This is a genomic window from Salinivibrio costicola subsp. alcaliphilus, from assembly GCF_001996185.1.
Classification (GTDB): domain Bacteria; phylum Pseudomonadota; class Gammaproteobacteria; order Enterobacterales; family Vibrionaceae; genus Salinivibrio; species Salinivibrio costicola.
The window spans coordinates 1-57,671 of sequence record NZ_MUFR01000018.1 but is presented as its reverse complement, the minus strand read 5'-3'; the positions used below and the strand labels follow the sequence as shown (position 1 = coordinate 57,671).

At 50.2% G+C, this 57,671-nt stretch carries 52 protein-coding genes, 7 tRNA genes, 1 pseudogene and 1 riboswitch (1 of these 61 running past the window's edge); of the genes and pseudogenes, 18 read left to right on the top strand and 42 right to left on the bottom strand.

Annotation, left to right across the window (positions count from 1 at the left end; translation table 11 throughout):
* From ccoG to BZJ21_RS08020, 3 genes are all read left to right on the top strand, one after another.
* A protein-coding gene (gene ccoG, locus BZJ21_RS08030; protein WP_077461774.1) for a cytochrome c oxidase accessory protein CcoG crosses the window boundary here: on the top strand, window positions 1-1,008 show its 3' portion. It extends 420 nt beyond the left edge of the window; only the last 1,008 of its 1,428 coding nucleotides appear in the window; its start codon lies beyond the left edge, outside the window; the stop codon is at window positions 1,006-1,008.
* 105 nt (window positions 1,009-1,113) lie between these two features.
* The gene (locus tag BZJ21_RS08025; protein WP_021022732.1) at window positions 1,114-2,094 is read left to right on the top strand and encodes a serine/threonine protein kinase; all 981 of its coding nucleotides are present in this window, start codon (window positions 1,114-1,116) and stop codon (window positions 2,092-2,094) included.
* 32 nt (window positions 2,095-2,126) lie between these two features.
* Window positions 2,127-2,843 (top strand): thiol:disulfide interchange protein DsbA/DsbL, encoded by a 717-nt coding sequence (locus tag BZJ21_RS08020; RefSeq protein ID WP_021022733.1) that lies wholly within the window; start codon window positions 2,127-2,129, stop codon window positions 2,841-2,843.
* On the opposite strand, the gene BZJ21_RS08015 is transcribed toward BZJ21_RS08020, so the two are convergent.
* The gene (locus BZJ21_RS08015) at window positions 2,844-4,367 is read right to left on the bottom strand and encodes a YifB family Mg chelatase-like AAA ATPase (protein ID WP_077661250.1); all 1,524 of its coding nucleotides are present in this window, start codon (window positions 4,365-4,367) and stop codon (window positions 2,844-2,846) included.
* 488 nt (window positions 4,368-4,855) lie between these two features.
* Between BZJ21_RS08015 and ilvG the strand changes: the two genes are divergently transcribed.
* The 5 genes from ilvG to ilvA are packed head-to-tail and all read left to right on the top strand — an operon-like array spanning window position 4,856 to window position 11,137.
* On the top strand, window positions 4,856-6,499 hold the full coding sequence (gene ilvG, locus BZJ21_RS08010; RefSeq protein WP_077669508.1) for an acetolactate synthase 2 catalytic subunit: 1,644 nt from the start codon (window positions 4,856-4,858) through the stop codon (window positions 6,497-6,499).
* Window positions 6,499-6,756 carry an acetolactate synthase 2 small subunit gene (gene ilvM, locus BZJ21_RS08005; protein ID WP_021022736.1) on the top strand — a complete coding sequence of 86 codons (258 nt, stop codon included), beginning with the start codon at window positions 6,499-6,501 and terminating at the stop codon, window positions 6,754-6,756. Before ilvG ends, ilvM begins: the two co-directional genes overlap by 1 nt.
* A gap of 18 nt (window positions 6,757-6,774) precedes the next feature.
* Window positions 6,775-7,716 carry a branched-chain-amino-acid transaminase gene (gene ilvE / locus BZJ21_RS08000; RefSeq protein WP_077669507.1) on the top strand — a complete coding sequence of 314 codons (942 nt, stop codon included), beginning with the start codon at window positions 6,775-6,777 and terminating at the stop codon, window positions 7,714-7,716.
* A gap of 17 nt (window positions 7,717-7,733) precedes the next feature.
* Entirely contained in the window at window positions 7,734-9,575 is a 1,842-nt protein-coding gene (gene ilvD, locus BZJ21_RS07995) for a dihydroxy-acid dehydratase (protein ID WP_077576858.1), read from the top strand.
* Between the two features lie 2 nt (window positions 9,576-9,577).
* Window positions 9,578-11,137 (top strand): threonine ammonia-lyase, biosynthetic, encoded by a 1,560-nt coding sequence (ilvA, locus tag BZJ21_RS07990; protein ID WP_077576857.1) that lies wholly within the window; start codon window positions 9,578-9,580, stop codon window positions 11,135-11,137.
* Between the two features lie 45 nt (window positions 11,138-11,182).
* Here ilvA and BZJ21_RS07985 read toward each other — a convergent pair whose 3' ends face one another.
* The 34 genes from BZJ21_RS07985 to BZJ21_RS07820 form a co-directional block, all read right to left on the bottom strand.
* Entirely contained in the window at window positions 11,183-11,554 is a 372-nt protein-coding gene (locus tag BZJ21_RS07985; protein WP_021022740.1) for a helix-turn-helix transcriptional regulator, read from the bottom strand.
* A 187-nt stretch (window positions 11,555-11,741) separates the two neighbouring features.
* Window positions 11,742-12,113 carry a helix-turn-helix transcriptional regulator gene (locus BZJ21_RS07980; RefSeq protein ID WP_021022741.1) on the bottom strand — a complete coding sequence of 124 codons (372 nt, stop codon included), beginning with the start codon at window positions 12,111-12,113 and terminating at the stop codon, window positions 11,742-11,744.
* Window positions 12,114-12,392: 279 nt separating this feature from the next.
* Window positions 12,393-14,228 carry a glutamine--fructose-6-phosphate transaminase (isomerizing) gene (gene glmS / locus BZJ21_RS07975; RefSeq protein WP_021022742.1) on the bottom strand — a complete coding sequence of 612 codons (1,836 nt, stop codon included), beginning with the start codon at window positions 14,226-14,228 and terminating at the stop codon, window positions 12,393-12,395.
* Window positions 14,229-14,249: 21 nt separating this feature from the next.
* The gene (locus tag BZJ21_RS07970) at window positions 14,250-15,014 is read right to left on the bottom strand and encodes a DeoR/GlpR family DNA-binding transcription regulator (RefSeq protein WP_021022743.1); all 765 of its coding nucleotides are present in this window, start codon (window positions 15,012-15,014) and stop codon (window positions 14,250-14,252) included.
* Between the two features lie 153 nt (window positions 15,015-15,167).
* Window positions 15,168-15,252 (bottom strand) — tRNA-Leu (locus BZJ21_RS07965).
* Window positions 15,253-15,298: 46 nt separating this feature from the next.
* Window positions 15,299-15,385: transfer RNA gene (locus BZJ21_RS07960), tRNA-Leu, on the bottom strand.
* Window positions 15,386-15,426: 41 nt separating this feature from the next.
* Window positions 15,427-15,503 (bottom strand) — tRNA-Met (locus BZJ21_RS07955).
* A 9-nt stretch (window positions 15,504-15,512) separates the two neighbouring features.
* Window positions 15,513-15,587, bottom strand: a tRNA-Gln gene (locus tag BZJ21_RS07950).
* A 39-nt stretch (window positions 15,588-15,626) separates the two neighbouring features.
* Window positions 15,627-15,711, bottom strand: a tRNA-Leu gene (locus tag BZJ21_RS07945).
* A 42-nt stretch (window positions 15,712-15,753) separates the two neighbouring features.
* Window positions 15,754-15,830, bottom strand: a tRNA-Arg gene (locus BZJ21_RS07940).
* Between the two features lie 2 nt (window positions 15,831-15,832).
* A tRNA-Gln gene (locus BZJ21_RS07935) sits at window positions 15,833-15,907 on the bottom strand.
* Window positions 15,908-16,024: 117 nt separating this feature from the next.
* Window positions 16,025-17,383: a bifunctional UDP-N-acetylglucosamine diphosphorylase/glucosamine-1-phosphate N-acetyltransferase GlmU gene (gene glmU, locus BZJ21_RS07930; RefSeq protein ID WP_021022744.1), complete on the bottom strand. Its 1,359-nt coding sequence runs from the start codon at window positions 17,381-17,383 to the stop codon at window positions 16,025-16,027.
* Between the two features lie 152 nt (window positions 17,384-17,535).
* Window positions 17,536-17,958, bottom strand: a complete 423-nt coding sequence (locus BZJ21_RS07925) for a F0F1 ATP synthase subunit epsilon (RefSeq protein ID WP_077661256.1) — start codon at window positions 17,956-17,958, stop codon at window positions 17,536-17,538.
* Between the two features lie 19 nt (window positions 17,959-17,977).
* A complete protein-coding gene (gene atpD / locus BZJ21_RS07920; protein WP_025744735.1) occupies window positions 17,978-19,381 on the bottom strand; it encodes a F0F1 ATP synthase subunit beta in 1,404 nt (467 codons plus the stop codon).
* A gap of 36 nt (window positions 19,382-19,417) precedes the next feature.
* Window positions 19,418-20,284 (bottom strand): F0F1 ATP synthase subunit gamma, encoded by an 867-nt coding sequence (atpG, locus tag BZJ21_RS07915; protein WP_025744734.1) that lies wholly within the window; start codon window positions 20,282-20,284, stop codon window positions 19,418-19,420.
* A 47-nt stretch (window positions 20,285-20,331) separates the two neighbouring features.
* Entirely contained in the window at window positions 20,332-21,873 is a 1,542-nt protein-coding gene (atpA, locus tag BZJ21_RS07910; RefSeq protein WP_077461783.1) for a F0F1 ATP synthase subunit alpha, read from the bottom strand.
* 16 nt (window positions 21,874-21,889) lie between these two features.
* Window positions 21,890-22,423 (bottom strand): F0F1 ATP synthase subunit delta, encoded by a 534-nt coding sequence (atpH, locus tag BZJ21_RS07905; protein ID WP_077461784.1) that lies wholly within the window; start codon window positions 22,421-22,423, stop codon window positions 21,890-21,892.
* 15 nt (window positions 22,424-22,438) lie between these two features.
* Entirely contained in the window at window positions 22,439-22,909 is a 471-nt protein-coding gene (atpF, locus tag BZJ21_RS07900; protein WP_077461785.1) for a F0F1 ATP synthase subunit B, read from the bottom strand.
* A gap of 52 nt (window positions 22,910-22,961) precedes the next feature.
* A complete protein-coding gene (atpE, locus tag BZJ21_RS07895) occupies window positions 22,962-23,213 on the bottom strand; it encodes a F0F1 ATP synthase subunit C (RefSeq protein WP_025672872.1) in 252 nt (83 codons plus the stop codon).
* A 70-nt stretch (window positions 23,214-23,283) separates the two neighbouring features.
* The gene (atpB, locus tag BZJ21_RS07890) at window positions 23,284-24,072 is read right to left on the bottom strand and encodes a F0F1 ATP synthase subunit A (protein WP_025744730.1); all 789 of its coding nucleotides are present in this window, start codon (window positions 24,070-24,072) and stop codon (window positions 23,284-23,286) included.
* An 8-nt stretch (window positions 24,073-24,080) separates the two neighbouring features.
* The gene (locus tag BZJ21_RS07885) at window positions 24,081-24,470 is read right to left on the bottom strand and encodes a F0F1 ATP synthase subunit I (protein WP_077461786.1); all 390 of its coding nucleotides are present in this window, start codon (window positions 24,468-24,470) and stop codon (window positions 24,081-24,083) included.
* 180 nt (window positions 24,471-24,650) lie between these two features.
* Window positions 24,651-25,541, bottom strand: coding sequence for a ParB/RepB/Spo0J family partition protein (locus BZJ21_RS07880; protein ID WP_077461787.1), 891 nt, complete (start codon window positions 25,539-25,541; stop codon window positions 24,651-24,653).
* An 8-nt stretch (window positions 25,542-25,549) separates the two neighbouring features.
* Complete coding sequence (locus BZJ21_RS07875; protein ID WP_025744729.1) at window positions 25,550-26,347, bottom strand: ParA family protein; 798 nt, start codon at window positions 26,345-26,347, stop codon at window positions 25,550-25,552.
* Window positions 26,348-26,360: 13 nt separating this feature from the next.
* Complete coding sequence (rsmG, locus tag BZJ21_RS07870; RefSeq protein ID WP_077669506.1) at window positions 26,361-26,987, bottom strand: 16S rRNA (guanine(527)-N(7))-methyltransferase RsmG; 627 nt, start codon at window positions 26,985-26,987, stop codon at window positions 26,361-26,363.
* Between the two features lies 1 nt (window position 26,988).
* The gene (gene mnmG, locus BZJ21_RS07865) at window positions 26,989-28,878 is read right to left on the bottom strand and encodes a tRNA uridine-5-carboxymethylaminomethyl(34) synthesis enzyme MnmG (protein WP_077576850.1); all 1,890 of its coding nucleotides are present in this window, start codon (window positions 28,876-28,878) and stop codon (window positions 26,989-26,991) included.
* Window positions 28,879-29,270: 392 nt separating this feature from the next.
* Window positions 29,271-29,723: an FMN-binding protein MioC gene (mioC, locus tag BZJ21_RS07860; RefSeq protein WP_077669505.1), complete on the bottom strand. Its 453-nt coding sequence runs from the start codon at window positions 29,721-29,723 to the stop codon at window positions 29,271-29,273.
* Between the two features lie 219 nt (window positions 29,724-29,942).
* Window positions 29,943-31,307, bottom strand: a complete 1,365-nt coding sequence (gene mnmE / locus BZJ21_RS07855) for a tRNA uridine-5-carboxymethylaminomethyl(34) synthesis GTPase MnmE (protein WP_077669504.1) — start codon at window positions 31,305-31,307, stop codon at window positions 29,943-29,945.
* Between the two features lie 99 nt (window positions 31,308-31,406).
* Window positions 31,407-33,023 (bottom strand): membrane protein insertase YidC, encoded by a 1,617-nt coding sequence (yidC, locus tag BZJ21_RS07850; RefSeq protein WP_077669503.1) that lies wholly within the window; start codon window positions 33,021-33,023, stop codon window positions 31,407-31,409.
* A 2-nt stretch (window positions 33,024-33,025) separates the two neighbouring features.
* On the bottom strand, window positions 33,026-33,286 hold the full coding sequence (gene yidD / locus BZJ21_RS07845; RefSeq protein ID WP_077456636.1) for a membrane protein insertion efficiency factor YidD: 261 nt from the start codon (window positions 33,284-33,286) through the stop codon (window positions 33,026-33,028).
* Window positions 33,238-33,609 carry a ribonuclease P protein component gene (gene rnpA, locus BZJ21_RS07840; protein ID WP_025744540.1) on the bottom strand — a complete coding sequence of 124 codons (372 nt, stop codon included), beginning with the start codon at window positions 33,607-33,609 and terminating at the stop codon, window positions 33,238-33,240. Before rnpA ends, yidD begins: the two co-directional genes overlap by 49 nt.
* Before the next feature lie 13 nt (window positions 33,610-33,622).
* A complete protein-coding gene (rpmH, locus tag BZJ21_RS07835) occupies window positions 33,623-33,757 on the bottom strand; it encodes a 50S ribosomal protein L34 (protein WP_025672864.1) in 135 nt (44 codons plus the stop codon).
* A 209-nt stretch (window positions 33,758-33,966) separates the two neighbouring features.
* A complete protein-coding gene (locus tag BZJ21_RS07830; protein ID WP_077576846.1) occupies window positions 33,967-34,713 on the bottom strand; it encodes an amino acid ABC transporter ATP-binding protein in 747 nt (248 codons plus the stop codon).
* Window positions 34,710-35,381, bottom strand: coding sequence for an amino acid ABC transporter permease (locus tag BZJ21_RS07825; protein WP_077669502.1), 672 nt, complete (start codon window positions 35,379-35,381; stop codon window positions 34,710-34,712). The genes BZJ21_RS07830 and BZJ21_RS07825 overlap by 4 nt, the downstream gene beginning before the upstream one ends.
* Before the next feature lie 57 nt (window positions 35,382-35,438).
* Entirely contained in the window at window positions 35,439-36,191 is a 753-nt protein-coding gene (locus BZJ21_RS07820; RefSeq protein WP_025744541.1) for an amino acid ABC transporter substrate-binding protein, read from the bottom strand.
* A gap of 346 nt (window positions 36,192-36,537) precedes the next feature.
* On the opposite strand from BZJ21_RS07820, the gene dnaA reads away from it, so the two are divergent.
* The 5 genes from dnaA to BZJ21_RS07795 all read left to right on the top strand — a co-directional run bounded on the left by dnaA (window position 36,538) and on the right by BZJ21_RS07795 (window position 43,247).
* Entirely contained in the window at window positions 36,538-37,935 is a 1,398-nt protein-coding gene (dnaA, locus tag BZJ21_RS07815) for a chromosomal replication initiator protein DnaA (RefSeq protein ID WP_025744542.1), read from the top strand.
* Window positions 37,936-37,937: 2 nt separating this feature from the next.
* Window positions 37,938-39,038: a DNA polymerase III subunit beta gene (gene dnaN / locus BZJ21_RS07810; protein WP_077669501.1), complete on the top strand. Its 1,101-nt coding sequence runs from the start codon at window positions 37,938-37,940 to the stop codon at window positions 39,036-39,038.
* Between the two features lie 3 nt (window positions 39,039-39,041).
* Window positions 39,042-40,121 carry a DNA replication/repair protein RecF gene (gene recF / locus BZJ21_RS07805; protein WP_077669500.1) on the top strand — a complete coding sequence of 360 codons (1,080 nt, stop codon included), beginning with the start codon at window positions 39,042-39,044 and terminating at the stop codon, window positions 40,119-40,121.
* An 18-nt stretch (window positions 40,122-40,139) separates the two neighbouring features.
* Complete coding sequence (gene gyrB, locus BZJ21_RS07800) at window positions 40,140-42,557, top strand: DNA topoisomerase (ATP-hydrolyzing) subunit B (RefSeq protein ID WP_077576845.1); 2,418 nt, start codon at window positions 40,140-40,142, stop codon at window positions 42,555-42,557.
* Window positions 42,558-42,806: 249 nt separating this feature from the next.
* The gene (locus BZJ21_RS07795; RefSeq protein ID WP_025744545.1) at window positions 42,807-43,247 is read left to right on the top strand and encodes an Hsp20 family protein; all 441 of its coding nucleotides are present in this window, start codon (window positions 42,807-42,809) and stop codon (window positions 43,245-43,247) included.
* Window positions 43,248-43,506: 259 nt separating this feature from the next.
* Here BZJ21_RS07795 and BZJ21_RS07790 read toward each other — a convergent pair whose 3' ends face one another.
* From BZJ21_RS07790 to glyQ, 3 genes are all read right to left on the bottom strand, one after another.
* Window positions 43,507-44,760, bottom strand: coding sequence for a valine--pyruvate transaminase (locus BZJ21_RS07790; protein WP_077461797.1), 1,254 nt, complete (start codon window positions 44,758-44,760; stop codon window positions 43,507-43,509).
* A 319-nt stretch (window positions 44,761-45,079) separates the two neighbouring features.
* A complete protein-coding gene (gene glyS / locus BZJ21_RS07785; RefSeq protein ID WP_077669499.1) occupies window positions 45,080-47,149 on the bottom strand; it encodes a glycine--tRNA ligase subunit beta in 2,070 nt (689 codons plus the stop codon).
* A gap of 9 nt (window positions 47,150-47,158) precedes the next feature.
* The gene (glyQ, locus tag BZJ21_RS07780; RefSeq protein ID WP_025673809.1) at window positions 47,159-48,070 is read right to left on the bottom strand and encodes a glycine--tRNA ligase subunit alpha; all 912 of its coding nucleotides are present in this window, start codon (window positions 48,068-48,070) and stop codon (window positions 47,159-47,161) included.
* A 174-nt stretch (window positions 48,071-48,244) separates the two neighbouring features.
* Window positions 48,245-48,354: riboswitch (yybP-ykoY riboswitch) on the top strand.
* A gap of 92 nt (window positions 48,355-48,446) precedes the next feature.
* Here glyQ and BZJ21_RS07775 point away from each other — a divergent pair.
* Window positions 48,447-49,007 (top strand): TMEM165/GDT1 family protein, encoded by a 561-nt coding sequence (locus BZJ21_RS07775; protein WP_025744547.1) that lies wholly within the window; start codon window positions 48,447-48,449, stop codon window positions 49,005-49,007.
* A 35-nt stretch (window positions 49,008-49,042) separates the two neighbouring features.
* Here BZJ21_RS07775 and tusA read toward each other — a convergent pair whose 3' ends face one another.
* Window positions 49,043-49,291, bottom strand: coding sequence for a sulfurtransferase TusA (tusA, locus tag BZJ21_RS07770; protein ID WP_077461800.1), 249 nt, complete (start codon window positions 49,289-49,291; stop codon window positions 49,043-49,045).
* Between the two features lie 122 nt (window positions 49,292-49,413).
* Between tusA and BZJ21_RS07765 the strand changes: the two genes are divergently transcribed.
* A complete protein-coding gene (locus tag BZJ21_RS07765) occupies window positions 49,414-49,617 on the top strand; it encodes a hypothetical protein (RefSeq protein ID WP_025744548.1) in 204 nt (67 codons plus the stop codon).
* A gap of 171 nt (window positions 49,618-49,788) precedes the next feature.
* On the opposite strand, the gene acuI is transcribed toward BZJ21_RS07765, so the two are convergent.
* The 3 genes from acuI to fadB all read right to left on the bottom strand — a co-directional run bounded on the left by acuI (window position 49,789) and on the right by fadB (window position 54,298).
* A complete protein-coding gene (acuI, locus tag BZJ21_RS07760) occupies window positions 49,789-50,781 on the bottom strand; it encodes an acrylyl-CoA reductase (NADPH) (RefSeq protein WP_077461801.1) in 993 nt (330 codons plus the stop codon).
* Between the two features lie 156 nt (window positions 50,782-50,937).
* Window positions 50,938-52,101 carry an acetyl-CoA C-acyltransferase FadA gene (gene fadA / locus BZJ21_RS07755; RefSeq protein ID WP_077669498.1) on the bottom strand — a complete coding sequence of 388 codons (1,164 nt, stop codon included), beginning with the start codon at window positions 52,099-52,101 and terminating at the stop codon, window positions 50,938-50,940.
* A gap of 16 nt (window positions 52,102-52,117) precedes the next feature.
* Window positions 52,118-54,298 carry a fatty acid oxidation complex subunit alpha FadB gene (fadB, locus tag BZJ21_RS07750; protein ID WP_077669497.1) on the bottom strand — a complete coding sequence of 727 codons (2,181 nt, stop codon included), beginning with the start codon at window positions 54,296-54,298 and terminating at the stop codon, window positions 52,118-52,120.
* Window positions 54,299-54,514: 216 nt separating this feature from the next.
* On the opposite strand from fadB, the gene BZJ21_RS07745 reads away from it, so the two are divergent.
* From BZJ21_RS07745 to hemG, 3 genes and pseudogenes are all read left to right on the top strand, one after another.
* Window positions 54,515-55,138 (top strand): YigZ family protein, encoded by a 624-nt coding sequence (locus BZJ21_RS07745; RefSeq protein WP_077669496.1) that lies wholly within the window; start codon window positions 54,515-54,517, stop codon window positions 55,136-55,138.
* Between the two features lie 85 nt (window positions 55,139-55,223).
* Window positions 55,224-56,682 (top strand): annotated as a pseudogene (locus BZJ21_RS07740) (TrkH family potassium uptake protein).
* Window positions 56,683-56,700: 18 nt separating this feature from the next.
* Entirely contained in the window at window positions 56,701-57,237 is a 537-nt protein-coding gene (gene hemG / locus BZJ21_RS07735; protein WP_025744923.1) for a menaquinone-dependent protoporphyrinogen IX dehydrogenase, read from the top strand.
* Window positions 57,238-57,671 lie beyond the last annotated feature (434 nt).

Genomic DNA, 57,671 nt, shown 5'->3' with positions numbered 1-57,671 from the left:
GGGGCGGCCAACAAACGCCGAAAACAAGACTCGCTCAAACTTACGCCGGCATTGGCCGCGCGAAAAGCCGCGAAGCATGCGGCTTGGTGGCTCATATCTCTGGTCACGGGCGCCACGTTTGTCGGTTACTTTGTTCCCGTGCAATCGCTCGCGGTCGATTTAGTCACGTTCGATACTAGCTTTTGGGTCGGCTTTTGGGTGATCTTCTTTGCTGCCTGTACCTACGGGAATGCGGGCTGGATGCGATCGATCATGTGTATTCACATGTGCCCCTACGCGCGCTTTCAGTCCGCAATGTTTGATAAAGACACCTTTATCGTTGGCTATGATGCCAAACGCGGCGAAAAACGCGGGCCTCGCCCACGTAAGAAAGATCCCAAAGCATTAGGATTAGGCGACTGTATTGACTGCAACCTATGTGTGCAAGTGTGTCCGACAGGTATCGATATTCGTGATGGTTTGCAGTATGAATGCATCAACTGTGGTGCCTGTGTCGATGCGTGTGATGAAACCATGGATCGCATGGGGTACGCGCGCGGCCTAATCAGCTACACCACCGAGCACAAGCTCGAAGGAAAGAAAACCGCGGTCATGCGACCAAAACTGGTGGGTTATGGGGCGGTCATGGTTATTGTGACTGCAATGTTTATTTATCTGGCGATGTCGGTCATGCCGATGGAGCTGGATGTGATACGCGACCGTAATCAACTGTATCGCATTAACAACCAAGGACTGGTTGAAAATACCTACACCTTAAAAATCTTAAATAAAACGCAGACAGACGACGTATATCAGCTGTCGGTTAAAGGCTTGGATGAGGTGACATGGCACGGGCCACAAACCGTTAATGTACAAGCGGGTGAGGTTTTCTCACTGCCGATTAGTCTGGCAGTCGATACGTACGAGATGGAGCAACGCATTGCCGACATCACCTTTGTGATGGAGCGTGAATCAGGCGACAAACAAAAAAGGGTAACGGCAGAAAGCCGCTTTATCACGGATCTGTAATCGGCCAATTCACCACAACAACCATTCACGACAAATAAACAGGGCGCAGGCAGCGCCCTTTTTATTTGTTACTATAACGTTTCTTTTGTCATTCTCAGGTGGCGTATGACCGAGATAGGCTTTGACTTTCATGCTCTTACTCCCGACGTTCAATTAAATGCGATTGAATCGGTCGGTATTTTTCCTCAATCCGGCCTACTCGCGCTGAACAGCTATGAAAATCGGGTGGCCCAGTTTGTCGCCGATGATGGCCAGCGCTATGTGGTCAAGTTCTATCGGCCCGCTCGCTGGTCCGATGCGCAAATTCATGAAGAACATGCTTTCTGCCGCGAGCTAGCTGACGCAGATATTCCCGTCGTTGCGCCGATTCAACGAGAGGGAACCAGTCTTTTTTACGCGTCAGGCTTTCGCTTTGCCTTATTCCCCAGTGTGGGCGGTCGCGGCTTTGAAGTGGACAATTGGGATCAGCTCGAAGCTGTCGGCCGTTACCTGGGTCGTATCCACCAAATGGGCGCCGCTAAGCCTTTTCAAACTCGCGCTAAATTTGATCTCGACAGCCACCTTTATCAGCCGCGCCGCGAGCTAGGAGAAGCCAGCTTGATCCCAGCAAGCCTACAAGCGACATTCTTCTCTGATCTCGACCGATTAATCGATGCCATCGCGGCGCGATGGCACACGGAGTGGCCCGCGATTCGGCTCCATGGCGATTGTCATCCCAGCAATATTTTGTGGCGAGACGGTCCACTATTTGTCGATTTTGATGACACCCGTAACGGTCCCGCGATGCAAGATTTATGGCTATTTTTAAACGGCAGTCGCGCCGATCAGCTCGCGCAACTCGACACCTTGGCGGAGGGTTATCGCGAATTTCGTGAATTCCCCGCCGACCAATTGCAACTGATCGAGCCATTGCGTGGTCTGAGAATGGTGCATTACATGGCCTGGCTGGCAAAACGCTGGCAAGATCCGGCTTTTCCTCGTGCATTTCCTTGGTTTGCTGATGCAAAATACTGGGAAGGTCAGGTACTCGCTTTTAAAGAACAACTTGCCGCCCTTGAAGCACCACCGCTTACACTGTATCCGTAAGCACTCAATCGATAACGGAGAGTCATTCAATCATGTTTAAAAAACTGTTGCCTTTGCTACTGGTCGTAGGCCTAACCGCGTGCTCTGAGCCTGAGAGCGTGACGCAGACATCACCAGACACCACCCCAACAACCGAAACCACGCAGACGCAAACGGAGTCGGCAGAGCCTGCAACACCGATTGAGGTAGCGGATGCTAAACCAGGCCGCTTTAAAGCTGGTGAGGATTACCAGGTGCTAGAGACGCCGGCAACTGATTCCCCAACAGTGACCGAGTTTTTCTCTTTCTATTGCCCACATTGTTATCAGTTTGAACCACTGGTCCAGCAGCTCAAACAACAAGTGCCTGATAATGCGAAAGTGGTAAAACACCATGTGTCTTTTATGGGCGGCGAGATGGGCAGTGTGGTAACACGCGCCTACGCAGCGGCGGTTGTGCTCGATGCACAAAAAACCATTATTCCGGTGATGTTTGATCGCATTCATGCGGCACAAAACCCACCGAAATCACTGGCGGAGGTTCGCCAAATGTTTGTCGATAACGGCATTGATGGCAAAGAATTTGACAGCGCTTACAACAGCTTTGCCGCGAACTCCATGGCCAAGCGTTTCGACCAATCGTTCGAAAAAGCGGGCTTGCGCGGTGTGCCTGCGGTGATCGTCAACGGTAAATATCACGTGACACCCAAAACAGTAGAAACTCCGGAAGAATACTTCCAGTTGATCAACTTTTTACTGACCCAAAAGTAATTAGCTGACTTGGGCGTTGAGATGGCGCAATAAGCCATCCATCGCCCGATATCCCAGCGCTTCCGCTAAATGAGGTCGTGAGATCTGAGCGTCGCCGCCAAGATCGGCAATGGTACGTGCTACCTTGATAATGCGGTGATAGGCCCGAACGGACAACCCCAATCGATGTAAAGCCTGTTCTAAAAACGCCGCATCAGCCTGAACGAGCTGACAATGCAGCTCCATTTCTTGATTACTCAACAACGCATTCACCTTTCCTTGGCGTGCCAGCATACGCTCACGCGCAGCCGCTACCCGCGCTTTTACCGTCGACGTTGACTCACCGCGTTCTCCGCCACTAGAAAGACAGCCTCGTGGCAGTGCGGGAATATCAATGGACATATCAAATCGGTCTAACAGTGGGCCAGATAAACGCGCTAAATAACGCAGAATTTGTTGTGGGTTAGACCGGGCCAATTCACCCTCGTGATGACCGGTTGGACTCGGGTTTAATGCACCGATAAGTTGGAAGCGAGCCGGAAACCGGGTTTTACCATTGGCGCGCGAAATCACAATTTCGCCAGACTCAAGCGGCTCGCGCAACGCATCGAGTACGCGACGCTCAAACTCCGGCATTTCATCAAGAAACAATACCCCATGGTGAGACAGCGAAATCTCACCAGGGCGCGGTACGCTGCCGCCTCCGACCAAGGCTGCCATGGAGCTGGAATGGTGGGGGCTACGGAAAGGGCGCTGACGCCAATTTCCCTCATGCAAAGGTTGTTGAGTCAAAGAGGTGACGGCGGCTGAGGCCAACGCTTCATCATCATTCATCGGTGGCAGCAAGTCACATAAACGCGACGCAAGCATGGTTTTTCCAGTGCCGGGAGGACCTACAAAAAGTAAGTTATGAGAGCCACTGGCGGCAATTTCTAACGCCCGCTTGCCTTGTTGCTGACCGATAATGTCGCGTAAGCATCGCGTCACCGCTGGCGTGTCATTCACGGCAGGGACAGCGTTTAAACATAAACTTTGCTGGCCGGCTAGGTGTTGGCTCACGGCAATCAGGTCGGGCGCTGACACATGCCGCTCATTGTCTACCAGCGCCACTTGATTGGCATTATCATCCGGTACCACCAGGGCTCGCTGCGCTTTTTGACTGGCGAGCGCCGCCGGCAATGCGCCTTTAACCGGCCGTAATTGTCCCGACAACGCCAGTTCACCTAAAAACTCAAACGCGTTTAAACGCTTTTCTGGCAACTGTCCCGACGCCACCAAGATCCCAAGCGCAATGGGTAAATCAAATCGTCCCCCTTCTTTAGGTAAGTCGGCTGGGGCCAGGTTGACGGTGATCCGGCGCGAAGGGAACTCAAAATTAGAAGTCACAATCGCACTTCGTACCCGATCACGGGCTTCTTTGACCGTCGTTTCCGGTAAGCCCACCAGCGCAAACCCCGGTAAACCATTGGATATATGTACTTCTACGGTCACACTCGGCGCTTCTACACCGACACAGGCTCGACTGTGAACTATCGCCAATGCCATATTTTCCCACTCCGCTTACTGTCATCGCTATGAAACCCAGCTCTTATACTGCCGCGCTAATCTGTGATTGAGAGTAATTTTTTCTTGTCATGCGAGTGAGGTCTGTGATACCACTACAAATGCACAACAATTAAACACGAGACTCGGCGATAGATCGGCTCCGTGACTGACCTGCAATAAGCAGGCATAAACAAAAACATAATTAACAAAACGCTCATAAAATGGGCCCAATAAAAGATAAGACAGACAAATGTTAAATTTCGCTATCGTTCTCATTATTCGCCTCATCGTGGTCATTATTCCGCGAGGGGTGTAGGTACGCGAAAGACAGCAGCAACATCGCAACCAAGCCCCCGCAACCCAAAGGTTCGGGGGCTTTTTTCATTCATGTGGCGATGCCACGCGACAACGGAAGCAATCATGATGGAGCGCGCAGAGACAGGTTATTCGCAACCCTGCTCTCCCCGCTTAGACGGGGAGGGGCGACGATGACCGGTGCACAATGGGTGGTAAAAGCGTTACAACAACAAGGGGTGGATACCGTTTTTGGTTATCCTGGGGGCGCCATCATGCCCGTTTACGATGCCCTTTTTGACGGTGGGGTGGAACATATCCTCTGTCGCCACGAGCAAGGCGCCGCCATGGCTGCGATCGGGTATGCCCGAGCCAGTGGCCGTCCTGGGGTATGCATTGCGACATCAGGCCCTGGCGCCACCAATCTCGTGACCGGGCTTGCCGATGCGATGATGGACTCAGTCCCTATTGTGGCCATCACCGGCCAGGTTGCTAGCCCTCTTATCGGTACCGATGCTTTTCAAGAAATCGATGTGCTGGGCTTATCGTTAGCCTGCACCAAACACAGTTTTTTAGTGACCGATCCCGCTGAGTTCACCCCCACACTCGCACAAGCATTTGAAGTGGCACAATCAGGTCGACCGGGCCCCGTGCTCGTCGATATCGCCAAAGACGTACAGCAAGGCTTGATCCCTGAGACTACAGTCCAGATCACCACGCCACATATCGCGCCACTCAACAAGACAGATATCGACCAGGCGAATGCGCTTATCCGAGCCAGTCAGCGCCCTATGGTCTATCTCGGCGGCGGTGTGGTGTTAGGCAAAGCCACTCAAGCAGTGCGCGATTATTTAGCGCGCAGTGAACTGCCTGTGGTCAGCACCTTAAAAGGCTTAGGCACCGTCGCACCGCACTATCCGTATTATCTAGGCATGTTGGGCATGCATGGCACCAAAGCCGCTAACTTGGCGGTGCAAGCGTCCGATTTGCTGATTGTCATCGGCGCACGCTTTGATGACAGAGTCACCGGCAAGCTCGATACATTCGCCCCCCACGCTAACGTGGTGCATATCGATATCGATGCGGCGGAAATCAACAAACTGCGCCGCGCACAAGCACCGGTTTGCGCGCCGCTCAATCTCGTGCTTCCCGCCTTAGAAAACCCTGACACATCGCCTGATTGGCGCGCTCAAATCACCACCTGGCAAACGACGCACTCGTGGCGTTATGACCACCCAGGTGACGCTATCTATGCGCCGGCACTGCTGAATAACCTTTCGCAGCGTATGCCAACCAGTACGGTGGTCGCGACCGATGTCGGCCAGCACCAGATGTGGGTCGCGCAACATGTACTCCCATCACGGCCAGAGAATCTATTAACCTCAGCAGGGCTGGGCACTATGGGCTTTGGTTTACCGGCTGCAATGGGCGCCAAAGTCGCTCGCCCCAATGATGAGGTGGTGTTAGTGACCGGAGATGGCTCGTTTATGATGAATATTCAAGAGCTGGGCACACTCAAACGCCGAGGGATCGCCGTTAAAATCATTCTGCTTGATAACCAGCGTTTAGGCATGGTTCGTCAATGGCAGCAGCTGTTTTTCGATCAACGCTACAGTGAGACCGATCTGTCTGACAATCCGGATTTTCTCACCCTAGCGCGCGCCTTTGATATTCCTGGACACAGTATCCAGCGCAAAGACGAGGTCGAGGACGCCCTCAACACCTTGATGACACATCAGGGCCCGTATTTGCTGCATGTTGCCATCGACGAAATGGAAAATGTATGGCCACTGGTACCGCCTGGGGCAGCCAACCAACAAATGATGGAGCAAAGCTGATGACACAACACCAATTTTCAATTCATGCCACCCACAGCCCTGAGTTGTTGGAGCGCGTGTTGCGCGTGATCCGTCATCGTGGTTTTACCGTCTGCCAGTTTACGATGTCAATGCCTTCGGACTCGGGACAGGTAATTTTTGATGTCACCGTCGAAAGCCAACGCGCGATCGAGACCTTGCGGCCACAACTGACTAAGCTATGGGACGTGGCAGAGGTCATGATGGCCTCTTCGACTACACAGTCCCTACGCGCATAACCAAAAAGGAAGAAAAGAATGTCGACAAATACCGCTGATTATATTTGGTCTAACGGGGAAATGATCGCTTGGCAGGATGCCACTGTGCACGTACTCACCCACGCCATGCACTATGGCACCTCAGTCTTTGAAGGGATACGTTGCTACGACACCCCAAACGGCCCCGTGGTATTTCGCCATCGCGAACACATGCAGCGCCTTAAAGACTCGGCGAAGATTTATCGTTTTCCGATCCCATTTAGCGTGGATGCGCTGATGGAAGGTTGCCGAGAAACCCTGCGCGTGAACCAGCTTCGCTCCGCCTATATTCGTCCGCTTGGCTTTGTCGGCAATGTTGGCCTCGGCGTTTGTCCACCGCCAGAGACACAGATGGACATCATCATCGCTGCCTTTAGCTGGGGAAGCTACCTTGGCGAAGACGCCCTCGCACAAGGGGTCGATGCCATGGTCTCGAGCTGGAACCGTGCCGCCCCCAATACCATTCCAACCGCGGCAAAAGCCGGCGGCAACTACTTATCGTCCTTATTAGTGGGTGGAGAAGCCCGCCGTCATGGCTACGCAGAAGGCATTGCACTAGATGTGCGTGGCTACCTGTCCGAAGGGGCCGGTGAGAACCTCTTTATTGTCAAAAATGGCGTGATCAGTACCCCACCGGCCACCAGCGCAATTTTACCTGGACTAACACGCGATTCGATCATCACACTTGCCAAAAAACAAGGGCTAACGATTCGCGAAGAGTCGATTGCACGTGAAGCGCTTTATCTGGCCGATGAAGTGTTTATGACGGGAACCGCAGCTGAAATCGTCCCCGTGCGCAGCGTCGACCAAATTACAGTGGGTGAAGGTCAACGAGGCCCGATCACCGCCTCACTACAGCAAGCCTTTTTTGGCCTGTTTGATGGCACTACCGAAGACAAATGGGGCTGGCTTGATCCCGTTCACCCCGACCAGCGCGCATAAGGCAAAGGAGTCGTAATATGCCAACCTATCGTTCCAAAACCACCACCCACGGTCGCAACATGGCAGGCGCACGCGCACTATGGCGTGCCACCGGCGTTAAAGATGATGATTTCGGCAAGCCCATCATCGCGGTGGTGAACTCGTTTACCCAGTTTGTGCCCGGGCACGTCCACCTCAAAGATATGGGCCAGCTGGTGGCGCGAGAAATCGAACAAGCCGGTGGGATTGCCAAAGAATTTAATACCATCGCAGTGGATGATGGCATCGCCATGGGCCACGGCGGCATGCTCTACTCACTGCCCTCGCGTGAGATTATCGCTGACTCGGTCGAGTACATGGTCAACGCCCACTGTGCCGATGCCATGGTCTGTATTTCCAACTGTGACAAAATTACCCCAGGCATGTTAATGGCCGCCATGCGCTTAAATGTGCCCGTTATTTTTGTCTCTGGCGGACCGATGGAAGCGGGGAAAACCAAGCTTTCCGATCAAATCCTTAAACTCGATCTGGTCGATGCCATGATGCAAGGGGCCAACCCAGATGTGTCTGATGAGCAAAGCGAGCAAATTGAACGCTCAGCGTGCCCCACTTGTGGCTCATGCTCAGGGATGTTTACTGCCAACTCGATGAACTGTTTAACCGAAGCGCTGGGGCTAAGCCAACCCGGTAATGGATCCATGCTCGCCACTCATGCAGATCGTGAACAACTGTTTCTCAACGCCGGTAAACGGATTGTTTCGCTCGCCAAGCGCTATTACGAGCAAGACGACGACAGCATCCTGCCACGCAATATTGCAAATCGCGCCTCATTTGAAAATGCCATGGCACTCGACATTGCCATGGGAGGATCAACCAATACCGTGCTGCACTTGCTGGCCGCCTCTCAAGAAGGCGATATCGATTTTGGTATGGATGATATTGATCGCATGTCACGCCAAGTCCCTCATCTTTGCAAAGTGGCACCATCCACTCAGCAGTATCACATGGAAGATGTGCACCGCGCCGGTGGTGTGATGGGGATCCTCGGCGAACTCCAACGCGCCAACTTACTGAATATGGACCAGCAAACTGTGCTGGGCATGAGCCTTAAAGAGCAACTGGCGCACTATGACATCATGCAAACCGACGATGAAGACATCAAAGCGTTTTATCGAGCAGGGCCGGCGGGCATCCGTACCACCCAAGCCTTCTCGCAACGCTGTCGTTGGGACACTCTGGATGATGACCGTCAATCTGGTTGTATTCGTACCCTCGAGCACGCATTCAGCCAAGACGGTGGCCTTGCCGTGCTACAAGGTAATATCGCCTTAAATGGCTGTATCGTCAAAACCGCCGGCGTGGATGAGAGCATTCTGACCTTCGAAGGGCCCGCGGTGGTCTTCGAAAGTCAAGACACCGCCGTGGAAGCGATTCTCGGTGGAAAAGTCAAAGCCGGCGATGTGGTCGTGATTCGCTATGAAGGACCCAAAGGTGGACCAGGGATGCAAGAAATGCTCTACCCCACCACCTACTTAAAATCGATGGGGCTGGGTAAGTCGTGCGCCCTGCTCACTGATGGCCGTTTTTCTGGCGGCACTTCCGGGCTATCCATTGGTCATGTGTCACCCGAAGCAGCTAACGGCGGCACCATCGCCCTCGTTGAAGACGGTGATCGCATTCACATTGACATCCCGACCCGTGAAATCAGCTTGCGGGTAGATGAAGCCACCCTCACTGCACGCCGAGAAAAGGCGCAGGCAAGAGGGTGGAAACCGAAAGATCGCCAGCGTCAGGTTTCTTACGCCTTAAGAGCCTATGCCACCCTTGCCACCAGTGCTGATAAAGGCGCGGTGCGCGATCGCAGTAAATTGGAGGAGTAAGCATGCAACAGGCGCAATCTTTACCCGCACAACCGATGGACGGTGCTGATTACCTTAGGGATATCTTGCGCGCGCCTGTTTATGAAGTGGCGATCACCTCGCCACTTCAAACCATGAAACGCTTGTCTGAGCGCTTCGATAACCAGGTGCAGCTCAAACGCGAAGACCGTCAACCGGTTCATTCATTTAAACTGCGTGGCGCGCATAATATGATGGCCCAGTTAACCGACGCGCAAAAGCAAGCCGGTGTGATTGCTGCCTCTGCCGGTAATCATGCACAAGGGGTGGCGTTATCTGGAAGCAAGCTTGGCGTGCAAGCAACCATCGTCATGCCACGGACAACACCGGCGATTAAAGTCGATGCGGTACGCGGCTTTGGCGGCAAAGTGGTGCTATATGGCAATAATTTTGATGACGCCAAAGGCAGAGCACAACAGCTTGCCGATGAGCATGGCTATACCTTTGTTCCGCCCTTTGATCACCCACAGGTGATTGCCGGTCAAGGAACTATCGGTCTTGAGCTAGTGCAACAAAATGGTCATCTCGATTATGTCTTCTTACCCGTCGGGGGCGGAGGCATCGCTGCCGGCGTCGCAGTGCTTATCAAACAACTGATGCCTAATATCAAGGTGATCGGTGTCGAAGCGGAAGACTCGGCCTGTCTGCGCGCGGCGTTAGATGCTGGCTTTCCCGTCACCCTCGATCGGGTTGGAACCTTTGCCGATGGCGTTGCAGTCAAGCGCATCGGCGATGAATCCTTTCGGCTATGCCAGCAATACCTTGATGACAGCATCACAGTGTCAAGTGATGCCATTTGCGCGGCGGTACAAGACATTTTTGAAGACACCCGTGCTATTTCCGAGCCGTCAGGCGCGTTAGCACTGGCTGGACTAAAACACTATGTTGAAAAACATCAGCTAAAAGACAAGCAAATGGCGGCGGTGTTATCCGGTGCCAACACCAACTTTCACTCGCTACGCTACGTCTCTGAACGGGCTGAGCTGGGGGAAAAACGCGAAGGCCTACTTGCCGTCACTATCCCTGAACACACTGGCGCTTTTTTCAATTTCTGTCAGATTTTGGGCGATCGCGCCGTGACTGAGTTTAACTATCGATATGGGGATGAAAACCTGGCGAACATTTTCGTCGGGGTGCGGTTGCTGGGAGGCCAAGAAGAGTTGGATCAGATAATCAAGGATCTACGCCAAGCAGGTTATCCGGTAGAAGATTTATCCGACGATGAAATGGCCAAGGTTCATGTGCGTTACATGATTGGCGGGCGTCCCTCAACCCACCTCCATGAACGCCTGTACAGCTTCGAATTTCCTGAATACCCAGGCGCACTGCTGCATTTTTTACAAACACTGGGCACCCACTGGAATATTAGCCTGTTTAACTACCGAAACCATGGCTCAGATTACGGACGTGTTTTATGTGGCTTTGAGATCGGCGACCAGGATTTGCTGGCATTTACCGCGCATTTACGCGAGCTCGGCTATGAATGGAAAGATGAAACGTCGAATCCCGCCTTTCGTTTTTTCCTCTCCCACTCGGCGACATAGACGCCAAATAAGCAAAAGCCCGATAACGTTTATCGGGCTTTTTGTTTATTCGTTTCGCGGCTCGGGCGTCATTGATACGACATACTCAGCAATTGATAGTGCGTTATCCATAACGGTTTGACGCGCAACTTGCGGCAACTGACTCAGCAAGCTGGTTAAGGCGGCCAAATCGTCACGATGAGTGAAGGCAATGTCTCGCTCATCAGACTCACCATGCACGAACCAATTAAAAGGGCGACCGGTGATCTCTGCAATCGTGACCAGCGCTAGAATTTTTGGATCGGTTTTTCCCGATTCCATATCTAGATAGGTTTGCCGCGCGACATTCAAACGCTGCGCCATCTCTACCTGAGTGATTTTACTGAATTCCCGTGCTTCACGGATCCGTTGCGCCATATGCGCGGTCGAAATCACCATGATTCATGCCTCATCTCTGCTACCCGAGCTGTATTAAACAAAAGCCCGTCACAACACCAACCCTGCATTATGCATGGCTCGGTAGGCGTATCATGGTAGCGCACATCGATAGTGTGATGCTGCGCTACGGATGCCTACCTCAGTAAGCAAGCACTTACCCGCATATCTAGTCGGTCAGGCAGTGCTCTTATGCGCGTTGAGCGGCCTTTGAATAGTTCACAAGGAACGACGCCATATTCACGCTTTGATTTAAAATGGCCGTGCGCGCTTCATGGGGTAAACGCGAGAAATGCTCGAGCAAGCGGTTCACATCTTGCTTGTATTGAACATCATGCATCTCAACATCTTCGTCGCCATAGACAAACCACACTAATGGACGTTCAGTCAATTCAGCGATATTGGAAAGCATGCGAACGCGAGGCTCAGTTTTACCGTTTTCGATATCCAAATAAGTCTGACGCGCCACATTGAGTAGTTTGGCCATTTTCACTTGAGTGATACCTTTCCACTCACGCGCTTCTTTGATGCGTTTTGCTACTTGGGTTTTAGAATCAATCATTGCTTCCTCACTACAACTTATCAATATTTGTCGTTATACCCTGAGTATGCACAATGTAGGCCAGGTTATTAGGCATCAAATAAAGACTTAAAAATCATAGAGTTAGATATACACACGACGTCCTGTTTACATTTCAAGACGCCATGCCTGAGATTGAATGCAAAATGATTTGCATTTTGCAACAAAGCCTATGCAGATCGCATTTTTATAGCAAAGAAGAAGTAACTGATAAATGATCAACCACGCTCCTAGTCAGAGCGTGGTGATTACTAGGCAGGATTATTCCACCGTCACCGCTTTGGCGAGGTTACGAGGTTGGTCAACGTCCGTGCCTTTAATTAAGGCCACATGATACGACAATTGCTGCATCGGGATGGTGTAGAAAACCGGGGCGATGATGTCATCCACGTGTGGCATGGCGATAATTTTCATGCCTTCTTCCGGTGTAAAACCGGCATCTTGATCGGCAAACACATAGAGCTGGCCACCACGAGCACGTACTTCTTCAATGTTTGATTTGAGCTTTTCCAACAGCTCATTGTTCGGTGCGATCACAATCACCGGCATGTCAGCATCAATCAGCGCCAATGGGCCATGCTTTAGCTCACCAGCGGCATAGGCCTCAGCGTGAATGTAAGAGATTTCTTTTAGCTTGAGCGCGGCTTCAATAGCAATCGGATAATACTCACCACGGCCAAGGAAGAGCGCATGATGCTTGTCAGCAAAGTCCTGAGCGAGCTGCTCAATCGCTTTATCAAACGTGAGTGCCTGCTCAATGCTAGAGGGGAGATGGTGCAAGGCATCGACAACCTCACGCTCTTTATCACGGCCGATACGCCCTTGCATTTTACCCAGCGCGGTGACCAGCATCAGTAGCGCGGACAGCTGGGTGGTAAAAGCTTTGGTCGATGCAACGCCGATTTCCGTCCCTGCTCGCGTCATAAAGGCTAAGTCAGACTCACGAACCAGTGATGAACCTGCCACATTACAAATGGCCATGGTCGCCATATAACCACGCTCTTTCGCTAAGCGCAGCGCCGCTAGCGTATCGGCCGTTTCGCCAGATTGCGATAAGGTAATGAGCACACTGTTGGGACGGGTAACAAACTGGCGATAGCGAAACTCAGAAGCAATCTCGACATCACAGCTAATCCCAGCCAACGACTCAAACCAATAACGTGCCACCATGCCCGCATTGTAAGAGGTCCCGCAGGCGATAATTTGAATGTGCTGCGCTTTGGCCAAAATATCGCTGGCGCCATTGCCAATCGCATCCACAATCACATGGTCGTTGCCCAAACGGCCTTCCATGGTGTTCGTCAATGCCGTGGGTTGCTCATAGATTTCTTTTTGCATGTAGTGGCGATATTGGCCTTTATCGGCGGCATCGTATTGAGCACTGGCTTCATTCACCTCGCGCTCGACCGGTGTGCCCTCCTGATTATAAATTGTCACCTCGCGGCGAGAGATATCAGCCACATCCCCTTCTTCAAGGTAAATAAAGCGACGCGTCACATTCAAAAGCGCAAGCTGATCCGAGGCGAGAAAGTTTTCTCCTACCCCAAGGCCAATCACTAATGGACTGCCCGAGCGCGCGGCAATCAACCGCTCAGGTTGGCGTCTATCCATCACTACGGTGCCGTAAGCCCCTTCAAGCTGATCGACGGTGCGTTGAAATGCATTCAGCAAATCACCACCTTGTTGCATCTCCCAGTCAACTAAGTGAGCGATCACTTCGGTATCGGTTTGCGAATCAAATTGATAGCCACGTGCTTGCAGCTGTTCACGCAATGTCTGATGGTTTTCGATAATGCCATTATGGACCACCGCAATATCATTACCGGACATGTGTGGGTGGGCATTGGCTTCGCTGGGTTCTCCATGGGTGGCCCAACGTGTATGCGCAATCCCCGTTCCCCCGGTCGGATGAGACGCTGCAACAGCATCGGAGAGCGCAGCAACCTTACCCAAACGACGAACGCGGGTTAATTGCCCCTGGTCATCCGTGATCGCAACGCCAGCAGAGTCATAACCGCGGTATTCAAGACGACGTAGGCCTTCCACTAAAATTTCAGCTACATCACGCTGCGCCACAGCGCCTACAATTCCACACATAGTCTTTCCTTATTGGGTTTATCAGGTATCGGCACAGATCACATCTGTCCCCGTTTGTTCGATCGCGCGCTTGAGATCGTCGTCGAGTTGGCTATCGGTGATCAAGGTATCGATGCTGGACCAGGCAAGCTCCAAGTTAGGAATACGGCGACTGATCTTGTCAGATTCGATCATCACCACCACCTCTCGTGCGACCTCCGCCATCACGCGAGTCAGGCCCGTCATTTCATTAAATGTGGTCGTGCCACGCCCGACATCAATGCCGTCGGCGCCAACAAAGAGCTGATCAAAGTCATAGGCACGTAAGGTTTGTTCGGCTACTTGGCCTTGAAAGGACTCAGAATGGGTATCCCACGTTCCCCCCGTCATTAATAAAGTGGGTTCGTGTTCAAGCTCACGAATCGCATTGGCAACCTGCAATGAGTTAGTCATCACCACTAGACCGCGCTTTTTGTCGAGCAAAGGGATTAAAGCCGCAGTCGTGGTGCCACTGTCGACGACGATACGGTTATGATCTCGAATACGCGCCGCCGCAGTATCGGCAATACTTTGCTTTTGCTTCGACACTTTCACCGCCTGCTCCGATACCATTTCTTGCGGTACAGGCACAGCTCCGCCATAACGGCGCAGTAGCAGGCCGTTTTTCTCCAGCTCGGCCAAATCTTTACGGATAGTCACTTCGGAGGTTTCAAAGCGTTGAGAGAGGGCATCAACACTCACCTGCCCTTGCTCTGTTAGCAAGGACACAATGGTGTGACGGCGTTGTTGGGTATTTCGTTTCGACATATAACCACTAAAGTTTCGATTCGAAACTTATGATAAACAAAACAAAACAAAGTTCAAGATGAAGTGGCGAAAAGTATTAGAGGGACCGAGAAGTGTGATTGGCAGATAACAAAAACGAAAAAAGCCCACTAGCTGAAGCTAGTGGGCTTAATATGGTGCGGAAGGAGAGACTTGAACTCTCACACCTTGCGGCGCCAGAACCTAAATCTGGTGCGTCTACCAATTCCGCCACTTCCGCATGTTTTTTATGATAACTCAGCGGGCGGGCTAAGTATCAATTGTCTTGGTGCGGGGGGAGGGACTTGAACCCTCACGTCCTTTCGGACACTAGCACCTGAAGCTAGCGCGTCTACCAATTCCGCCACCGCCGCAAACCGGTGTGATTCACTGCATCTGCAATAAATCAGAATAATGGTGGCTACGACGGGATTCGAACCTGTGACCCCATCATTATGAGTGATGTGCTCTAACCAACTGAGCTACGTAGCCGACCTAAAGTGGCTGGGGTACCAGGATTCGAACCTGGGAATGACGAGATCAAAACCCGTTGCCTTACCGCTTGGCGATACCCCAATTTTTCATGCCGCTTTACAGCCACATGTCTTTAATAAATGGTGCGGAAGGAGAGACTTGAACTCTCACACCTTGCGGCGCCAGAACCTAAATCTGGTGCGTCTACCAATTCCGCCACTTCCGCTTTCCAAGTTGTTCATCTCACTTCATGGTAGTCGAAGAAAGATGGCGCGTCCGGGAGGATTCGAACCTCCGACCGCCTGGTTCGTAGCCAGGTACTCTATCCAGCTGAGCTACGGACGCGTTGGCTGGGGTACCAGGATTCGAACCTGGGAATGACGAGATCAAAACCCGTTGCCTTACCGCTTGGCGATACCCCAACTGAGGCGCGCATAATAGGCTGGTTTTTATCGGGAGTCAATACCTGATTTTACCAACCGCACAACTTTTCGCCTATCAAGCTAAAAAGCCGCTGTGCGCGCTCAATAGTCAGTATTCTACTTTTTTTTCGGCCGTTGCCAAGCCTCAATTGTCCTTGGTTTGGCGCGAGTGATGATTAGTTGACCATCCGCGACATCTTTACTGATGGTACTGCCCGCGCCAACGGTGACCCCTTCACCAATCACCACCGGGGCGACGAGCTGAGAATCCGATCCAATAAAGGCATTATCTTTAATCACGGTTTTATGTTTATTGGCACCATCGTAATTACAGGTGATCACGCCAGCGCCGATATTCACGCCGCATCCCACCTCAGTATCACCAAGATACGTCAGGTGGTTGGCTTTAGAGCCTTCGCCAAGTTGGCTTTTTTTCATTTCCACGAAGTTGCCTACATGGGCATTGCGTGCCATTTCAGCGCCGGGACGTAGCCGCGTAAACGGCCCAACCGTGCAGTCTTCCCCGACGCTAGCACCTTCCACCACGCTATAAGGGCGAATTAAGGTGTTGTCATCAATCTCGCAATCAATCAGTACGCTTCCGGCCCCGATAGTGACGTTATCACCCAAGGTCACACTGCCTTCGATGATGACGTTGGCATCAATGGTGACATCTCGGCCACATTGCAACTGGCCGCGTAGATCAAAGCGCGCCGGATCGGTAAGCATGACGCCGCTCAGTAGCAGTTGCTCGGCTTGCATTTTTTGATACTCACGCTCAAGACGAGAGAGCTGCAGGCGGTTATTGACGCCTTCGACTTCGACAGCATTGACGGGGTGAACCGCTTGAATAGCCCGGCCTTGTTGATGCGCCAGCGCAATCACATCCGTAAGGTAAAACTCGCCTTGGGCATTATTATTGTCTAGCTGCGACAACCAATGACGTAGGTCGCGTCCTGTTGCCACCAATACGCCGGTGTTAATTTCGGTGATCGCAAGCTGACTGTCAGTCGCATCTTTTTGCTCGACAATCGCGACCACTTCCCCTTTTTCACGCACAATACGACCGTAACCGGTTGGATCGTCCTGATGCACAGTTAACAGCCCAATCCCGCCCTCTGGCTGCCCTTCTAGCAAACGCGTTAAGGTTTGCTCTGAAATTAAGGGCACATCGCCATAGAGCACCAACACTTGCTCATCATCGGCGAAATGTGGCGCAGCTTGTTGCACTGCATGGCCTGTCCCGAGCTGCTCGGCTTGTAAGCACCAATTCACCGGCGAGTGAGCTAACACACGCTGCATGGTTTCACCACCATGGCCATACACTAAATGAATTTGCGAAGCGCCGAGGCCATGGCAGGTATCAATCACATGTTCAACCATTGGTTTACCAGCCAATGTGTGAAGCACTTTAGGGGTTTGAGAATACATGCGCGTGCCCTTACCGGCCGCGAGAATAACCGCACTGTATTGCATAGTCTTTCCGTGATGAGGGTTGATTTGAATAAATAATGAGGCTCAGTGTAACGCTTTTTGGTGGTAAGACGCACCTAGCAGATGTCACGTCGCGCGGCACATAAAAAAAGCGACGCCGAAGCGTCGCTTATATTCTTACCGTAAGTGCCTGATTAACGCTTGTGTTTGGTCAGCTCGATCACTCGAAGCTTCGCAACCGCTTTAGCCAGGTCACTGGCCGCTTGAGCAAAGTCGACGTCTTTATGCTGATTATGGATTTTATCCTCAGCGCGACGCTTCGCTTCTTCTGCCTTGGCTTGGTCTAGCTCTTCACCACGAATTGCCGTATCAGCCAGTACAGTGACTGTACTAGGCTGAACTTCAAGCGTGCCGCCAGAAAGATAAATAATCTCTTCGCTACCGCCTTGCTTGACGATGCGCACCATGCCCGGCGTGATAGCGGTCAGCAGCGGTGTGTGTCCTGCGTGAATACCCAGTTCACCTTCGCTACCGGTCACCTGAATATGCTCGGCACGGCCAGAGAACAATCGTCGCTCTGCACTGACCACATCCAGATGGAAGGTTATCGCTGCCATATCGCCTCCTACTCAAGCCTTACAGGTTTTTCGCTTTTTCGAGTACTTCGTCGATGCTACCGCAGTACAGGAAAGCCTGCTCTGGAATATCATCGTACTCGCCACTGAGCAGGCCTTTGAAGCTTGCAATAGTATCTTTCAGCGAAACATAAACACCTGGTTGGCCGGTGAACACTTCAGCGACGTGGTAAGGTTGAGTCAAGAAACGTTCAATCTTACGTGCACGTGCAACCGTTAGCTTATCTTCTTCAGATAGCTCATCCATACCCAGAATAGCAATAATGTCTTTCAGCTCTTTATAGCGCTGAAGCACAGATTGCACACCACGTGCCATATCATAGTGGTCTTGACCTACCACCAAGGGGTCCAACATACGTGATGTCGAATCCAATGGGTCGATCGCTGGGTACATACCCATAGACGCGATGTTACGTGACAATACAACCGTTGCATCCAAGTGGGCAAAGGTGGTGGCTGGTGACGGGTCAGTCAAGTCATCCGCTGGCACGTAAACCGCCTGTACGGAAGTAATCGAACCAGTACGGGTAGACGTGATTCGCTCTTGCAATACACCCATCTCTTCAGCGAGCGTTGGCTGATAACCTACTGCTGATGGCATACGACCCAACAGTGCAGATACCTCAGTACCGGCAAGGGTATAGCGATAGATGTTGTCGATGAACAGTAGAACATCACGGCCATCATCACGGAATTTTTCCGCCATGGTTAGACCGGTCAGTGCGACACGCAGGCGGTTACCTGGTGGCTCGTTCATCTGACCATACACCATGGCCACTTTTGACTCTTCAGGGTTTTCGATATTAACAACACCCGCTTCCTGCATTTCGTAGTAGAAGTCGTTACCCTCACGAGTACGCTCCCCTACACCAGCAAATACAGACAGACCTGAGTGTTGCAGTGCGATGTTGTTGATAAGCTCCATCATGTTGACGGTTTTACCAACACCCGCACCACCGAACAAACCAATTTTACCGCCTTTCGCAAACGGGCAGATAAGGTCGATAACCTTAACACCGGTTTCCAAAAGCTCAGTGGAATTCGATTGTTCTTCATAAGTTGGCGCTTCACGGTGAATCGAGTAGCGCTCTTTTTCACCAAGATCGCCACGCTCATCAATTGCATCACCCAGAACGTTGACGATACGTCCTAGCGTTGCTTCCCCAACAGGGACTTGGATTGCAGCCCCTGAGTTTTCTACTTCGATTCCACGACGCAGACCATCAGATGAGCCCATAGCGATAGCACGAATTACGCCACCACCTAGCTGCTGCTGAACTTCCAACACCAGACGCTCGCCTTCACGTTTCACATTCAACGCATCATATACCTTCGGCACTGCGTCTTGTGGAAACTCTACGTCGACTACCGCACCGATGATCTGAACGATCTTACCTGTAGCCATCGTTATTCCTCTAAACTAGTTCGTTAACCTTTGCCTTTACACCGCACTTGCGCCAGAAACAATCTCTGACAGCTCTTGGGTGATCGCAGCCTGACGGGCTTTGTTGTACACCAACTGCAGATCATCAATCAGATTACCTGCATTGTCGGTCGCAGCTTTCATCGCCACCATACGCGCCGCTTGCTCACTGGCGAGGTTTTCCACCACACCTTGATACACTTGTGACTCGGCATAGCGAACCAACAAGGTATCGAGCAAGGGCTTCGGCTCAGGCTCATAGATATAATCCCAAGCGTGGCTAGTCTGCATATCCTCGTCGTCTGACTTGGGCAAAGGCAGCAATTGATCGATCACTGGGGTCTGCACCATGGTGTTCTCAAATTTATTGAAAACAACATATAAGCGGTCCAGCTCACCTTCATTGTATTTTTTCAGCATCACCCCGACCGTACCGATCAGGTCTTCCAGTACGGGGGTATCCCCCAAACCAGAGGTTTGTGCGACTACATTTCCGCCGTAATTATTAAAGAAAGCGGTCGCTTTCGCCCCAACCAATGCCATATCGATCTCAGCACCTTTGTGGGTCCAGCTTTCCATATCTGTGATGACATTTTTGAACAGGTTAATGTTCAAGCCACCACACAATCCGCGGTCAGTAGAAATGATGATGTAACCAACGCGCTTGGCTTCCCGCTCTTCCAAATAAGGATGACGGTACTCCAAGTTACCCAGTGCAAGATGACCGATCACTTTGCGCATAGTGACAGCATATGGACGTGACGACTCCATGGCTTCTTGCGTTTTACGCATTTTGGAGGCTGCCACCATTTCCATCGCTTTAGTGATCTTCTGTGTGTTTTTCACACTTCCGATCTTAGTACGAATCTCTTTTGCGCCGGCCATAGTTACTCTCCGTTAGTGGGTGACCACCTAAGTGGCCACCTACAATGTTACCAAGTCTGGGTCGCTTTGAAGTCGTCCAACAGCTTTTTCAGCTGTGCTTCAACGTCATCGTTGTAAGCACCAGACTCATCAATCTGAGCAGCTAGGTCGGCATACTGCGCCTTCGCAAAGGCGAGCAGAGATTGCTCAAAGTCACCGATCTTGTTCAGCTCAACGTCTTCCAAGTAGCCTTTTTCAGCCGCAAAAATAACCATGGCCTGCTCAAAGACAGACATTGGCGCATATTGCATCTGCTTCATCAGCTCGGTCACTTTCTGACCGTGATCCAATTGCTTCTTGGTTGCGTCATCCAGATCCGATGAGAACTGAGCAAATGCAGCAAGCTCACGATATTGTGCCAAGGCTGTACGAATACCGCCTGACAGTTTTTTCATGATCTTAGTTTGCGCAGAGCCACCGACACGAGAGACCGAGATACCTGGGTCAACCGCGGGACGGATACCGGCGTTGAACAGCTCAGTTTGCAGGAAGATCTGACCATCGGTGATCGAGATAACGTTGGTCGGTACGAATGCAGACACGTCACCCGCTTGGGTTTCAATGATAGGCAAGGCGGTTAATGAACCGGTTTTACCTTTCACTTCACCTTTGGTGAACTCTTCGACATAGTGCGCGTTTACACGTGCAGCCCGCTCAAGAAGACGTGAGTGCAAGTAGAAAACGTCACCCGGGAAGGCTTCACGGCCTGGTGGACGACGTAGCAGCAGCGAGATCTGACGATATGCAACAGCCTGCTTAGACAGGTCATCGTAAACAATCAGCGCATCTTCACCGCGGTCACGGAAATACTCGCCCATTGCACAACCCGAGTAAGGCGCAAGGTATTGCAATGCTGCCGCTTCAGACGCTGAAGCCACCACGACAATGGTGTTTTTCAGTGCATCATGCTCTTCCAACTTGCGAACTACGTTGGCAATGGTTGAGGCTTTTTGACCAATCGCGACATAAATAGAGTAGATACCAGAGTTTTTCTGGTTAATGATCGCATCGATCGCCAACGCGGTTTTACCGGTTTGGCGGTCACCGATGATCAGCTCACGCTGGCCTCGGCCGATAGGGATCATTGAGTCAACCGCTTTATAGCCGGTTTGAACAGGTTGATCGACCGATTGACGAGCGATAACGCCCGGCGCAATCACTTCGACAGGCGAAGTGGTTTCGGTTTCGATCGGTCCTTTACCGTCGATTGGCTCACCCAAGGTGTTCACCACACGACCTAACAGTTCAGGACCCGTCGGTACTTCAAGAATGCGACCAGTACCGGTGACTTTCATGCCTTCTTGTAGATCCGAATACGGACCCATCACAACCGCACCTACAGAGTCACGCTCAAGGTTTAATGCTAGCGCATAACGGTTACCAGGCAGTTCAATCATTTCCCCTTGCATCGCATCAGCAAGGCCATGGATACGAATAATACCGTCGCTGACTGACACGATGGTACCTTCGTTACGCGCTTCACTCACAACGTCGAATTTTTCGATGCGTTGTTTGATCAGATCGCTAATTTCCGTGGAATTAAGTTGCATGCTCCAATTCCCCAAATCAAGACTGCAATGCATCGCTCAGGCGGCGCATACGGCCACTTACTGAGTTATCGATGACCAAGTCTCCAGCTCGAATAATAACCCCGGCAACCAGGGCTTCGTCTACACTACAGTTCAGCTTTACTTTGCGCTCAAAACGCGTCATTAGCTTTTCACTGATGGCTTGTTGTTGCTCTTCGGAAAGAGCCGTCGCTGACGTGACTTGCACATCAACTTCTTTTTCCAATTCCGCGCGCATGGCGAGAAACTGTTCACAAACCTCAGGAAGCGCTTTTAGACGCTTGTTTTCCGCCATCATTTTAATCAAATTTTGGCCGAAATCGTTGAGCTGATCGCCACCCACTGTGATGAAAATATCTGCTAATTTCTCGGCAGAGTAGGACGCGTCTAACATATGTTTTACGCGTTCATCACGGGCAATCTCAGCAGTAAAGGCAAGCATTTCAGCCCATTGGACTAACTCGCCTTTTTCTACCGCAAAATCAAAGGCTGCTTTCGCGTAGGGGCGAGCGAGTGTTGTCAGTTCAGACATTGCTGCCCCTCCTTGTTACAGTTCTGCAGTGATTTTATCGAGAAGATCTTTATGCGCGTTCTGGTCAATAGAACGCTCAATAATTTTCTCGGCACCAATAACAGCGAGCGATGCGACTTGCTTACGCAGCTCATCGCGTGCACGGTTACGCTCTGCTTCCAACTCGGCCTTACCCTGGTTTAGGATATTGTCGCGCTCAGCAGCCGCTTCGACACGTGCCTCATCGAGGATTTGTGCTTTGCGTTTGTTGGCCTGCTCGATAATGTCAGTTGCATTGCGCTTCGCTTCTTTCAATTGATCAGAAGCGTTCGCCTGGGCTAAATCCAGGTCTTTGGCGGCGCGATCAGCCGCCGCGAGACCGTCAGCGATTTTTTTCTGACGCTCTTCAATCGCTTGCATCAATGGTGGCCATACATATTTCATGCAGAACCACACAAAGATAGTGAACGCGATTGCCTGGCCTAGCAGAGTTGCGTTGATATTCACAACGGCGCCTCCTTAATCATAAGCTAAAGGGTCTGTTCAGCTATTAGCCAGTTTACAGTTGACCTACGAATGGGTTCGCGAACGTGAACAGCAGTGCAATTACGATACCGATCATTGGAACCGCATCAAGAAGACCCGCGATGATGAACATCTTAACTTGCAGCATAGGAGCCATCTCAGGTTGACGTGCTGCACCTTCAAGGAATTTACCACCCAGCAGGGCGAAACCAATCGCAGTACCAAGGGAAGCAAGACCTACAATGATGCCCACGGCAATTGCAGAAAAGCTCAATAAAGTTTCCATCACTATCTCCAGTTTTCGTTGTCGGCTATAAGCCAATAATGACTAACAAATTGCTTTCTAAAAAATGTCATCAATGATCTGAGTCTTCGTGCGCCTGCGAGAGATACACGACGGTCAACATCATAAAGACAAAGGCTTGAATCGTAATGACTAGAATGTGGAAAATTGCCCACGGCACAGAACCCAGCCATTGCGCCCACCACGGCAGTAACGCCGCGATAAGAATAAATACCACCTCACCGGCAAACATGTTACCGAACAGACGCATCCCAAGAGAAATAGGCTTCGCCAGTAACGAAACTATCTCCAACAGGAGGTTGAACGGAATCATGATCGGGTGATTAAACGGGTGTAACGCTAGCTCTTTAGCAAAGCCACCGATACCCTTTATCTTGATGCTGTAAAAAATCATCAAGAAGAACACGCCCAGCGCCATTGCAAGGGTGATATTTACGTCTGCAGTTGGAACCACTTTTAAATATGGAATACCCAACCAGTGTTCCGCCGGATAAGGAAGAAAATCGATAGGAATTAAGTCCATCGTATTCATCAGGAATATCCAGACGAAGATAGTCAGGGCCAAAGGTGCGATCAGCGGATTGCGTCCATGGAAGGTTTCGCGGACATTGTCATCAACGAATTCAACCAAGATTTCGACAAAACACTGAAGCTTACCCGGGACACCTGTCGATGCTTTCTTTGCCACTGATCGGAAAATGCCTAAGAAGACGATACCGATGAGGACAGAGAAAAACAGGCTATCAATATGAACCGCCCAAAACCCCTCACCGCTTGACAAGTGTGTCAGGTGGTGAGTGATGTAGCTAGACGGTGTAAGCGCATCACCTGACGCAGCCATAACTCATCCTATTTGTTGTTGTTAATGAATAAAACTGGCGCAAAGATATTAATCCCTAATGCCAGCAAATAGGCCAGTTTGAGGGGAACAAGTTCCACCTCGACATACAGGTAAGCAAGGACAAACAAGACGACGGTCAGTGAAATTTTTAAGACTTCACCGCCAAAGAAGGACGCGACCACAAATTTTGCAGCTCTTGCCCCACTAAAGAGGAAAGCACACGACGCAAACACAGCATTGGCTATCACAAAGATACCCCCACCGATTAACGCGGATTTTCCCCAGTCGACATTGATAGCAAGTGCCATCAAGATTGCCGTTGCTAATACGACGCCAGCCTGCAAAAGCACCAATTTTGTCGCGATTTCACGACCCGGCCGCGCGAGCGTCGATACCATGTATTTGTTCCTCGATTCCGTTCCACTTAGCACTGTTGCCGTGCTGGGAAAACAGCAAAAATTATACGTTTCGCCCCGACTAATGCAATCGCATCAATGTAAAAAAGCAGGGAAAATTTTACAACAGCGTAACCTGATCACAGTAAGCACTTTTATGTAACAAAAAGCGACTGGCATAAGTCACATTTCTTCGTCGAAAATTGCAAGAATTTGCGCTAACTTTTCAGATTCTTCGAAATTAATCACTAATTTCCCACTGCCGTTTTTCTGTTGTGTTAAAGCGACACTCACGCCAAATTTATCGCCCAGGCGTTGCTGAAGGGCTTCAACTTCAGGTGATAATTTAGGCTTTTTCGCTTCAACTGGTGGCGAAAGCATTTTTTTTACCAGTTTTTCTATTTGGCGAACCGTCATTTTCTTATTGACCGCGGTCAAAGCCGCATCAATTTGTACGTCGCCTTCCAGTGCCAGCAAGGCACGTGCGTGGCCCATTTCGAGTTGTTTGTTGAGCAGCAATTGCCGCACCCCGGATTCCAAACCATTTAACCGAAGTAGGTTACTAATAGTGGTCCGAGACTTTCCCAGTGACTCAGCAAGCTGTTGGTGAGTCAGTTCAAATTCATCTACTAAGCGCGCCAATGCCTGCGCTTCTTCCATGGCATTCAAGTTTTCGCGTTGAATGTTTTCAATTAAAGCGACCGCGCTCGCGACCTTATTGCTCATTTCCCGTACCAAACAAGGAACTTGCTTTAATCCTGCTTGTTTAGCGGCTCGCCAACGACGTTCACCGGCGATGATCTCATAGCGTCCCGCCGCGATCTGACGCACGACTAAAGGTTGAATCACACCTTGAGCACGAATTGACTCAGTCAGTTCTTCCAGTGCTTCTTCAGCCATGCCTTGGCGCGGCTGATATTGACCCGGCTCCAGCACGGTGACCGACAGCTGTTGTAATTCGCTATTACTGGTATCGGTCGATTCAGGGGCCACTGTTTGTGAAGACTGTGCTTGTGCACTGGTCGCCAATAGGGCGTCGAGGCCCTTTCCAAGCCCGCGTTTCGCTGAATTCATTGTTTTCCTCAGGCATTGACAGCGTCTGGCGAGGAGCGAGCTTGCTCTTCGCGACGCAGAATTTCACCCGCAAGGGCGAGGTAGGCTTTAGCACCGCTCGATAGTTTGTCGTAGTACATGGCGGGTCGGCCATGACTTGGCGCTTCCGCGAGCCGCACATTGCGGGGAATCACTGTACGATACACCTTATCACCGAAGTGTTTTTTGATCTGATCCGATACTTCGGTCGCTAATCGGTTTCTTGGGTCGTACATAGTGCGCAAGACACCTTCAACGTGAAGGTCGGCGTTCACCACGCTTGCCAGCTTGCTAATGGTATCCATTAAAGCAGTCAGTCCTTCCAGGGCAAAGTACTCACATTGCATCGGGACAAGAACGGAATTAGCCGCAGTCATCGCATTGATGGTCAGAAGGTTCAGTGAAGGGGGGCAGTCAATAAAAATATAATCATAACGGTCAACGACAGTCTCGAGCATCGTGCGTAGACGTACCTCTCGAGCGAACACTTCCATGAGTTTTATTTCTGCTGCTGTCACATCACCGTTGGCTGCGACAAGGTGATAACTTCCCGCCGTATTTTCAACCACAACTTGTTCGAACGGTGTTTCTTCAATGAGTAGGTCATAGGCCGTTGCATGGACATCGTACTTATCGATGCCGCTCGCCATGGTCGCATTGCCTTGTGGGTCCAAATCGATCAGTAGCACCTTGCGATTGGTGGCAGCCAGTGATGCTGCGAGATTGACACTCGTGGTGGTTTTACCCACGCCGCCCTTTTGGTTTGCTACCGCGATAACTTTACCCACGTGCTTTCGACCTCTACTCGTTACTCTTAGCTCTCAAGATTACTAGATGACGCGCCCCTTCCAATCCCGGTACCTTCAAAGCTTTGATATCGGTCACAGAACAATCAGCAGGAAGCGCATCAATTTCTTGTTGGTCCACTTGCCCTTTCAACGCATAGAAGCATCCTTGCGCATGCGGTAAGTGGTGACACCAGCTCACCATGTCGCTCATCGATGCAAAGGCGCGACTGAGTACAGCATCAAATCCATGCTCAGGGGTAAAGTCTTCCACCCGACTTTGGACCGGGGTCACATTTGTCAGCCCAAGTTCGTGAAGAACTTGGCGGATAAAACGAATCCGTTTACCCAAACTGTCCAATAGGGTGAACTGTTTGTCCGGATTAGCAATGGCCAATGGGATGCCTGGTAGTCCCGGTCCTGTGCCGACATCGATAAACTGTTGGCCTTTGAGGTGAGGCGAGACAACGAGACTATCAAGAATATGTTTCACCACCATGTCGTCAGGATGACGGACCGAGGTTAAATTGTAAGCTTTATTCCATTTGTGCAGCAGAAGCACGTAGTCCAGTAACTGCTGTTGCTGTTGTGCTGACAGGACGAGGCCAGCTTGCGCCAGCCCATGTTCGAGTTGTTGTTCCATTTTATGCCCCTTTTTTCAGCATGCCTTGCTTTTTCAAATGGACAAGCAAAATGGAGATCGCCGCCGGCGTGACGCCAGAGATACGTGAAGCTTTACCCACGGTTTCAGGGCGCGCATCGGCGAGCTTACCTTTCACTTCATTCGATAAACCTTTTATGTGGTCGTAATCGAGATCAGTGGGTAATTCGGTATTTTCATGACGTTGTGATTTAGCAATTTCATCTTGCTGACGGTCAATATACCCCGCATATTTCACCTGAATTTCCACCTGTTCACTGGCTTGCTGATCCGCATGAGCCGGTTCAAAACTTGGTAATGTCACAATATCGCGATACCGCAACTCAGGACGACGCAGGAGATCCTCGCCATTAGCTTCGCGTGTTAACGGTGTTTTGAGCATCGCGTTCAGTGCTGCCACATCGTCAGAATGGGGATGGATCCATGTGCCACGTAACCGTTGACGCTCTTGCTCCATGTTTTCCATTTTCTGGTTAAAACGCGCCCAGCGCGTATCATCGACCAAACCGAGCTCACGGCCTTTTTCCGTCAAACGCATATCCGCATTATCTTCACGCAGCAATAGGCGATACTCAGCACGCGACGTAAACATACGGTAGGGCTCTTGCGTGCCCATGGTAGAGAGATCATCAATCAATACGCCCATATACGCTTGGTCGCGACGCGGGCTCCAACCGTCTTTGCCTTGTGCTTGCAGCGCCGCGTTACATCCTGCCAGCAACCCTTGAGCCCCGGCTTCTTCATAGCCGGTGGTGCCGTTGATTTGTCCGGCAAAGAATAACCCGCTAATAAATTTGGTTTCTAGTGTTTGCTTAAGATCGCGAGGATCGAAAAAGTCATACTCGATCGCATAACCTGGGCGGATCACTTTGGCGTTTTCAAAGCCTTTGATCGATTGAATGATCCCCATCTGCACATCAAACGGTAAGCTGGTGGAAATACCATTTGGATACAGCTCATTGCTGGTTAGCCCTTCAGGTTCAACAAAGATCTGATGTTTGTCTTTGTCGGCAAAGCGCATCACTTTGTCTTCAATCGATGGGCAATAACGTGGACCAATCCCTTCAATGACACCGGCATACATTGGGCTTCGAGATAAGTTTTCTCGAATCACGTCATGGGTTTTTTCATTGGTATACGTGATATAGCAAGGCATTTGTTGAGGATGTTGACTGACATCGCCCATAAACGAAAAGACCGGACGTGGTGTATCACCATGTTGGGTTTGCATCACTGAGAAATCGACTGAACGCGCATCAATACGCGGTGGCGTTCCCGTTTTTAAACGATCGACGCGAAACGGCAGTGCACGTAGGCGATCGGCGAGCTTGTTCGACGGTGGATCTCCAGCGCGCCCTCCGGAGTAGTTATCCATACCAATATGGATTTTTCCACCTAAAAAGGTACCGACAGTCAACACCACAGTGGTTGCGCTGAATTTCAGTCCCATTTCTGTTTCTACCCCAGTGACGCGATCCTGATCGACGATCAAATCCACCACGGCTTGTTGGAAAAGGGATAGGTGTGGCGTGTTTTCTAGGGTATGGCGGATCGCCGCTTTGTACAACGCACGATCAGCTTGTGCTCGTGTTGCTCGTACTGCGGGTCCTTTCGACGCGTTCAGGGTTCTAAACTGGATCCCGCCTTTGTCGATAGCTTGCGCCATCGCGCCGCCTAAGGCATCAATTTCTTTTACCAGGTGTCCTTTCCCGATCCCGCCAATTGCAGGGTTACACGACATTTGTCCCAAAGTGTCGATATTATGGGTTAATAACAACGTTCTTTGATTCATTCGAGCGGCGGCTAGTGCTGCCTCGGTACCAGCATGGCCACCACCCACAACGATGACGTCAAAGTGATCCTGGTAAAACATGATTAAAGCCTCAACCTGGTTAAGTGTTTGCGCATGAACTAAGCAAAAGGGGCGACATTCTAGCGCTTTTTCTCTCAACAAGGAACCAAACCTTGATCCTGATCTTCTTAAGGCTTTCGCTTTATATATATAAGATCTTTATATAGATCCTTTATTAGATCTACTACTAAGGAAGCGGATCTCAGTGGATAAGCGGTAAAAGATCATTGAGATCAAGGATCTTGGAACGATCACTTTCTGTGGGTGGCCTTGGATCGGATCCTGTATCACCTGGGATCAAAATGCCCTTTTATCCACAGGGCGATCAGAAAGAAAAACTATCAAATGGATAACTAAAGGAAGATCACTGGGTTATTCCTTAGTTATCCACAGTCTGTTTGATTAATTATTGTTCAATTAGATGCCTGAAGTAATGGCTCCCAATCGGTTAACCAGCGTTCCGCTTCATCTTCCGGAACCGGATGAGCTTGAATATCGATGTCGATTCGTTCGCCAATTTTGACGGCCCCGAGATCTTGTAATAGGGCGTCTGCTTTCATGCCAGCTTCACAAAAGGTGTCATAACTAGAATCGCCAATGCCAACCACCCCGTATTTCAACGCACGTAGCATCGGACGTTCGGTCATTAGCTGTTCCATCAAAGGGGCGATGCTCTCAGGGAAGTCGCCAGCGCCATGAGTCGATGTGACGACTAAGAGCGTGCTGGCGCCCAATACATCATCGAGGATCCCCTCATTGATAACCGCCGTTTGGTACCCCTTTGCCTGCAGTTGATCTGATAGGTGATCGCCAACATATTCCGCGCCGCCCAAGGTACTGCCTGTAATAATTGTTATATTCGCCATATTATCCTCACGATTAAGAGTCTCTTGCCTAGTATTGAGACCTTGTTCCAGGGAGTCAATTCTTGCTGAATATTGCGGGTATCTTCGGGGATGCAGTCGAGGGGATCATGGTGAAAACTATGGGGATAACTTATGATCTTATAACAAGGATAACCGGGATCAACACAGTAGGATAAAGGGATCCTTTGTGTAAGGATCCCGTGATTAGGTTGGGGATAATTATTTGCCGATACAAAATGAGGAGAAGATTTTTCCTAATAAGTCATCGGCACTAAATTCGCCAGTAATGGTGTTGAGGTACTGCTGGGTCAAGCGTAACTCTTCCGCCAATATTTCACCGGCCATGTAACCTTCTAGTTGTGTTTGACCAATGTCCAGGTGTGCGGCTGCACTGGCGAGTGCGTCTAAGTGGCGGCGACGTGCCATAAAACCCCCTTCACTGCCTCCTGCATAGCCCATACAGGCTTTGAGGTGTTGGCGGAGTGCATCGACGCCTTGGCCTGTTTTAGCGCTAAGGCGGATAAGCGCTGGGTGGTTGGTATCGCAGTGGCCCATAGGCTCGCCCGTCATGTCGGCTTTATTACGGATCACCGTCATGCCCATATCTTGGGGTAAACGGGACACAAAGTCCGGCCAGATATCATGTGGATCGGTAGCGTCAGTGGTGGTGCCATCCACCATAAATAAAACGCGATCTGCTTGTTCTATTTCGTCCCACGCTCTTTCCACGCCGATGCGTTCGACCTCGTCGGTAGCGTCACGTAGGCCCGCGGTATCAATAATATGCAAAGGCATACCGTCGAGATGAATGTGTTCACGCAGCACATCGCGAGTGGTCCCGGCAATATCGGTGACGATGGCACTGTCTTTCCCCGACAAGGCATTGAGTAAGCTCGATTTACCTGCATTTGGGCGGCCAGCGATTACCACTTTCATTCCTTCACGCATGATGGCGCCTTGGTTGGCTTCTTTACGTAGTGTGGCGAGGTGCTCAATAATGTGATTAAGATCGCTGGCGACCTTACCATCGGAGAGAAAATCGATCTCTTCATCGGGAAAATCAATTGCGGCTTCGACGTAAATGCGCAGGTGAATGACCTTTTCCACCAGCGCGTTCACCTGGCTAGAGAAGGCGCCTTGTAGCGACTGTAGCGCCGAACGTGCGGCTTGCTCAGAGCTGGCATCAATCAAGTCAGCAATGGCTTCTGCTTGCGCGAGATCCAACTTATCATTTAAAAACGCGCGTTCAGAGAATTCTCCCGGGCGAGCGGTTCGTACCCCGTCAAAGGCGCTAATCCTTTGGATGAGCATATCCATGATAACGGGGCCACCGTGGCCTTGCAGTTCAAGCACGTCTTCGCCCGTGAACGAATGAGGGCCTTTAAAGAATAGCGCTATGCCTTGATCGATAGGCTGACCATCCTGGTCGAGAAAGGGGAGGTAGTCAGCACGACGAGGCACCAACTCACGTCCGGTCATATTTTTGCCAATCTCATGGGCGAGGGGGCCAGACACGCGAACGATTCCCACGCCGCCCCGGCCAGTTGCTGTGGCTTGCGCCACGATAGTGTCTGTTTGAGCCATAATGCACACTCTATGATTGCAGTGACAGGCCTGTGGGCCATTAACGTGAAAAAGGCGACCGTCAGGTCGCCTTTTTATTATTGCTTGAAGCGGCCTGAGTTACGAGCGCGAATGCAGGCCTTTTTTCTCCAAAGACTTATAGATTAACGTCTGTTGGATCAGCGTGACTACGTTCGATACCAACCAGTATAGAACCAGACCGGATGGGAAGAACAAGAAGAAGAAAGTGAAGACCACGGGCATAAAGGTCATGATCTTCTGCTGCATCGGATCGGTGACCGTGGTTGGGCTCATCTTCTGAATCAGGAACATAGACGCCCCCATCAACAGAGGTAGCACATAGAAAGGATCTTGTGCTGACAAGTCTTGAATCCAACCAAAGAAAGGTGCGTGACGTAGTTCGACCGATTCCATCAATGCCCAATAGAGTGCAATGAAGATCGGCATTTGCAGCACTAGCGGCAGGCAGCCACCCAGCGGGTTCACTTTTTCGCGCTTGTACAGCTCCATCATTTCTTGGCTCATGCGCTGACGGTCGTCACCAATACGCTCTTTCATTTCTTGCAGTTTAGGCTGCAGCATGCGCATTTTCGCCATCGAGGTGTACTGCGCTTTAGTAAGCGGGTACATGGCACCACGGACGATGAAAGTTAGCATGATGATAGCCAAGCCCCAGTTACTGACGAAGCTTTGAATCGTCGAGAGCAACCAGTGCAGCGGTTTGGCGATAAACCAGAGCCAACCATAGTCGACCACAAGATCCAAGCTTGGCGCTACGGCGGCCATTTGTTCTTGCAGTTTCGGGCCAACCCATAGGGTTGCCGTTAGGGTCTTACTGGTACCAGCAGGAATAGTGTCACTGGTCTTGGTCTGAATATAACCGTATTGCGAGGTGGTACGTGTGCTCAACACATTATTGTCGGCACGTGGGATCCACGCGGTGGCAAAATAGTGTTGAATCATGGCCGCCCAACCTTGATCAAAGGTTACGCTGAGATTTTTGCTTTCCATGTCATCAAAGCTGTACTTCTCGTAACGCTTGTCATCCGTTGAGTAAGCGCTGCCGCGATAAGTCGGCATGGTTAGGCTACCACCATCATCCAGCAAGTTTTGTTTGAGCTGGGTGTACATAGTGACGCTGGCATTCGCATCGGTTTGGTTATTGATTGTATGCTCAACGTCTACCGCATAACTACCACGTTTAAATACAAAGGTTTTGGTATAACTGATCCCTTCTTTTTCGACTGTCATCGGGACGCGCAAAGTGTCTTGATCGTCTGAGAGAGAGAAGTCGTTCTGGGTCACCTGGTATTGTGCGCGGCCTTCAGCGGTATCAATGCCATTGGCACCAATTAAACCACTTTGGGCGACAAAGGTATGATCTGGCTTAGTATGTAGCAGGGTGAAGGCATTATCAGAGTCCAGCTCAGCATCGTATTGTGGAAGCTCGGCATGGATAACATCACCGCCTTGCGTATCAATTTTTAGTGTTAATACGTCGGTTTTGATGGTGACGAGCTTGTCAGAGACAGGCTGTGCATCAAGAGACGTGGTATCGTTACCGTCATTGCTGCTTGGCACGTCACTGTGAGTCGTTTGCTGCTGCTCAACGCCCTGTCCCTGCGGCTGCGGGGATTCTGGTTTGCTCCATTCCATGTATAGCATGAAAGAAACGAACAATAGGGCAATCAACAGGATATTGCGTTGGGAATCCATTGTTAATTGTCTCTGTTATGGTGGTCGCAAGGCGGTACAGGATCGTAGCCGCCATCATTCAAAGGGTGGCATTTTAATAGACGTTTGCCTGCCAACCAACACCCTTTTATCACACCATGGGATTGAATCGCCATGATGGCGTAATGGGAGCAGGTTGGTGTGAACCGGCATCGTGGCCCAATTAATGGGCTAATCACCAGTTGGTATCCCCGAATCAGCGCGATGAGCGCTTTTTGCGCGGCGGTCGCGACAAACGTTGCCATAACTTGTCCAATTCGTCTCGCAGCGCTTGATTACTCAGGTTGTTGGCACTTTTTTTCGCGATAACCACAAAGTCTTTCGCCGGCAGTTGATGCTGACGTAAACGAAAACTCTCGCGAACCACACGTTTAAAGCGGTTGCGATCAACGGCAAGTTTGATTTGCTTTTTCGGGACAGCTTGACCGAGACGTGGGTGTTCGAGCGCGGTGTTTCTGGCGAGTATAGTCAAGTGCGGCGAACCTGCGCGATGAGGTTGCTGAAAGACGGCACTGAAATGTTCGGGAGTTAGCAGACGTAACTCCCGAGGATAAGCGAGCTTATTCACAAATCACTACGGATTATTTAGAAAGCTGCTTGCGGCCTTTCGCACGGCGAGCGGCAATGACCTTACGGCCGTTCTTAGTCGCCATGCGCGCACGGAAACCGTGAGTGCGCTTACGCTTTAGAACTGAAGGTTGAAAAGTGCGTTTCATGGTTTCTACCCTTATTACTGATCAGTGTTAGGTTTGTTAACCCGACGTGGGAGGATAGCAGTATGCTTGTCTCCGACGCCTCTCAACAAAGAGGGCGGATTGTAGCCATTGACTAACGATTAGTCAATCACAAAACCCACGCCACTTCGGGCCGTGAATTATAAGCGCTTAGTCGCAGATCGCAAGGATCCTTGCCAACTGATCGCAAATTAAGCGGTGATCCCGACTTGATTCAAAAACTTATGCAATCGGGGATCATCACAGTGATTAAACAGCCAATCCGGTGTGCCCTGAGCGATAATATTGCCATCGTTCATAAATACCACACGATCAGCAACATCACGCGCAAACTGCATCTCGTGGGTCACCACCAGCATGGTTTGATGGCGAGTGGCGAGCTTTTTCATTAGCGCTAACACCTCACCTACCCATTCTGGATCGAGTGCGGATGTTGGCTCATCGAAAAGCAGTAGCTCGGCTTCCAGCGCCATCGCACGGCCAATCCCTACGCGTTGTTGTTGGCCACCCGATAAAGAGGCCGGATAATGGTCGCCTTTATCGCCAAGCCCGATATCGTCCAAAATCTGTTGCGCGCGCTGGCGAGCTTTAGCTTTTTGCCATCCTTTTACAGTGCGCAGGCCTTCAGCAATGTTATCGCGTGCGCTCAGGTGGGCAAACAAGGCATAGTTTTGGAATACAAACCCAGTTTGACGCCGCAACGCTAGAATGTCCTTTTTTGGAGTGGCTGAATTGCCGCTATCGACGCGTTGTTCGCCGATTGTTATCACCCCTTGTTCCGCACGCTCTAGGAAATTAATGCAGCGCAATAAAGTAGATTTCCCAGTACCACTTGGACCAATAATACAGACGATTTCGCCACGTTCGATAGCCAAATCAATCCCATCGAGAACAGCGATGCCCTGATAGACTTTTTTCAACTTTTCTATTTTTATCATCGTTGATACGCCTTATTGAGGTGTGCTTCGGCCCAATATTGCACGCGGGTGAGTGCGACCACGATCGCCCAGTAAATGAACGCGACGGCCAGGTATGCTTCAAAAAACTTGAAACTGGATGAGGCTTCCATTTGCGCTTGTGCCATGATTTCGGTCACGCCTAGTGTAAAAGCGAGGGATGTGGCTTTAATCATATCAATGAAATAGTTCATCAATGACGGCAGAGCAATGCGCACGGCTTGCGGTAAAATAATGCGTTGCATGGCTTGTCGCGTCGTCATGCCGATGGCTAAGCTCGCTTCCATCTGACTGCGATCGACCCCGAGAATTGCGGCACGAATCGATTCGGCCATATAGGCAGAAAAGTGCAAACTGATCCCAATCACGGCTGCAGTAAAGGCATCCATCCCCACTAAACTGGGGATCACCTGTGGTAAGCCATAATAGAGCAAAAACAACTGCACCAATAAAGGGGTGCCGCGAAAGAAGCTAATGAAGATTTGCGCTAAGCCATTTAACCCAGGGACACGAAAGACGCGAATTAAGGCGATGGCGACGGCTAAGGCGAGGGAGAAAAGTAGCCCCAAAAAGGCCATTTCCATGGTGATCCCTAAATAGCTAAGCAATAGAGGGAACAGCGAGACCATATAATCGAAATCAAACGCCATGAGAGTCCTTTAAACAAAAAAGCCCGCCAACGCGGGCTTTTTAATGTTAGTGAATACTTACTTTTGGGTGACGTCAGCACCAAACCACTTGATCGAAATATCGGCTAACGTGCCGTCATCACGCATGTTGACGAGTGTTGTGTTCACCTCATCACGTAAGCGCTGGCCGCGGTCGTTATCAACAAATGGCCAGGCGTTGGCAATGGTTTCAAAAGGCTGACCCGCTAATTGTAGAGGCAAGCCCGACTCTTTGATCAATTGTAGTGCGGAGAGGCGGTCCATAATAAACGCATCGGCACGGCCCAGGGCCACATCGTGCTCAATACCGGTTTCGTAGGTTTTGATATGGATATCATCGGACGCTGAATGATCGCGAAGGAGTTGCTCAAAGTTAGAGCCCAAGTTCACCGCGACCGTCTTATCTTTTAAATCTGCGACGGACTGAATCGCGTCATTGCCCTTACGAACCGTGATTTGCGCCCCATCGACGACATACGGGTTGGTAAACAAATATTTCGCTTGGCGCTCATCGGTGATAGTGATTTGGTTTGAAATCGTATCGATACGGCCAGTTTGTAAAAGCCCAAATAAGCCCGAGAAGTTAGCCGTTACATACTCGATATCGTAGTCATTACGCTGACCAATCTCATCCCAAAGGTCGACTTCAAACCCTTGTAGTTGGTCTTGTTTGACAAAGGTAAAAGGAAAGTATCGGCCAGACATGCCCACTTTGACGGTGTCGGATGCAAAAGCGGGGACTGAAATCACCATGCTCAGGCTGAGCAGGGCGTTGAGGATCCATTTAGTCATGAAAAACTCCGTAATAACCACATCAATATTGATAGGAAACGTAATATAGAGGGGCGACGAGGGGACGAGAAATACCTTGTTGTTATGAGTAATAACGTATTAACAGGCGTGAGTCGGATCGATGCGGGACATGGCCTCGAATTCTCGGACTGGTCACGACGACCATGTGCGTAATGTTGTGAGTAAAAAGCGGGTAGGCTGTGGCGATCTCTGGGTTATCTGTGGGATCTATGTGCATAAGTCGGATCTTATTCACTGATTTCGGGATCTTGTGGGTAGCGATCTGGGCGCGACAGGAGTACCATTATGACCTTTTCCTTTTCGGTATAACTGCGTGGAGTCAAACGTGTCATCATCGCTTTGGTTGCAGTGTCTTGAACGGCTTCAAGATGATTTACCTGCAACAGAATTTAGTATGTGGGTACGGCCACTTCAAGCCGAACTCAATGACAATACGTTGACCCTGTTTGCCCCTAACCGTTTTGTGCTTGATTGGGTGCGGGATAAATATTTGCATCAGATTAATCAACTGCTGAATGAGTTTTGTGGTGTCGACGTGCCTATGCTGCGCTTTGAAGTGGGCAGTAAACCGGTTGCTGCTGCGCCGCAATCTGCGCCTGCTGGCCCGGCGTCAGCCCCTGCGCCTCAACAAGCGGCCCCTGCCCCCACTCGTGGACGCGTTTGGGAGCCGGCACCGTCACCGGTGCAATCGGATGTCAATCATCGCTCCAACGTGAATCCGAAACACAAGTTTAATAACTTTGTGGAAGGTAAATCGAACCAGCTTGCACTCGCGGCGGCGCGGCAGGTCTCGGGAAACCCGGGAGCGGCATATAATCCGCTGTTTTTGTATGGTGGGACGGGTCTGGGTAAAACGCACTTGCTCCATGCGGTGGGGAACGCTATTTCCGATCGAAAGGCAGATGCTCGCGTGGTTTACATGCACTCTGAGCGGTTTGTGCAAGACATGGTCAAAGCACTGCAGAACAACGCCATCGAAGAGTTTAAGCGCTACTACCGCAGCGTGGATGCACTCTTGATCGATGATATTCAGTTTTTTGCCAATAAAGAGCGCTCACAAGAAGAGTTTTTCCATACCTTTAATGCCTTGCTTGAGGGGAATCAGCAGATCATTTTGACCTCCGATCGCTACCCAAAAGAAATCAATGGGGTTGAGGATCGCTTGAAATCACGCTTTGGTTGGGGCCTGACGGTTGCTATCGAACCGCCTGAATTGGAAACGCGTGTGGCGATCTTGATGAAAAAGGCAGAAGACCACGCGATTCGTTTGCCGGATGAAGTTGCCTTCTTTATTGCTAAGCGGTTGCGGTCGAATGTCCGTGAACTGGAAGGGGCGCTTAATCGTGTCATTGCCAACGCCAACTTTACCGGCCGCGCGATCACCATTGATTTCGTTCGGGAAGCGTTGCGCGATTTGTTGGCGCTACAAGAAAAGCTGGTCACTATCGATAATATTCAGAAAACCGTGGCAGAATATTATAAAATCAAGATGGCGGATTTGTTATCTAAGCGCCGGTCTCGCTCGGTTGCACGCCCTCGTCAAATGGCGATGGCCTTATCGAAAGAGCTGACCAACCACAGCTTGCCAGAAATTGGTGATGCCTTTGGCGGTCGTGACCATACAACCGTATTGCATGCATGCCGTAAAATTGAGCAACTGCGTGAAGAAAGTCACGATATTAAAGAAGATTACTCTAACCTGATTCGAACATTGTCGTCCTAATTATGAAATTTATTCTTACGCGTGAGCAGCTATTTCAACCGCTGCAACAAGTTTCTGGGGCTTTAGGTGGGCGCAGTACCTTACCGATCTTAAGCAATCTTCTGATTGAAGTCGCCGAGCAGCAACTTAAGCTCACCGCCACTGATATGGAGGTGGAGCTTAATGCAACGGCACCGTTGGAGGGAGAGCATCAAGATGGGGCGATAACGGTTCCCTCGCGTAAGTTCATGGATATTATCAAAGGCTTGAACAGTGAAGCCCGTATTACGGTTGCTCAAGAAGGTGATCGTGTCGTGGTGCGAGCGGGTCGAAGCCGGTTCACCTTGTCCACCTTGCCGGCTAGCGATTATCCCAACATCGATGATTGGCAAGCGGATGTAAGCCTGCAGCTGCCACAAAATAAACTGAATCACCTGATTGATGCGACTCAGTTTTCAATGGCAAACCAAGATGTGCGGTATTATCTCAATGGCTTGCTGTTCGAAACCGATGGACAAACGCTACGTACGGTAGGGACCGATGGTCACCGTATGGCAGTGTGCCACCTGACCATGGATGAAAGCGCGCCAGCGCAACAAGTGATTGTGCCGCGTAAAGGCGTCAGTGAGCTAGCGCGTTTGTTGGATGATAGTGAGAATCCGGTCAATATTCAGATTGGTGCCTCCAATATTCGTGCGGTAGTCGGCAACGTGACCTTTACTTCGAAGTTAGTCGATGGACGATTTCCTGACTATCGCCGAGTGCTGCCGCAATCGACGTCTCGGACACTTGAGGTTAATTGCGCGGAGCTCAAGCAAGCCTTGTCGTTAGCCGCGGTGCTGTCGAATGAGAAATTCCGTGGTGTTCGGATGAATATTGATGGCAGTGAGCTGCGCATCTCTGCCAATAACCCCGAGCAAGAAGAAGCCGAAGAATTTTTGGAAGTGAATTATCAAGGCGAGGCCATCGAGATTGGTTTTAACGTCAGTTATGTTTTAGATGTGCTCAACGTTTTGCGCTGTAACACTGTCCGTTTTTCAATGACAGACGCGGTCGGCAGTACTTTGATTGAGGACTGTGATCGCGATGATGCCATGTATGTCGTGATGCCCATTCGCCTCTAGATTATGGCGATCACTCGACTGGTCATTCATGACTTCAGAAATATTGAAGCCTGCGATATCGAACTGTCGTCAGGCTTTAACTTTTTAATTGGCCCCAACGGCAGTGGAAAAACCAGTGTCTTGGAGGCGATTCATTTTCTTGGCCACGGGCGCTCATTTCGCAGCGCACTGAACAGCCGTGTGATCCGTCATCAACAACCGAGCTTAACGGTCCATGGCCGGGTGAAAACGCAAGATGGGATCTTGCTTCCGGTTGGCATTCAAAAGCGCCGAGACGGCAGTGCCGATGTTAAAATAGGTCAAGAAAAAGGGCAAAAGCTAGTGGCACTGGCCAAAGTCTTGCCCTTGCAGCTGATTACCCCTGAAGGGTTTGAGCTATTAACAGATGGTCCTAAATTTCGCCGTGCGTTTATCGACTGGGGGGTGTTTCATTCCCAACCCGGTTTTTTTGAAGCGTGGACGCGGGTCAAGCGGCTCACCAAGCAACGGAACGCCGCGCTTAAAACTGCGCGCAATTACCGTGATATACAAGTGTGGGATGCAGAACTTGCTAGCTTGGCCGAGCAAATTAGTGTTTGGCGACAAGCTTATGTTAATGCTGTGGCCGAGCGCGCAACGGCGTTATGCCAGGCATTTTTACCCGAGTTCTCGATTCAGTTTCGGTTTTCTCAAGGCTGGGAGCGCGGTGCAGATTACCAGGCTTTGTTGGCGACTAACTTCGAACGCGATCAGCAAATGGGCTACACGGTGTCTGGGCCACACAAAGCCGATTTACGCATCAAGGTGGCCGGTACCCCGGTCGATGATGTGCTCTCTCGAGGGCAACTAAAATTGATGGTTTGTGCGCTTCGGCTTGCACAAGGACAGCTTTATAGCGAAGAGCAAGGCATCGCCTGTATCTACCTGATCGATGACTTTGCCTCAGAATTAGACAGCCGCCGCCGGGCACTGCTAGCCAGTGAATTGACCCGGATCGGGGCGCAGGTTTTTGTCAGCGCCATTAGTGCCGATCAAGTCGCGGAAATTTGCGACGAAAATAGTAAGATGTTTCATGTGGAACATGGCAAAATTAACGCAGGATAAATAAGCGAGAGTAACTCAATGTCCAACGAATACGATTCATCGAGTATCAAGGTACTGAAGGGCTTGGATGCCGTCCGTAAGCGTCCGGGAATGTATATCGGCGACACCGACGACGGTACCGGCCTACACCATATGGTGTTTGAGGTGGTCGATAACTCGATCGATGAAGCACTGGCCGGACATTGTAACGATATCGTGACCACCATTCACGAAGACGGCTCTGTGTCGGTCCGCGACGACGGTCGTGGTATCCCTGTCGATATTCACGAAGAAGAGGGTGTTTCAGCTGCCCAAGTTATCATGACCGTGCTGCACGCCGGGGGTAAATTTGATGATAACTCGTATAAAGTGTCGGGCGGCCTACACGGTGTCGGTGTCTCTGTGGTTAACGCACTGTCAGAAAAGCTTGAATTGACAATTTGGCGTAACGGTTATGCCCACCAACTCAATTTTTCTCATGGTGAGCCACTGGGTCCCTTGGTTCAACTGGGCGAAACCGATCAAACCGGTACCCGCATTCGTTTTTGGCCGAGTGAAGAAACCTTCACGGATATTCACTTCAACTACGAGATCCTCGCCAAGCGCTTACGTGAATTGTCTTTCCTTAACTCGGGTGTGTCGATTCGATTGATTGACGAGCGCGAGGAAGACAAATCGGATCACTTTAAATATGAAGGCGGTATTCGTGCGTTCGTTGAGCATTTGAATAAAAAGAAAACCGCGATTCATCCATCGGTGTTCCATTTTGAACATATGCGTGATGATGGCGTTAGCGTCGAAGTCTCAATGCAGTGGAATGATGGTTACCAAGAGAACATCTACTGTTTTACCAACAATATTCCACAGCGCGACGGTGGTACGCATTTGGCTGGGTTCCGCGGTGCACTGACGCGAACCTTAAACAGCTTTATGGACAAAGAAGGCTACTCGAAAAAAGCTAAAGCAGCGACGTCTGGCGATGATGCCCGTGAAGGTTTGACGGCGGTGGTATCGGTAAAAGTCCCTGATCCTAAGTTTTCGAGCCAAACCAAAGACAAACTGGTGTCATCGGAAGTGAAATCGGCGGTTGAGTCGGCGATGAGCAGCCACTTGTCTGACTTTTTAATTGAACATCCAGCCGATGCCAAAGTGGTGTGCTCCAAGATTATTGATGCCGCACGTGCACGTGATGCAGCGCGTAAAGCGCGTGAAATGACACGTCGTAAAGGGGCTCTGGACTTAGCTGGCTTGCCTGGTAAATTGGCCGACTGCCAAGAAAAAGATCCCGCCCTGTCTGAGCTCTACATTGTGGAGGGTGACTCAGCCGGTGGCTCAGCGAAACAAGGGCGTAATCGCAAAAACCAAGCGATATTGCCGCTTAAAGGTAAGATCTTAAACGTGGAAAAAGCCCGTTTTGATAAGATGTTATCGTCGCAAGAAGTGGCGACCTTGATCACCGCCATGGGCTGTGGGATTGGTCGCGAAGAGTACAACCCCGATAAGTTACGCTACCACAGCATCATTATCATGACGGATGCTGACGTTGATGGCTCGCACATTCGTACCTTGTTATTAACCTTCTTCTATCGCCAAATGCCTGAGTTGATTGAGCGTGGTTATATTTATATCGCTCAGCCACCTCTTTATAAAGTGAAGAAGGGTAAGCAAGAGCAGTACATCAAAGACGATGAAGCGATGGAGCAATATCAGGTCGCGCTGGCACTGGAAAATGCCTCATTATTTGTGAACCCTGATGCGCCAGCGATGCATGGTGAATCGCTTGAAAAGCTGGTCAAAGAGTACAATGGTGTGCTTAAACTGATTCAGCGTATGAAGCGTCGTTATCCTGCGGCATTGCTGAATGAGCTACTGTACCAACCGCGTTTAGCGGTCGAGGAACTTCGTGACGAATGGGCCGCGAAGAAGTGGGTTGAGAACATTGTCGACATCCTTAATCGCAAATCGACCGGTGAAAGCCACTATAAAGCGTCTTGTCGTTTTGATGAAGATCATCAAGTTTGGGTGCCTGAGTTGGTGGTGCGAACCCATGGTGTTGATTATAAGTACCAGGTCAGCTATGACTTCCTGAATTCGAAAGAATATGGGCGTATTGCGAGCTTATCGGAAACACTCGATCAGCTACTTGACGAGGGTGCTTACGTGAAGCGTGGGGAACGTACCCAAAAAGTGGAGACCTTTGAGCAGGCGCTAAACTGGTTGGTTAAAGAATCCATGCGTGGTGTCTCGCGTCAGCGTTATAAAGGTTTGGGGGAGATGAATCCTGATCAACTTTGGGAGACCACCATGGATCCTGAAGGGCGCCGTATGATGCAGGTGACTATCCACGATGCGGTTGCGGCAGATGAGCTGTTTACCACCTTGATGGGTGATCAAGTTGAGCCTCGTCGGGCCTTCATTGAAAACAACGCGCTGAAAGTGGAAAACCTCGACGTGTAAACCACTGATCCGTTAGTTGTCTCTATTAAGGCCAGCAGTATTGCTGGCCTTTTTAATATTTATATATATGCAACATAATGCTCAAGGTATGACTGATTACATACAGAAAAAAATTTTAAAATCAGCCATTGAAATCAATCGGCGCAACCCTATATAGAGTAATGAGGCGATGCCATTGGGTCGCCGGGGGCTTGTCCGAAACGGAAAGCCGTTAGTTGAATTTTATTGCTTCATAGGAAGGGTAAGATTATGCGTAACTTTGATTTCTCTCCACTCTATCGTACTGCGATTGGCTTTGACCGTTTGTTCGACTTGGTCGAGAATAGTAACACTAATAATGCGGGTGGGTTCCCTCCTTACAACATTGAGCAAAGTAAGGAGAACCAGTACCGGATTACGATGGCTGTTGCTGGATTCGGGCAAGATGAAGTCGATATCACTCAGCAAAAAAATAGCCTGACGGTCGCCGGCAAAAAAGCCGAACGAAACCAGAACACTAAGTTCTTATACCAGGGCATTGCTGAACGAGACTTCGAACGCAAGTTCCACCTCGACGATCATATTAAAGTGATGGGGGCGGAAATGGAAAACGGCATGCTGCATATTGATCTGGTTCGTGAGGTACCTGAAGAAGAAAAACCTCGCCGTATCGAAATAGGCGGTAACCGCATGCTAGAAAACGCAGAATAAGCGCGGCAGAGACATGAAGGTTTAGCGGCGCAGCTACTCCAAGCAATAAGTTAATCGTAACGAAGAGGGCAGCTAACGCTGCCCTTCATTTATGCATGTTGGTTGCTTTCAGTCTGCTTATCATTGCAGGAACCTGGCTTGTCGATGATAACGATGGATGACTTGCCAGATTGTTACGTTGGTTCGAACTAAGCCTGAGCCAATGTTTCACGTGAAACAGTAAAGAAGGAGCTCGGTAAGTGTTCCACGTGAAACAGTGTTAGCCCTCTTGGTAGGCACGGATGACTTCTTCGCCAATAATCTCTATGCCTCGTTGCATGGTATCGTCGTCTTGGACGTAGTTCATGCGAATACATTGTCTCGCATGAGGCCAATCCTCGCTTTCCACACCAATAAAGAAATATTCGCCTGGCACCACCAGTACACCACGGGCTTTTAGTCGTTGGTACAGTGTTTGGGTAGAAATGGGTAAGTCTTCAAACCACAGCCACAAAAAGATGGCCCCCTCGGGTTTATGCACGCGAACACGCTCATCATTAATAGTGTCCAACACCATACGAAGTGTGCGCTGTGATTTTTGTTGATAGAAGGGGCGAACGACCTCTTTGCTTAATCGCAACAAGTCACCTCGTTCAATCATCGCCAGCGCCATTGCCGGTCCGACACTGTTTGGCGATAGGCTAACGATGCCGTTGATATTTGACATGGCTTGGATGACATCTTCGTTGGCGATCACGATCCCGCAACGCACCCCGGGTAACCCTAGCTTGCTGAGGCTAGAGCAAAGAATAGTATTGTCGTTCCAAAACGGGGCAACATCTTCAAAGATAATATCAGGGAACGGCGTACCGTAGGCGTTATCGATAATCAATGGAATGTTATGCTCGCGCGCGAGTTTATCAAGCTGCTGGATCTCGCTATCAGTGAGCACATTACCGGTTGGGTTGGTCGGCCGAGAGGCACAGATAGCACCAATGCTGTCATCAATGGTTAAGCGACTAAAGTCGACATGATATTTAAACTGTCGATTATCCATTAACTCAATGTCAGGTTGGTAGCTAACAAAGATATCGTCGCTGATCCCTGCATCGCCATAGCCAATATATTCAGGCGCCAAGGGTAGTAAAATCTTTTTATGGCTGCCGTCTGAATAACGTCCCGCTAAAAGGTTAAACAGATAAAAGAACGCACTTTGACTACCGTTGGTGAGCATGATGTTTTTACTGGAAAGCTGCCACCCATAGGTCTTATTGAGAAGCTCGGCGAGGGCATTCAGTAATGCCGACTTACCTTGTGGGCCATCATAGTTGGCCATGGCATGGACGAGGCTACCATCATCCAGCATCGATTGGCTCAGTGTTTTGAAGTAATCGAGCATTTCCGGTATCGCAGCGGGGTTACCGCCACCGAGCATAATCGCATCTGGATTACGTAAGCCATCATTCAAATCGTCCATTAACTGGGTGATACCCGAGTGGTTAGCGAGTTTCTCGCCAAAGTGAGTGACTTCCATGATTACTGCCTTCAAATATTTATGTCATTGTTTTGGTTAAGCTGCCATCAACATACAACAATTGTTTGTGAAAAAGAAAGCGTTGTGAGGCTGTTATCGAACGCTCTTTAAGTCCGGTGGTTGACAGGGTTGTTACGTTATCAGTACAGCGTTGATATGCCACTATCTGGGAAGGTTAGGTTGAGAGTAAAACGAAGAAGTAAGTACACTGATGCGAAGCATTCATCGTGGTTATAGGCCTAGTGTTTCACGTGAAACATAACCAGGATTAGCATAAAAAACCCCGCTAGTGCGGGGTTTGATAACGCCTTCGATGGGTCTATTTTTGCAGTACCGAGATATCTGCCACGTTGAGGAACTGCTCACGGATAAGGTGAAGCATCGCTAAACGGTTGGCCTTCAGTGCTGGGTCATCGGCCATGACCATCACATTATCAAAGAAGGTATCAACCGGTGTGCGCAATTGCGCCAGTTCGGTCAACGCGCCTTGATAATCGCTGTCAGCAAACAAAGGCTTAACCGCAGCGACTTTTTCTGCCACTACATCCGCCAGTGCTTTTTCAGCGTCTTCTTGTAGTAAGCTGCTATCGACTGTGCTGGGCAGCTCGCCGTCGTACTTCGCAAGGATATTGCCAACACGTTTGTTGGCGGCGGCCAAGGCTTCTGCTTCGTCCAAGCTACGGAAATGAGAAACGGCTTTCACACGGCTATCGAAATCGGCAGGCTTGGTTGGACGGCGCGCTAATACCGCTTGGATAATATCGACGCTATAGCCCATATCTTGATACCAGCTGCGGAAACGACCTAGCATAAAGTCTAAGACCTCGGTCTCTACTTCTTTATGGGTGAGACGATCATCGTATTGGGCTTTGGCGTCGCGAATGAGGTCGACTAAATCCAGCTGATAGCCGTTTTCAACGATAATACGTAGCACACCGAGAGCAGCACGGCGTAGGGCGAATGGATCACTCCCTTTTGGTGCTTGGCCAATACCAAAGATACCGACGATGGTATCCATTTTGTCGGCCATTGCAACGGCTGACGATACTGGCGTCGTAGGTAGCTTATCACCGGCAAAGCGCGGCCAATATTGCTCGTTCAGTGCCAGCGCAACCGCTTCTGGTTCACCATCATGACGTGCGTAGTGCATGCCCATCACGCCTTGCGTTTCGGTAAACTCAAACACCATTGAGGTCATTAAGTCACACTTTGCCAGTTGGCCAGCGCGCTCGGTGTGTGCTTTGTCGGCACCGATACGCTCTGCAATCTGTCCTGCAAGTGCAGTAATGCGGTCGGTTTTATCTTTGATGGTACCTAATTGTTTTTGGAATACCGCGCTATCAAGCTCTGGCAGGCGATCAATCAATGGGCGCTTGCGATCAGTATCAAAGAAGAACTCCGCATCCGCGAGGCGAGGGCGTACGACTTTTTCGTTCCCTGAGATAACCTGTGTCGGATCTTTCGATTCAATGTTAGAAACAAAGATAAACTTAGGCAGTAGCTCGCCGTTGGCGTCATACACTGGAAAGTACTTTTGGTCGCCTTTCATGGTGTATACCAGCGCTTCAGACGGTACTTTGAGATATTTGTTCTCGAAAGAGGCGGTCAGTACTACCGGCCATTCTACCAATGAGGTGACTTCTTCGACCAAGTCTTCATCCAGCTCAGCCATTCCGCCCACTGCGTCCGCGGCTGCTTTGGCATCTTTAATAATCAATGCCTTACGCTTTTCATAATCCGCCATCACTTTGCCTTCCCGCTCGAGACGCTCAGGGTAGTGATCGGCGTGAGCCAGGGTTAAATTCGGCTCACCCATGAAGCGGTGACCACGAATAACACGGTCGGACGCCACGCCCAAAATCGTGCCTTCAATTAAGGTTTCACCGTATAGCATTACCAAGGTTTTCACCGGGCGGATAAACTGGGTGTCTTTATCACCCCAGCGCATGGGTTTAGGAATAGGCAACTTGTTTAGCGCGTTATCGGCTAGCACGGGCAGCAAAGCGTCAATGGCTTGGCCAGGAACGTGTTGACGATAAAGCAGCCACTCACCTTTATCGGTTTTTAAGCGTTCAGCTTCGCTGACATCAATACCATTACCGCGCGCCCAACCCATGGCGGCTTTGGTGGGATTGCCGTCGGCGTCAAAAGCAGCGCTGACCGCGGGTCCGCGTTTTTCTACGACCTTATCGGGTTGGCGATCGCTCAAAGCGGCAACTTTTAACGCCAGCCGGCGAGGTGATGCATACCAAGTAACACCTTGGTGGCTCAGGTCAGCGTCTTTTAGTTGCGCTTCAAACTGACTTGCGAAGGCTTCAGCCAGTGTACGCAATGCTGTCGGTGGTAGCTCTTCCGTACCTAGCTCTATCAGGAAATTTTGCGTTGCCATGATGCTCCCTTATTGAGTGTGGCGGCACATGGGGAAGCCCAGTGCTTCGCGTGATGCATAGTACGCCTCAGCAACCCGCTTAGTCAGGGTACGAATGCGTAAAATATAGCGTTGGCGTTCAGTCACTGAGATGGCTTTTCGCGCATCCAGTAGGTTAAACGCATGACCAGCCTTTAGGATCTGCTCATAAGCAGGCAAGGGGAGCGGCTGCTCGAGATCCAAGAGCTTGGTACTTTCGGCTTCGCACTGATCAAAGTAGCGGAACAGAAAGTCAACATCAGCATGTTCAAAGTTGTAGGTCGACTGCTCCACCTCGTTTTGATGGAAAATATCGCCGTAGGTCACTTTGCCAAACGGACCATCAGTCCAGATTAAGTCATAGACAGAGTCGACTTCTTGGATGTACATGGCCAAGCGCTCGATACCATAAGTGATTTCGCCGGTAACGGGTTTGCATTCCAGACCACCGACTTGCTGGAAGTAGGTAAACTGGGTAATTTCCATTCCGTTAAGCCACACTTCCCAGCCTAAACCCCACGCACCCAGTGTTGGGTTTTCCCAGTTATCTTCGACAAAGCGAATATCGTGAACTTCGGGATCTATACCTAACACACGCAGAGAGCCTAGATAGAGCTCCTGAATATTGTCGGGTGATGGTTTGAGAATGGTTTGAAATTGATAATAGTGCTGCAAACGGTTTGGGTTCTCACCATAACGACCATCGGTTGGACGACGAGAAGGTTGAACGTAAGCCGCTGCGATCGGTTCTGGTCCAAGGGCACGCAAGCATGTCATCGGGTGGGAGGTTCCCGCCCCCACTTCCATGTCTAGCGGCTGAACAATGGTACAGCCTTGCTGGGCCCAATAATCCTGCAGCGCGAGGATCATACCCTGAAAGGTTTTGATATCGAATTTATGCATTGTCAGGTTCGCGCGAGTTGATGAATGGAGAAAATAGCTGGCAATTATAACTCGCAGCGCGCTCAAGCAGTAGGGGGCTGGCGGATTTTTGTGCGTCTTTAACCGACTTATCGATACAGCGGTAATATGGATGAATAGACGTTGCCAAATGATTGTTCAAATCGTAAACTAGCGCCGTCTTGGGGAGTAGTCGACCACTGCGCAGTCAGTGGGGCAATCATCAACATAGTTGAAGCAAAATCTTCATGGTGATTGCAAGCCCACCTTTATGGTGCTCTGGGCTTGACGAGACCAACGACAATCGCACGAACCGGGGTGGGGCGTGTGTGTTGTCGTGGTTGAATCATAATAAGCCCTGCCCCAGATGAGCATTGTCATGAGCGTTCTTGCTATTTCTATTTCCACCGTCACCTTGGCGGAAATAGGGGATAAAACCCAGTTACTATCTTTGGCGTTGGCGACCCGGTTTCGAAAACCCGCGGTGATTGTCAGTGCCATTCTATTAGCCACTTTGGTTAACCATGCAATAGCCGCATGGCTTGGTGTGGTGGCCGCAGACGTTCTAACAGACACCGTTTTACACGTCATTTTGATTATCAGTTTTAGTGTGATGGCGGTTTGGATGCTGATCCCAGATAAGCTTGAGGATGAAGGCATACAGGGAAAGAGTGCATTTTGGGCCAGTTTTACCGCCTTTTTTGTCGCTGAAATAGGGGATAAAACCCAATTGGCGACCACGGCACTGGGGGCACAGTTTAATGATGCACTGTGGGTTGTGGTGATTGGTTCTACCATTGGGATGCTGTTAGCCAATGTTCCCGTGGTTTTAGCCGGCGATAAGATTCAGCGCCATGTGCCATTTGCGGTGGTACGCGCGCTTGCCGCGGCCATGTTTGCGGCATTGGCTGTACTCGATACCTGGTATCTACTGAGTTAACGCAGGACAATGATGAATTGGTATAAGGGTTGGCATTATGCCAGCCCTTTTTTGATCAAAAATTGAAACGGCACGGTCTCTGTTTGGGCAGCGACCAGGGTATGGTCCATAAAGCGACAAAAACTCGGAATATCTCGTGTCGTAGAGGGATCATCAGCGGTGATAAGCAAGGTCTGACCGTCATCCATATGGCGGATACGCTTACGTACCATCATTACAGGTTCAGGGCAGCGCAACCCTAAAGCATCAAGCTGATGATCAGCATGGTTAAAAAGCGTCGTCATGTCGGTGTCCTCAAAAAATGTCGACCTGATCATACTTACGAGTCAGAATTATTCAAATAGGGTTGTGATTGTAAAATTATTGTGTAAATTAATTAACAAGTCGTTAACGAATGGCGAGTGGCATGAGAAAAGTAAACGAGCAACAATTTGGTTTTACTTATGGCTACCGTGTATTGGCTTATACAGGATTGAGCGCCCTTGCTTTTTTAGACTTAGCGCATAGTCAGGGTCACGCTCTATTAACGACTTTAGCATTGCTGGTGTCTGCGCTGGGGTTGTTGATGGAAACATTGACCGTTCAGCCAACAGATTCTTCGCAAGGCTAGCTAACTCACTCAACAGCGACACTCACTCTCACTCCCTAGTTTTCTTGGGCTTCCCCGCTTTCAGAGCGGGATTTTTTTTGCCTGTTATTCAGAGAAAACCAGTAACGGAAACAAGGCCAATATCTCGCTGAGTATTGACCTTGTGTCATATGATGAATCTTGCGTTTATGGTTAGTCTTGCTTGGTGATATCAATCACCACGCGGCCTTTTATTTCGCCATTGATGATTTTATCGGCGTACGCTGGCGTCTGGGCCAGAGCGATAGTGTGGCACGCTTGTTCAAAGTAGCGTGCGGGTAACAGCTTGGTGAGTGACTGCCATGCGGCGAGCCGTTGTGGTCTCGGGCAAGAGACAGAGTCCACTCCTTGCAAGCGTACATTCCGCAAAATAAATGGCATGACGGTGGCAGGGAGGTCAAAGCCACCGGCAAGGCCACATGCAGCGACCGTACCACCATACTGAATTTGTGACAGCACGTTGGCGAGCATTTGACTGCCGACGGTATCAACTGCACCAGCCCAGTGTTGTTTATCAAGCGGGCGCCCAGGGGCGCTAAATGCGTCGCGCGGTAAAACGTCATCGGCACCAAGCTGTTCAAGCCAGGTTTGGTTTGCGTCTAGGCGGCCAGTGACAGCACTGACGCGATAACCGAGAGCATGTAATAAGGTGACGGCGACAGAGCCTACGCCACCACTGGCGCCCGTGACTAATACTTTGCCGTCTTCTGGCTTAACGCCGCCATCAATCAAGGCTTGTACGCATAACATGGCAGTCAACCCAGCGGTGCCGACCATCATGGCTTGTTGTTCAGTCAGCCCTTCGGCTAAGGGGACTAACCAATCACCGTTAACGCGCGCTTTCTCAGCCATGCCACCCCAGTGGCCTTCACCGACGCCCCAGCCGGTCAGCACCACTTTGTCTCCAGGTTGATAGTCTGGGTGCTGGCTGTCTGCAACCGTGCCAGCAAAATCAATACCTGGCACCATCGGAAATTGGCGCACAATTTTCCCTTTGCCGGTAATGGCGAGGCCATCTTTGTAATTGAGTGAACTATAGTCAATATCGACGGTAACATTGCCGTCAGGGAGATCACTCTCTGCTAAGGCGGTGATGTTGGCGAGGGTTTGTTTTTCGTGTTGTTCGAGGACAAGCGCGTTAAACATGGCATTCTCCCGGTTGGAATAAGTGAGCGGCCATACTAGGCCGAGCGAATAATCGACCACTTGCGTTATATCAATCACTATGCGATTGAACGCCGTTAGACGCAACCCAAAAAAAAGAGCGGTAAACACCGCTCTTTTATCGTCACGAAGAAGGCATTACACGCGTTCGAACACGGTGGCAATCCCTTGACCCAAACCAATACACATGGTTGCCAACCCTAAGGTGGCATCTTGACGCTCCATTTGATGCAACAAGGTGGTCGAGATGCGTGCACCTGAACAGCCTAATGGGTGACCCAAGGCAATGGCGCCGCCATTGAGATTGACCTTTTCATCGACTTTATCCATCAGGCCGAGATCTTTGACGCAAGGTAGTGATTGCGCGGCAAATGCTTCGTTCAGCTCCACAAGATCAATATCATCGATACTCAATCCAGCGCGTTTCAGTGCTTTTTGGGTGGCTGGCACTGGGCCATAACCCATAATTGATGGATCACAGCCGGCAACGCTCATAGCACGAATGCGTGCTCGAATAGGGAGCCCGAGTGATTTGGCTTTTTCTTCGCTCATCACTAGCATTGCTGATGCGCCATCTGATAGCGCCGATGAAGTACCCGCCGTCACTGTGCCCGTAACAGGGTCAAAGGCGGGGCGCAGGTTGGCCAAGCTTTCAACCGTGGTTTCTGGACGAATCACCTCATCATCTTCAACCAGAGTCAGTAGACCGTTGGCATCATGGCCTTCGATAGGGGCTATCTCTTGTCTAAAACGCCCTTCTACCGTGGCTGCGTGAGCACGCGCATGAGAGCGAGCAGCAAACTCGTCTTGCATTTGGCGGCTAATACCATGCATACGACCAAGCATTTCTGCAGTAAGTCCCATCATGCCTGCTGCTTTTGCAACCGATTTAGACAAACCAGGATGGAAGTCGACGCCATGGTTCATCGGCACGTGTCCCATATGCTCCACGCCCCCAATCACGAAGGTGTCACCATCGCCAACCATGATTGCACGCGCTGCATCGTGTAGCGCTTGCATCGACGAACCACACAGGCGGTTGACGGTGGTAGCACCAACGGAGTGTGGGATCCCCGCTAATAAAGCGGCATTACGCGCAATATTAAAGCCTTGTTCTAGCGTTTGCTGGACACAGCCCCAATAAATATCTTCAATTGCGCTGCTTTCGACTGCTGGGTTGCGAGTCAGTAAGGATTTCATCAAGTGCGCCGATAAGTCCTCCGCGCGTACATTGCGAAATACACCGCCTTTAGAGCGGCCCATTGGTGTACGAATACAGTCAACGATCACTACATTGTTCATTGTTCTCTCCTTAACCTTAGGCTGATTGCGGTGCGTTGACCGGGGTCACATCAAAGTAAGCCTGTTTGTCGCCCGCACGACGTTTCATATCCGTTGGGACATGATACAAGGCGCCAAGATCAGAGAATTTGTCTGCCATTGCGACATAGTGATCAACACCCAGAGTATCAACATAACGGAAAGCACCACCGCGGAATGGTGGAAAACCAATGCCATAAACCAAGGCGATATCTGCTTCAGCAGGAGAGGCGATAATGTTTTCTTCGAGACAACGTGCCACTTCATTGACCATCGGCACCATCATACGAGCAATTATATCTTCATCACTGATATCTGACTGATTCCCCTCGATCACGGAGGCAAGTAACCCAGGTACGGCCTCATCAGCTTCTTTTTTCGGCTTCCCTTTTTTATCGATAGAGTAGCGATAGAAACCCTTGCCGTTCTTTTGACCGAAACGCTCGGCGTCGAACATCACATCAATCGCATCACGACCTGATTTACTCATGCGATCAGGAAAGCCTTCTGCCATCACCGCTTGCGCGTGGTGCGCGGTATCGATACCAACCACGTCGAGCAAGTAGGCAGGGCCCATTGGCCAGCCAAATTGCTTCTCCATAATCTTATCGATGCGTTGGAAATCCACACCGTCACGAAGAAGAAGGCTAAAGGCATGGAAATAGGGGAAGAGTACGCGGTTGACGAAAAACCCGGGACAGTCATTGACAACAACCGGTGATTTGCCCATTTTCGCTGCATAGGCAACCACACGGGCAATGGTTTCATCGGAGGTCTTTTCGCCTCGAATCACCTCGACCAACGGCATGCGGTGGACGGGGTTAAAGAAATGCATGCCACAGAAGTTTTCTGGGCGCGCCATTGACTTGGCCAACGTATTGATAGGAATGGTGGAGGTATTCGATGCAATTACCGCATCCGCACTCACTTGCTCTTCTACCTCTTTGAGAACACTGGCTTTGATTTTAGGGTTCTCTACCACAGCCTCAACAACTACATCGCTATGTTCAATGCCGGCATAGTGTAGACTTGGGGTGATTGACGACAGCACTTGGCCCATTTTAAAGCCATCGATACGACCGCGTTCGAGTTGCTTATTGAGTAGCTTGGTGGCCTCTTTCATGCCCAAATCTAGCGATGCTTGTGCAATGTCTTTCATCATCACAGGCACGCCTTTTAGGGCCGATTGGTAGGCGATGCCGCCGCCCATAATACCTGCACCTAGAACGGCACCACGCTGGGTATCTTTCCCTTGTTTAGCGGCTTTTTTCGCCTTGCCTTTGATCACTTGATCATTGAGGAAAATCCCGACTAAGGCTTGAGCAACGTCGGTTTTTGCCAGTTTCACGAAATAGCGATTTTCGACCTTGAGTGCCTCATCGCGTGTCATGCCGGCCGCCTCTTCAATGGCCGTCACGGCAGTCATGGGCGCTGGATAGTGCTTACCGGCTACCTGAGCCACCATGCCTTTAGCCATGGTAAAACTCATGGCGGCTTCTGTGCGGTTTAGCCCCAATGGTTGTTTTTTCTGCTGACGACGGCCTTGCCAATCAATTTTTTCATTGATGGCTTGAGTGAGCATACTGATTGCCGCGTCACGAAGGTTATCTACTTCAACGACGGCATCCACTAATCCTTCTTTGAGCGCTGCTGCGGCGCGTTTTTCTTTACCTGCAGTGATAATTTCCATCGCCGTATCGGCACCCACTAAACGCGGTAAGCGCACGGTGCCACCAAACCCAGGCATAATACCCAGTTTGGTTTCGGGGAGACCAATCCGTGCGTCAGAGCTTGCAACACGTAAATCGGTAGAAAGAATACACTCGCAGCCGCCCCCTAAGGCATGGCCGTTGACGGCGCTGATCGTTGGATAGGGGAGGTCTTCTAAACGATTGAAGATTGCGTTCGCGCGCGACACCCAATCAGAGAGATCTTGGTCGGGCTTGGCAAATAAACCGAGAAACTCGGTGATATCGGCGCCGACAATAAAGGCCGACTTTGCAGATGTGAGCATGAGCCCCTTTACATCTTCTCGGCCTGCTAAGGCGTCGAGGGCTCGGTCTAAGCTTTCTAGCGTCGACAGATCCAGTTTGTTGACAGAACCCTGGCTGTCCAGTGTCAGTTCTACAATGCCGTTTTCCAATGCACGAACTGAAAGGTTATCTCCTTGGTAGATCATGGTTTTTCTCCACGTTGGCCGTACCATCCTGGTTGAATACTGTTCTGGTTAGACCAGATGAGCTCTAGTGTGGATCATTGTTATAATAAATGACAACCAAAAGTTAAACGAATGTTTAAAATGTGTGGTGTGGATTGTTTTTACTGCATGGGCGTCCCTGTAGAAGAAGCGGAGATATGATAAAGTGCAAGGTAGAAACTGAAGGATTATATCATTATGTCGATCACGCCTTATGCGGTTCCTGCAGAGACTGTCAGGCACGAGCTTGAAATAAAAAAGAGCCGATTTATCACCTATCTTGCTCACACACCGGGTGAGGCAGACGCGAAGCAGTTTATTCAATCTTTACGCAACGCTTACCCTGATGCGCGCCATCATTGTTGGGCCTTCGTCGCGGGAAGACCCGAATCATCGGTACAATGGGGCTGTGGTGACGATGGCGAGCCCGCAGGAACCGCAGGTAAACCAATGCTTGCGCAACTGTCGGGCGCAAAGGTCGGAGAGATCTGTGCGGTGGTTGTCCGTTATTTCGGTGGGATCAAACTGGGTACCGGGGGCTTAGTGAAAGCATACGGTACCAGTGTGCAACAAGCGCTAAGCTTATTAACAACGCGTGAGGTTGCTGTCACGGTTCCTTACACAATAAGCTGTGAATATGCTCACATTGATACTATCGAGGCGCTACTAAAGCAGTACCATGGCATTCAGCTTGATGCAGCGTTCAGTCATAATGTGCAGCTAGCTGTCCGTATTGATGCGCGATTCATCGAAGGTTTTCTTGATGCGCTAAAAAATCAAACTCGTGGGCAGGCACAAGCTTGCTCGACAGAACATCAATAATTAACGTCAGGCATTTAGCCTGCTTTACGTGTAACGATGAGACGGCAGTAAAAGGCTGTCGCTGATAAGAGGGCCACGTCAGGCTATGCAATTTCGTTCCATTACCCGCATCGTCGGACTTCTACTGGCCCTGTTCAGCATTACCATGCTCGCCCCTGCGCTGGTGGCTTTTATTTACCGTGACGGTGCTGGGCTCCCGTTTGTATTGACATTTTTCTTACTGCTTGCGGGGGGGGGGACTGCTTTGGTTTCCAAACCGTGATTACCGGCATGAACTCAAAGCGCGCGATGGCTTTTTAATTGTCGTGCTGTTCTGGACGGTGATCGGCAGCGCAGGCTCTGTGCCGCTGATGTTGTCGGAACAGCCTGATTTATCGGTCAGTGAGGCGTTTTTTGAGTCCTTTTCGGGGTTAACGACGACAGGGGCGACCGTGATTGTTGGTCTGGATGAGTTGCCCAAGGCCATTTTATTTTATCGCCAGCTGCTTCAATGGCTGGGCGGAATGGGGATTATCGTCTTAGCGGTGGCGATTCTTCCCGTACTTGGCATCGGGGGCATGCAGCTTTATCGTGCAGAGATCCCAGGGCCGGTCAAAGATACCAAAATGACGCCCAGGATAGCCGAAACCGCGAAAGTCCTTTGGTACATTTATCTGACACTGACGGTCAGCTGCGCGTTAGCCTATTGGTTGGCCGGTATGTCAGCGTTTGATGCGATTGGGCATAGCTTTTCAACCGTTGCAATTGGCGGTTTTTCAACCCATGACGCAAGTATCGGTCACTTTGACAGTACGGCCGTAAACCTGATCACCGTGGTCTTTTTGTTAATATCAGCGTGTAACTTTTCGCTGCACTTTGCGGCGTTTGCTAATAACGGGCTTAATCTAAAGTTTTACTTACGTGATCCCGAATTTCGCGCGTTTTTGCTTATTCAATTCCTACTATGGCTGGTCGTCTTCACCATGCTTAGTGGCCATCAAGTCTATGACAGTTCCACTGAAACTTTTACTCAAGCATTATTTCAGTCGGTATCTATTTCAACCACCGCAGGCTATACCACGACGACATTTGCTCATTGGCCGCTGTTTTTACCTGTTCTCTTGTTATTCACTTCCTTTATCGGCGGGTGTGCAGGCTCAACAGGTGGGGGGATGAAAGTCATTCGTATCTTATTGCTTTCACTACAAGGTACGCGCGAGCTTAAGCGCTTAGTCCATCCCCGTGCAGTGTATACGATTAAGGTGGGCAACAAAGCCTTACGTCAACAAGTCGTCGACGCGGTATGGGGATTTTTCTCCGCCTATGCGTTGGTCTTTGTGATCTGTATGCTTGCGTTAATTGCAACCGGCATCGAAGAGCTGACCGCTTTTTCGGCTGTGGCGGCCACACTCAATAATCTCGGCCCAGGCTTGGGCGAAGTGGCTGCTCACTTTGGTGATATTAATGACACAGCGAAATGGGTACTGATCCTGGCGATGCTGTTTGGTCGTTTAGAGATATTCACATTACTGGTTTTATTTACCCCCACTTTTTGGCGTAGCTAAACAGGGGAAGGAGAAGCAATGAGCAACGCAACGCAGAAAGTGCTGCTGTTACACTCAAGTCGGGAAGGGCAAACTAAGAAGATTCTACATTATATAGAGAGTCAGCTTGGAGAACGTGCGCAGTGTGACGTGAGCGATCTCCATCAAGTGCCAACACTCGATCTTACCCAATATGATCGGGTGTTAATCGGAGCATCGATTCGTTATGGCCACTTCAATAAAAAGCTCTATCAATTTATCGATACGCACAGCGAACAGCTAAACCGAGTGAAAGCGGGCTTTTTTAGTGTCAATTTAACCGCGCGTAAACCTGGTAAAGATACCGCAGAAACGAGCGCCTATAGTCGTAAGTTTCTAGAAAAGTCGCCATGGACGCCTCAGTTGCATGGCGTGTTCGCCGGAGCCCTCTACTACCCGCGCTATAAATGGTTCGATCGTATGATGATTCGCTTGATTATGCATATTACCGGCGGCGAGACGGATACGAGTAAGGAAGTGGAATATACCGATTGGCAAAAAGTGAAAGCATTTACTGATCAATTTGCTCAGTTTTAGCCCATAGCGCTGATTATTTGACCGAACGGCGGCTTTTTGCAAAAAAAGTCGCTTTTCCCTCTTGCTAAGGCGATCAACTTCTCTATAATGCGCCTCCATCGACACGGCACGCAGGGCAAGCGCTCAGCGCCATGTTGAAGTAAAAAATCAAATAAAAATAAACGCTTGACGTGAGTTTTTAAAAGATTAAGATAACCGTCCACTTAACGCCAAGCGTTAGGGGAGTCAAAAAGAGGTTTTGTTTCCAGCCTGAGGGTTGAAAATAAAAGATAAAATTTCTTCTTGACTTTAACGGTAAGGCGCGTAAGATACGCAGCCCTGACCAAGCGAAGCGCAGCTTCGCACAGTCAACGCTCTTTAACAATTTGACCTATGCAATCTGTGTGGGCACTCGTTGAGAATAGACAAAAAGATTTATTCGATGAACTGAGTGA

Bases quoted from the DNA above. Each gene is read 5' to 3' on its own strand.
- fadB (WP_077669497.1), bottom strand. From the start codon at position 54,298: ATGATCTACCAAGGAGATAACCTTTCAGTTCGTGCATTGGAAAACGGC.
- gyrB (WP_077576845.1), top strand. From the start codon at position 40,140: ATGTCCAACGAATACGATTCATCGAGTATCAAGGTACTGAAGGGCTTG.
- mnmG (WP_077576850.1), bottom strand. From the start codon at position 28,878: ATGTTTTACCAGGATCACTTTGACGTCATCGTTGTGGGTGGTGGCCAT.
- BZJ21_RS08025 (WP_021022732.1), top strand. From the start codon at position 1,114: ATGACCGAGATAGGCTTTGACTTTCATGCTCTTACTCCCGACGTTCAA.
- glmS (WP_021022742.1), bottom strand. From the start codon at position 14,228: ATGTGTGGAATTGTAGGCGCTGTGGCGCAGCGTGATGTAGCTGAAATT.
- dnaN (WP_077669501.1), top strand. From the start codon at position 37,938: ATGAAATTTATTCTTACGCGTGAGCAGCTATTTCAACCGCTGCAACAA.
- ilvM (WP_021022736.1), top strand. From the start codon at position 6,499: ATGACACAACACCAATTTTCAATTCATGCCACCCACAGCCCTGAGTTG.
- BZJ21_RS07795 (WP_025744545.1), top strand. From the start codon at position 42,807: ATGCGTAACTTTGATTTCTCTCCACTCTATCGTACTGCGATTGGCTTT.
- BZJ21_RS08015 (WP_077661250.1), bottom strand. From the start codon at position 4,367: ATGGCATTGGCGATAGTTCACAGTCGAGCCTGTGTCGGTGTAGAAGCG.
- BZJ21_RS07925 (WP_077661256.1), bottom strand. From the start codon at position 17,958: ATGGCAGCGATAACCTTCCATCTGGATGTGGTCAGTGCAGAGCGACGA.
- BZJ21_RS07970 (WP_021022743.1), bottom strand. From the start codon at position 15,014: ATGTCGAAACGAAATACCCAACAACGCCGTCACACCATTGTGTCCTTG.
- BZJ21_RS07765 (WP_025744548.1), top strand. From the start codon at position 49,414: ATGAGAAAAGTAAACGAGCAACAATTTGGTTTTACTTATGGCTACCGT.
- BZJ21_RS08020 (WP_021022733.1), top strand. From the start codon at position 2,127: ATGTTTAAAAAACTGTTGCCTTTGCTACTGGTCGTAGGCCTAACCGCG.
- BZJ21_RS07825 (WP_077669502.1), bottom strand. From the start codon at position 35,381: ATGGCGTTTGATTTCGATTATATGGTCTCGCTGTTCCCTCTATTGCTT.
- BZJ21_RS07830 (WP_077576846.1), bottom strand. From the start codon at position 34,713: ATGATAAAAATAGAAAAGTTGAAAAAAGTCTATCAGGGCATCGCTGTT.
- glyQ (WP_025673809.1), bottom strand. From the start codon at position 48,070: ATGCATAAATTCGATATCAAAACCTTTCAGGGTATGATCCTCGCGCTG.
- BZJ21_RS07985 (WP_021022740.1), bottom strand. From the start codon at position 11,554: ATGGTGATTTCGACCGCGCATATGGCGCAACGGATCCGTGAAGCACGG.
- ilvE (WP_077669507.1), top strand. From the start codon at position 6,775: ATGTCGACAAATACCGCTGATTATATTTGGTCTAACGGGGAAATGATC.
- hemG (WP_025744923.1), top strand. From the start codon at position 56,701: ATGAGCAACGCAACGCAGAAAGTGCTGCTGTTACACTCAAGTCGGGAA.
- ilvG (WP_077669508.1), top strand. From the start codon at position 4,856: ATGACCGGTGCACAATGGGTGGTAAAAGCGTTACAACAACAAGGGGTG.
- BZJ21_RS07885 (WP_077461786.1), bottom strand. From the start codon at position 24,470: ATGGTATCGACGCTCGCGCGGCCGGGTCGTGAAATCGCGACAAAATTG.
- ilvD (WP_077576858.1), top strand. From the start codon at position 7,734: ATGCCAACCTATCGTTCCAAAACCACCACCCACGGTCGCAACATGGCA.
- acuI (WP_077461801.1), bottom strand. From the start codon at position 50,781: ATGTTTAACGCGCTTGTCCTCGAACAACACGAAAAACAAACCCTCGCC.
- mioC (WP_077669505.1), bottom strand. From the start codon at position 29,723: ATGGCGAATATAACAATTATTACAGGCAGTACCTTGGGCGGCGCGGAA.
- atpG (WP_025744734.1), bottom strand. From the start codon at position 20,284: ATGGCCGGCGCAAAAGAGATTCGTACTAAGATCGGAAGTGTGAAAAAC.
- atpE (WP_025672872.1), bottom strand. From the start codon at position 23,213: ATGGAAACTTTATTGAGCTTTTCTGCAATTGCCGTGGGCATCATTGTA.
- rpmH (WP_025672864.1), bottom strand. From the start codon at position 33,757: ATGAAACGCACTTTTCAACCTTCAGTTCTAAAGCGTAAGCGCACTCAC.
- tusA (WP_077461800.1), bottom strand. From the start codon at position 49,291: ATGACGACGCTTTTTAACCATGCTGATCATCAGCTTGATGCTTTAGGG.
- BZJ21_RS07790 (WP_077461797.1), bottom strand. From the start codon at position 44,760: ATGGAAGTCACTCACTTTGGCGAGAAACTCGCTAACCACTCGGGTATC.
- rsmG (WP_077669506.1), bottom strand. From the start codon at position 26,987: ATGGAACAACAACTCGAACATGGGCTGGCGCAAGCTGGCCTCGTCCTG.
- ilvA (WP_077576857.1), top strand. From the start codon at position 9,578: ATGCAACAGGCGCAATCTTTACCCGCACAACCGATGGACGGTGCTGAT.
- yidD (WP_077456636.1), bottom strand. From the start codon at position 33,286: ATGGCAACGTTTGTCGCGACCGCCGCGCAAAAAGCGCTCATCGCGCTG.
- glmU (WP_021022744.1), bottom strand. From the start codon at position 17,383: ATGCAATACAGTGCGGTTATTCTCGCGGCCGGTAAGGGCACGCGCATG.
- fadA (WP_077669498.1), bottom strand. From the start codon at position 52,101: ATGAACAATGTAGTGATCGTTGACTGTATTCGTACACCAATGGGCCGC.
- BZJ21_RS07745 (WP_077669496.1), top strand. From the start codon at position 54,515: ATGTCGATCACGCCTTATGCGGTTCCTGCAGAGACTGTCAGGCACGAG.
- atpB (WP_025744730.1), bottom strand. From the start codon at position 24,072: ATGGCTGCGTCAGGTGATGCGCTTACACCGTCTAGCTACATCACTCAC.
- atpD (WP_025744735.1), bottom strand. From the start codon at position 19,381: ATGGCTACAGGTAAGATCGTTCAGATCATCGGTGCGGTAGTCGACGTA.
- recF (WP_077669500.1), top strand. From the start codon at position 39,042: ATGGCGATCACTCGACTGGTCATTCATGACTTCAGAAATATTGAAGCC.
- BZJ21_RS07980 (WP_021022741.1), bottom strand. From the start codon at position 12,113: ATGATTGATTCTAAAACCCAAGTAGCAAAACGCATCAAAGAAGCGCGT.
- BZJ21_RS07820 (WP_025744541.1), bottom strand. From the start codon at position 36,191: ATGACTAAATGGATCCTCAACGCCCTGCTCAGCCTGAGCATGGTGATT.
- yidC (WP_077669503.1), bottom strand. From the start codon at position 33,023: ATGGATTCCCAACGCAATATCCTGTTGATTGCCCTATTGTTCGTTTCT.
- BZJ21_RS07775 (WP_025744547.1), top strand. From the start codon at position 48,447: ATGAGCGTTCTTGCTATTTCTATTTCCACCGTCACCTTGGCGGAAATA.
- atpA (WP_077461783.1), bottom strand. From the start codon at position 21,873: ATGCAACTTAATTCCACGGAAATTAGCGATCTGATCAAACAACGCATC.
- BZJ21_RS07880 (WP_077461787.1), bottom strand. From the start codon at position 25,541: ATGAATTCAGCGAAACGCGGGCTTGGAAAGGGCCTCGACGCCCTATTG.
- glyS (WP_077669499.1), bottom strand. From the start codon at position 47,149: ATGGCAACGCAAAATTTCCTGATAGAGCTAGGTACGGAAGAGCTACCA.
- mnmE (WP_077669504.1), bottom strand. From the start codon at position 31,307: ATGGCTCAAACAGACACTATCGTGGCGCAAGCCACAGCAACTGGCCGG.
- atpH (WP_077461784.1), bottom strand. From the start codon at position 22,423: ATGTCTGAACTGACAACACTCGCTCGCCCCTACGCGAAAGCAGCCTTT.